38 protein-coding genes and 1 tRNA gene are annotated in these 48,431 nt (G+C 46.5%); 21 read left to right on the top strand and 18 right to left on the bottom strand.

Annotated elements, in window-relative coordinates; translation table 11 throughout:
- Nucleotides 1-718 precede the first annotated feature (718 nt).
- From QUA04_RS29950 to QUA04_RS13875, 3 genes are all read right to left on the bottom strand, one after another.
- On the bottom strand, nt 719-874 hold the full coding sequence (locus QUA04_RS29950) for a transposase (RefSeq protein ID WP_445242323.1): 156 nt from the start codon (nt 872-874) through the stop codon (nt 719-721).
- Nucleotides 875-1,018: 144 nt separating this feature from the next.
- Nucleotides 1,019-1,642, bottom strand: a complete 624-nt coding sequence (locus QUA04_RS13880; protein WP_333257955.1) for a hypothetical protein — start codon at nt 1,640-1,642, stop codon at nt 1,019-1,021.
- Nucleotides 1,643-1,912: 270 nt separating this feature from the next.
- Entirely contained in the window at nt 1,913-2,239 is a 327-nt protein-coding gene (locus tag QUA04_RS13875; protein ID WP_006634531.1) for a YbjQ family protein, read from the bottom strand.
- Between the two features lie 150 nt (nt 2,240-2,389).
- On the opposite strand from QUA04_RS13875, the gene QUA04_RS13870 reads away from it, so the two are divergent.
- Complete coding sequence (locus QUA04_RS13870) at nt 2,390-3,490, top strand: tetratricopeptide repeat protein (RefSeq protein ID WP_333257954.1); 1,101 nt, start codon at nt 2,390-2,392, stop codon at nt 3,488-3,490.
- Between the two features lie 430 nt (nt 3,491-3,920).
- The gene (gene crtO / locus QUA04_RS13865; RefSeq protein ID WP_333166523.1) at nt 3,921-5,618 is read left to right on the top strand and encodes a beta-carotene ketolase CrtO; all 1,698 of its coding nucleotides are present in this window, start codon (nt 3,921-3,923) and stop codon (nt 5,616-5,618) included.
- 72 nt (nt 5,619-5,690) lie between these two features.
- On the opposite strand, the gene QUA04_RS13860 is transcribed toward crtO, so the two are convergent.
- On the bottom strand, nt 5,691-5,822 hold the full coding sequence (locus tag QUA04_RS13860; RefSeq protein ID WP_333257953.1) for a hypothetical protein: 132 nt from the start codon (nt 5,820-5,822) through the stop codon (nt 5,691-5,693).
- A 286-nt stretch (nt 5,823-6,108) separates the two neighbouring features.
- On the opposite strand from QUA04_RS13860, the gene QUA04_RS13855 reads away from it, so the two are divergent.
- The 5 genes from QUA04_RS13855 (at nt 6,109) to QUA04_RS13835 (ending at nt 12,496) form a co-directional block, all read left to right on the top strand.
- The gene (locus QUA04_RS13855; RefSeq protein WP_333257952.1) at nt 6,109-7,209 is read left to right on the top strand and encodes a saccharopine dehydrogenase NADP-binding domain-containing protein; all 1,101 of its coding nucleotides are present in this window, start codon (nt 6,109-6,111) and stop codon (nt 7,207-7,209) included.
- Between the two features lie 404 nt (nt 7,210-7,613).
- Entirely contained in the window at nt 7,614-7,964 is a 351-nt protein-coding gene (locus tag QUA04_RS13850; protein ID WP_333257951.1) for a hypothetical protein, read from the top strand.
- Between the two features lie 420 nt (nt 7,965-8,384).
- Nucleotides 8,385-8,906, top strand: coding sequence for a hypothetical protein (locus tag QUA04_RS13845; RefSeq protein WP_333257950.1), 522 nt, complete (start codon nt 8,385-8,387; stop codon nt 8,904-8,906).
- Between the two features lie 549 nt (nt 8,907-9,455).
- Nucleotides 9,456-10,790, top strand: a complete 1,335-nt coding sequence (locus QUA04_RS13840; RefSeq protein WP_333257949.1) for a hypothetical protein — start codon at nt 9,456-9,458, stop codon at nt 10,788-10,790.
- A gap of 338 nt (nt 10,791-11,128) precedes the next feature.
- Nucleotides 11,129-12,496, top strand: coding sequence for an IS4 family transposase (locus tag QUA04_RS13835; RefSeq protein ID WP_445242322.1), 1,368 nt, complete (start codon nt 11,129-11,131; stop codon nt 12,494-12,496).
- A gap of 129 nt (nt 12,497-12,625) precedes the next feature.
- Here QUA04_RS13835 and QUA04_RS13830 read toward each other — a convergent pair whose 3' ends face one another.
- Both QUA04_RS13830 and QUA04_RS13825 read right to left on the bottom strand, forming a co-directional pair.
- A complete protein-coding gene (locus tag QUA04_RS13830) occupies nt 12,626-13,756 on the bottom strand; it encodes an oxygenase MpaB family protein (RefSeq protein ID WP_333257948.1) in 1,131 nt (376 codons plus the stop codon).
- A gap of 265 nt (nt 13,757-14,021) precedes the next feature.
- Nucleotides 14,022-14,342 carry a hypothetical protein gene (locus tag QUA04_RS13825; RefSeq protein ID WP_333257947.1) on the bottom strand — a complete coding sequence of 107 codons (321 nt, stop codon included), beginning with the start codon at nt 14,340-14,342 and terminating at the stop codon, nt 14,022-14,024.
- Between the two features lie 112 nt (nt 14,343-14,454).
- On the opposite strand from QUA04_RS13825, the gene QUA04_RS13820 reads away from it, so the two are divergent.
- From QUA04_RS13820 to QUA04_RS13795, 6 genes are all read left to right on the top strand, one after another.
- Nucleotides 14,455-15,348: an ion channel gene (locus QUA04_RS13820; protein ID WP_333257945.1), complete on the top strand. Its 894-nt coding sequence runs from the start codon at nt 14,455-14,457 to the stop codon at nt 15,346-15,348.
- A gap of 80 nt (nt 15,349-15,428) precedes the next feature.
- On the top strand, nt 15,429-15,755 hold the full coding sequence (locus tag QUA04_RS13815; RefSeq protein WP_333257943.1) for a DUF433 domain-containing protein: 327 nt from the start codon (nt 15,429-15,431) through the stop codon (nt 15,753-15,755).
- A 193-nt stretch (nt 15,756-15,948) separates the two neighbouring features.
- Nucleotides 15,949-17,124 carry an exonuclease SbcCD subunit D gene (locus QUA04_RS13810; RefSeq protein WP_333257941.1) on the top strand — a complete coding sequence of 392 codons (1,176 nt, stop codon included), beginning with the start codon at nt 15,949-15,951 and terminating at the stop codon, nt 17,122-17,124.
- A 175-nt stretch (nt 17,125-17,299) separates the two neighbouring features.
- Nucleotides 17,300-20,341 carry an SMC family ATPase gene (locus QUA04_RS13805; RefSeq protein WP_333257940.1) on the top strand — a complete coding sequence of 1,014 codons (3,042 nt, stop codon included), beginning with the start codon at nt 17,300-17,302 and terminating at the stop codon, nt 20,339-20,341.
- Nucleotides 20,342-20,425: 84 nt separating this feature from the next.
- Nucleotides 20,426-21,601: a pyridoxal phosphate-dependent aminotransferase gene (locus QUA04_RS13800; protein WP_333257938.1), complete on the top strand. Its 1,176-nt coding sequence runs from the start codon at nt 20,426-20,428 to the stop codon at nt 21,599-21,601.
- 16 nt (nt 21,602-21,617) lie between these two features.
- On the top strand, nt 21,618-23,507 hold the full coding sequence (locus QUA04_RS13795) for an aminopeptidase P family protein (protein WP_333257936.1): 1,890 nt from the start codon (nt 21,618-21,620) through the stop codon (nt 23,505-23,507).
- Between the two features lie 176 nt (nt 23,508-23,683).
- Here the strand turns inward: QUA04_RS13795 and QUA04_RS13790 are convergent.
- Nucleotides 23,684-23,756 (bottom strand) — tRNA-Thr (locus QUA04_RS13790).
- A 144-nt stretch (nt 23,757-23,900) separates the two neighbouring features.
- Entirely contained in the window at nt 23,901-26,060 is a 2,160-nt protein-coding gene (locus tag QUA04_RS13785; protein ID WP_333257934.1) for a WD40 domain-containing protein, read from the bottom strand.
- A gap of 368 nt (nt 26,061-26,428) precedes the next feature.
- On the opposite strand from QUA04_RS13785, the gene QUA04_RS13780 reads away from it, so the two are divergent.
- The 5 genes from QUA04_RS13780 to QUA04_RS13760 all read left to right on the top strand — a co-directional run bounded on the left by QUA04_RS13780 (nt 26,429) and on the right by QUA04_RS13760 (nt 35,978).
- Nucleotides 26,429-27,589 carry a sulfate ABC transporter substrate-binding protein gene (locus QUA04_RS13780; RefSeq protein ID WP_333257932.1) on the top strand — a complete coding sequence of 387 codons (1,161 nt, stop codon included), beginning with the start codon at nt 26,429-26,431 and terminating at the stop codon, nt 27,587-27,589.
- 89 nt (nt 27,590-27,678) lie between these two features.
- A complete protein-coding gene (gene cysT, locus QUA04_RS13775; protein WP_333046292.1) occupies nt 27,679-28,539 on the top strand; it encodes a sulfate ABC transporter permease subunit CysT in 861 nt (286 codons plus the stop codon).
- The gene (cysW, locus tag QUA04_RS13770) at nt 28,529-29,407 is read left to right on the top strand and encodes a sulfate ABC transporter permease subunit CysW (RefSeq protein ID WP_333257930.1); all 879 of its coding nucleotides are present in this window, start codon (nt 28,529-28,531) and stop codon (nt 29,405-29,407) included. Before cysT ends, cysW begins: the two co-directional genes overlap by 11 nt.
- 154 nt (nt 29,408-29,561) lie before the next feature.
- Nucleotides 29,562-29,921 carry an NIL domain-containing protein gene (locus QUA04_RS13765; RefSeq protein ID WP_333257928.1) on the top strand — a complete coding sequence of 120 codons (360 nt, stop codon included), beginning with the start codon at nt 29,562-29,564 and terminating at the stop codon, nt 29,919-29,921.
- A gap of 696 nt (nt 29,922-30,617) precedes the next feature.
- Nucleotides 30,618-35,978 carry an SdrD B-like domain-containing protein gene (locus tag QUA04_RS13760; protein WP_333257926.1) on the top strand — a complete coding sequence of 1,787 codons (5,361 nt, stop codon included), beginning with the start codon at nt 30,618-30,620 and terminating at the stop codon, nt 35,976-35,978.
- A 145-nt stretch (nt 35,979-36,123) separates the two neighbouring features.
- On the opposite strand, the gene QUA04_RS13755 is transcribed toward QUA04_RS13760, so the two are convergent.
- The gene (locus QUA04_RS13755; RefSeq protein ID WP_333257925.1) at nt 36,124-36,504 is read right to left on the bottom strand and encodes a cytochrome c; all 381 of its coding nucleotides are present in this window, start codon (nt 36,502-36,504) and stop codon (nt 36,124-36,126) included.
- Between the two features lie 180 nt (nt 36,505-36,684).
- Between QUA04_RS13755 and petG the strand changes: the two genes are divergently transcribed.
- A complete protein-coding gene (gene petG, locus QUA04_RS13750) occupies nt 36,685-36,804 on the top strand; it encodes a cytochrome b6-f complex subunit V (protein ID WP_015174208.1) in 120 nt (39 codons plus the stop codon).
- 223 nt (nt 36,805-37,027) lie between these two features.
- Here the strand turns inward: petG and QUA04_RS13745 are convergent, their stop codons facing one another.
- The 9 genes from QUA04_RS13745 to QUA04_RS13705 all read right to left on the bottom strand — a co-directional run bounded on the left by QUA04_RS13745 (nt 37,028) and on the right by QUA04_RS13705 (nt 45,891).
- Nucleotides 37,028-38,110: a glycosyltransferase family 1 protein gene (locus QUA04_RS13745; RefSeq protein WP_333257923.1), complete on the bottom strand. Its 1,083-nt coding sequence runs from the start codon at nt 38,108-38,110 to the stop codon at nt 37,028-37,030.
- A gap of 98 nt (nt 38,111-38,208) precedes the next feature.
- Nucleotides 38,209-39,279 (bottom strand): glycosyltransferase family 1 protein, encoded by a 1,071-nt coding sequence (locus tag QUA04_RS13740; protein WP_333257921.1) that lies wholly within the window; start codon nt 39,277-39,279, stop codon nt 38,209-38,211.
- Between the two features lie 171 nt (nt 39,280-39,450).
- Nucleotides 39,451-41,580, bottom strand: a complete 2,130-nt coding sequence (locus tag QUA04_RS13735; protein ID WP_333257919.1) for a glycosyltransferase — start codon at nt 41,578-41,580, stop codon at nt 39,451-39,453.
- Nucleotides 41,581-41,832: 252 nt separating this feature from the next.
- The gene (locus QUA04_RS13730; RefSeq protein WP_333257917.1) at nt 41,833-42,366 is read right to left on the bottom strand and encodes a hypothetical protein; all 534 of its coding nucleotides are present in this window, start codon (nt 42,364-42,366) and stop codon (nt 41,833-41,835) included.
- 191 nt (nt 42,367-42,557) lie between these two features.
- Nucleotides 42,558-43,631, bottom strand: coding sequence for a glucose-1-phosphate thymidylyltransferase (locus QUA04_RS13725; RefSeq protein WP_333257915.1), 1,074 nt, complete (start codon nt 43,629-43,631; stop codon nt 42,558-42,560).
- 284 nt (nt 43,632-43,915) lie between these two features.
- On the bottom strand, nt 43,916-44,626 hold the full coding sequence (locus QUA04_RS13720) for a M15 family metallopeptidase (RefSeq protein WP_333257913.1): 711 nt from the start codon (nt 44,624-44,626) through the stop codon (nt 43,916-43,918).
- A gap of 45 nt (nt 44,627-44,671) precedes the next feature.
- Nucleotides 44,672-44,779 carry a DUF433 domain-containing protein gene (locus tag QUA04_RS13715; protein WP_333257911.1) on the bottom strand — a complete coding sequence of 36 codons (108 nt, stop codon included), beginning with the start codon at nt 44,777-44,779 and terminating at the stop codon, nt 44,672-44,674.
- A 245-nt stretch (nt 44,780-45,024) separates the two neighbouring features.
- Entirely contained in the window at nt 45,025-45,687 is a 663-nt protein-coding gene (locus QUA04_RS13710; RefSeq protein WP_333257909.1) for a class I SAM-dependent methyltransferase, read from the bottom strand.
- 36 nt (nt 45,688-45,723) lie between these two features.
- Nucleotides 45,724-45,891, bottom strand: coding sequence for a hypothetical protein (locus QUA04_RS13705; protein ID WP_333257908.1), 168 nt, complete (start codon nt 45,889-45,891; stop codon nt 45,724-45,726).
- On the opposite strand from QUA04_RS13705, the gene QUA04_RS13700 reads away from it, so the two are divergent.
- Nucleotides 45,875-46,345 (top strand): MarR family transcriptional regulator, encoded by a 471-nt coding sequence (locus QUA04_RS13700; protein WP_333257906.1) that lies wholly within the window; start codon nt 45,875-45,877, stop codon nt 46,343-46,345. The genes QUA04_RS13705 and QUA04_RS13700 overlap by 17 nt on opposite strands.
- Before the next feature lie 163 nt (nt 46,346-46,508).
- Nucleotides 46,509-48,191 (top strand): HlyD family efflux transporter periplasmic adaptor subunit, encoded by a 1,683-nt coding sequence (locus QUA04_RS13695; protein ID WP_333257904.1) that lies wholly within the window; start codon nt 46,509-46,511, stop codon nt 48,189-48,191.
- The last annotated feature ends 240 nt before the right edge of the window (nt 48,192-48,431 follow it).

The raw sequence follows: 48,431 nt of genomic DNA, 5'->3' as shown, positions 1-48,431 counted from the left end.
CATATTTAATTATGGACTAATGAGGGGCATGGTATCTCTGAGTATTTGTACTCATCGCATAAGTGTTATGCTCCCGAGCTTGACATCGCCTTGATTAGCCCCACTCGCTGCAGAGCAAGCAGCAATTGACGTAGTTAGAATTACACCTAGTAAAAACAAGACGATGTACGCTTGGACGGAGCGTCCTAGATGCTGGGCTTTTTTGAGAAATTGCCCGGAAAATCGCACCAATTGGGAACTGGCTGCGATCGCAAATTTTAGAGACTGAACTATCGAAGTCACTGAATTTTGCCAAACTTGTTGTTGATTCACCGATACTTTTTCTTTAACTACGGTATTTTTATCAAGTTTGCGTAGTTACTTTTAGGAGTATAGAGTCATCAAATTAGAGTTTTCAGTTTTCTTAATATTTTTTTAATAACTTGTCTTAACCTACCGCTACCATTACAAAGAGTTCAAACTCACACCCGCCCGCCGTGGTCGCTAAACAGTTAGAACTGACTAACTTACAGCAAATTTCAATCATCAGATGTACCACAAAATAAATTATCTAATTGGTTCTAAAAATAGACCACAATGATTAAACCAGTTGGGAGCATTTTCATCTGTAATCCCATTGATTGCTTTTGTGAGCGCGGCATCAAGAGTCTGTGAACTTCGGGCAGCTTCAGAACGCATAATCCCTTTGATTTTTGACTCCTGATAATTCAATTGGTGATCAATCCGGGGAGTAAGGTGGTAAAAATTTAACGTTTACCCCAAAAGATTTAATTAAAGTTTCGACAGTCTTAGCATGATGAACAGGTAAGTTATCCATCACTATAATTGCTCCTTTCCATAACTGGGGCAGTAAGATTCGTTCGAGATAAACCATTGATTGCAATTTGCTGTAAAAACCTGGAGGCAGAGCCTCAAGAAATGAGTTCCCCGGTAGAACCTGGGAACGAGAAACCAACAAAAAAGCACCTTAAAAAAAGTGCTTTCATGAATATAGAACTTTCCGTGTCTGATGAAACTTTTACGAGTAATTCCGGGGAGTGCGCGCACCGGCAGATGCTCCTACCATCGAAGCAACTAAACCCAATAGTGAGCCGAACAAGAACGACCAACCAGCTTTTGCAGCATTACCAGCAATATTGCGAGCATCCTGAGCAGATACGTTAGGTGCTCGCGTCGGCAAATCCACCCCGCCCTGCTGCGCTTGATTAATTGCTTCTCCTGCATTCGCAGCTATTACGCCAAAAGTACCGGCCACGCCATTTGCTAACAGCCAAGAGCCAATTGTTAAGGTCGTTGCCCACAAAATTGCTCCGTTCAAAAGCGCTGTGTTGCGATTCATCGGGCCGCAAGCGCGAGCAGTTACCCAACCGCCAACGGCCAAGCTAATTAACAAACTAATAATTGACCAAATTCCGACGCCGGTACCCACGTCTCCTGAGATACTGCGCGGAGCTCCTGAATTAGCAATGTTGCTCAAGCCGATCGCAGCGCCCAATGCACTTAACACCAGTTGTGTGCCGATCGCAATTACCAAACCTGAAAAAATCGGGCCCCAACGTACTCGATCGTGGTATTCCATCATTGAATTAACAACCACGGGTTCGGTACCAACGTTATCTACAGGTCTATTTACGTATGACATAGGTTTTTCTTTCCTCTTAGAGTTGCTTTAATTTTTAACAATCTTTCACCTTAAGCATTGATTGTGGCTGAGATTGATAAAAAGTATATCTGCCTGGGGAAATAACCAGTATCTATGTCTGAAGAAAGAAACGAAAAAGTCATCCGCCCTCAGCCAGTCGCTATTAGCTAATGACTGATGACTGATGACTGATGACTGATAACTATTTTATCCCGTTAGAAAAGTTCCCGGATGTATACAGGAAATGCGGAGGTATACAGAAAATACAGCTTAACGCAATCTTACAGCCGTTCCAACGGCAGTAATCAGCAGCAAAGCCCCGTTCGAGTCTACATTAATCGTGCCGGTGTCAACTTCCACCCCGATTACGGCATTGGCGCCGAGGCGCTGGGCCCGTTTTTCCAGTTCCGCGAGGGCATCTCGCTGTCCTTTGAGAAACACTTCCTCGTAACTGCCGGTGCGCCCGCCGATGATGTCGCGAATGCCCGCGAAGAAATCTCGCAGGGCATTGGTGCCGTAGACAACCTCAGCAGTTACAATTCCCAGGTAAGATTGAATTTCTGCTCCTTGGATGATATCAGTTGTTGTTACAATCATCAGTTGGCCTCAGTCGCGAAAATTTTGAGTGGGTCTTGTTCTGTAGATTTACTACATCTCGCCGCTCAAAGATTCCTGGTAAACCCTAAGCTGTCAGCTTAACAAGGTGGCAGCCACTCGCTCTTTCATTCCACACACTCTTTGAAACAAATGGCCGTGCACAAACAAAGTCTCTTGGTATTCAGTACGTTGCTAGTAGCAGGATTCGCTGTCGCAGCGCCGCAGATAGCGCTCTCAGCAGAAACATCCGTTCAAGTCAACCCTCAAAATAATTCAAATTTAGATGCTCTGCTGCGACAAGGGCGCGAGTTGGTAGATTTAGGAGACTACAGTAAGGCGATCGCCATTTATCAGGAAGCTGCGCGTTTAGATACAGAAAATCCGCGCATTTTTTCTGGTATTGGCTATTTAGAAGCGCGTCAAGGCAACTATCAAGCCTCAGTAGAATTTTACCAACAAGCGATCGGTCTGGAACCCAACAATGCTGACTTCCAATACGCATTAGGATATGCTATGGCGAATTTGCAAAACTATCCCGCAGCAGCCACAGCTTACCGCCGTGCCGCTGCGCTCGATCGCAAAAATGTCAATGCCCGGATCGGTCTCGGAGTGGTACTCTTTCAGCAAAAAGATTACAGCGGTGCTTTTAAAGCATACCAAGAGGCGATCGCCCTCGATCCGAAAAGTTGGCAAGCTTATTCTTCAATGGGTTTAGTATTGATCCAGCAGGGAAGTTTTGCCAGTGCGGTCACCGTGCTCCAACAAGCAGCCGAACTCGCTCCCAAACAAGCTGGTGTCCAGTTAAAATTAGGCACTGCTTTGCTGCGTGCCGGCTATACTTCCGAAGGGCTAGCAGCTTTTGAAGAAGCTGGCAAATTGGAGCCCCGGAATCCAGAAGTGCAGCTAGAAATTGGCGAACTTCTCCAGACACAAAAGGATTTCGACGGAGCGCTGGCAGCTTATCAGCGGGCTATTGCGGTGCGACCAAATTTAGTGGAAGCACACGCAGGAATAGGGGAAATTCAACTGGAAAAACAAGATTTTTTAGGAGCGATTACCACTTTTGGGCGAGTGATTAAGCTCGATCCAAACAGAGCCGAAGCTTATTACAATATGGGTACGGCACTCAAAGCACGCGATCGCAAATCCGAAGCAATTGAAGCTTTTAAACAAGCCCTAGACACTTACCGCCAGCAAGGCAACAATGATGGTGTACAAAAAGCTGAGGCGGCGCTCCAGCAACTAAAGTAATATGTCTCAATGTACTAATAGGTAATTGGCTAGCAGTTTTGAGGGGGGAGTAAGTAATTTTCCTAGGTCTTAACTCCTTCCACTCGCCGTGTTGCAAGGAAAAAGCAATCTCAAAACTGTTTCTATTCCCTATTCCCTATGCCTTCTTTCCTCTTCCTTATTCCTTTTTACTTCGTTTGCTTAAGTTTTTAACTGAAGGTAGATAAATGTGACTAAATAGAGTACACTACTGTCGCGATTGGAGAAGGGCGCTCACTCTGTAAGTTTAAAAATAAATCAGGCGATCGCACAACAGCATTTGGTAAAAGCTCCATCTTTTGTAAGATGTTAAAATTGCTTAGTGAAGGTGAATCTATTTCTATTGATAGAGACTGCCCACTTGTTAACATTTGTAAAATAAGCAAAATATCCTATCCCCAGAGCTTCATCTATGCAAACGTATGACGTGATTATCATCGGCGCAGGTCACAACGGACTGGTATGTGCGTCTTATCTCCTAAAAGCTGGATATACCGTTCTGTTGTTAGAAAAACGTTCGGTTCCCGGCGGCGCGGCCACTACCGAAGCTGCGATTCCCGAATTGCCGGATTTTAAATTCAATATGTGCGCGATCGACCACGAATTTATCCATTTAGGACCAGTTGTAGAAGAATTAGAACTGGAAAAGCACGGTTTAGAATATCTTTTCTGCGATCCAGTTGCCTTTTGTCCGCATCCCGACGGCAAATATTTCTTAGCGCACAAATCTGTAGAAAAAACTTGTGCTGAAATTGCCCGCTACAACGAGCGCGATGCTAAAAAATATGCCGAATATACAGACTTTTGGCAGCGGGCTTTAGGTGCAATGGTTCCGATGTTTAATGCGCCACCAAAATCCATCATAGATATTCTGGGCAACTACGATATTGCAAAGATCAAAGATTTATTGTCAGTCATCGGTTCCCCCGACAAAACGTTGGACTTTATTCGCACGATGCTCACCAGCGCTGAAGACATTGTTAACGAGTGGTTTGACGAGGAATTTATCAAAGCACCCCTAGCAAGATTCGCCTCAGAACTCGGCGCGCCTCCTTCGCAAAAAACCCTTGCTGTAGGCGCAATTATGCTGGCAATGAGACACAATCCCGGGATGGCAAGACCGCGCGGAGGGACGGGTGCCTTAGTGCAAGCGCTGCTTAATGTAGTGAAAAAATACTCGGGTGTGGTACTTACCGACCAGCACGTAGAGAAAATATTAGTTGATGATGGTCGCGCTGTGGGAGTTAGAGTTGCCGGCGGCACGGAATACCGCGCTACAAAAGGTGTCATTTCTAATATTGATGCTAAGCGCTTGTTTCTGCACTTAATGGATTCGAGCGATGTTGACAGTGCAGACCCGGATTTGCGGGAAAGATTAGAGCGCAAAATTGTTAACAACAACGAGACTATTCTCAAAATAGACTTAGCTCTCAATGAAGCGCCTAGATTCGAGCGCTGGAATCATCGGGACGAATATTTAATCGGGTCGGTTTTAATTGCAGACTCGGTGAGACACGTTGAAATTGCTCACAGCGACCCTTCAATCGGCCGAATCCCCGACTCTGACCCATCGATGTATGTGGTGTTTCCGACGGTACTAGACCCGTCAATGGCTCCCCCCGGACATCATACGGCTTGGATTGAATTTTTTGCTCCTTACATGATCGAAAATGCTGAAGGAACCGGCCAGCACGGTACGGGTTGGACGGATGAACTCAAAAACAAAGTTGCCGATCGCTGCATTGATAAATTAGCAGAATACGCCCCCAATATCAAAAATGCAATTATCGGCCGCCACGTGGAAAGTCCGGCGGAATTGGGAGAGCGTTTGGGGGCTTTGAAGGGAAATTATTATCACGTTGATATGACGCTAGATCAGATGATATTTTTCCGTCCTTTGCCGGAGTTGGCGAATTACAAAACGCCGATCGACGGTTTGTTTCTCACGGGGGCGGGAACGCATCCGGGCGGATCGATTTCGGGTATGCCGGGACGCAATACCGCTCGCGTTTTCATGCACTCGCAGCAGCCTTTCGCCCAGACTTTCGCAGATGCGGCTAATACTTTGAAAGCGAAGGGTAAGTCGGTATTTCGCAGTAATGAGAAGTAAGATTTTTAGCAACCGCAGATGAACGCAGATAAACGCAGATGTGATTCATCTGCGTTTGTTTGTATTGATTTATCAGTGTGCGAGCGCGAGAATTTTTTCTGGTTGATTCCCTGTGAAGGGAAAACGATTTGCGATCGCCACCAATAACTTTTTTAAATCCGGTGCATCTTTCGCGCTCGGTGGCGGCGGTTCGCGCTCCGTCAAATCTGTTAAAATATTTTTGGCTCACAGAGCATATTTCATCGATAATATTCTCAATATTAGAAGAACAAGTTAACGCTGAAGGCATTTTTAAACTTAGTGTCGCAGCCAAAACTCTAATTTAGTAGAACAGGCAAGTCGCTGTTAGAAGTCCCTCCCCATCTCCGGATCAGGGCGATCGCCACCGCTCGCCCAGCATCTCGCATTCTCATAAATTCATACTTTATGCGGATGAAAAAGCCTACCCAAAGTTGACACACTTAGAGATGGCGTTACCCTTTTTTGAGCGATGGCAAACCGAGTTTTGATTGTCGGCGGTCGGGGACGAATTGGCAGCAGCGTTGCCCAAGACCTTGTTACCCATACCGACGCAGAAATTACCGTTACCGGACGCAACTCTGAAGCCTCTATTGGGCCTGGATTGCCGCCGGATAGGGTGCAGTATCAAGCTTTAGATTTAGCAGACAGTGCAGCCCTGCATCAAGCTGTTTCATCCTCTAACCTCGTCGTTCACTGTGCCGGGCCTTTTCACTACCGAGACGCCAGTGTATTGAAAACTTGCATAGAAGCAGGTGTTAATTATACTGATGTCAGCGATAGCCGCAGTTTTACTCGCAGAGCTTTAGAATTGCGAGAAACAGCTAAAAATGCTGGGATTACTGCTATTATTAATACGGGCATTTTTCCCGGTGTGTCTAATAGCATGGTGCGCCGAGATGTGGAACAATTAGATGAAGCAGAATATATCCATTTGAGTTATGTAGTCGGAGGTTCTGGCGGCGCTGGCGTTACCGTCATGAGAACCACTTTTTTAGGATTGCAAACCCCTTTTGAGGTTTGGGCCGATCGCAAGTGGCAGCAAGTAAAACCCTACAGCGAGCGCGAAACAATTGAATTTCCCGCGCCCTACGGTAAAACAGGGGTTTACTGGTTCGATATGCCGGAGGCAATCACTTTACCCGAGACTTTCCCGGTCAAATCAGTTGTGACTAAATTCGGTACGTCTCCCGACCTTTACAATCACCTTACCTGGTTTGTTGCCAAGTATTGGCCCGCTAGCTGGCTCAAAAATAACTCCGTGATTGAATTTCTCTCCTACGTCAGTTATGGGATGACCAGTGTTACTAATAGTTTTAGTGGGGTTGGTGTGGCAGTGCGATCGCAAGTGACTGGTGTCAAAAACGGTCAACCCGCTAAAGTTGGCTCGACAGCGATACACCCCAGTGCTGCCGTCGCTACGGGCATCGGTACTGGCAGCATAGCTCAATTAATGTTAGAAGGAAAACTGGAAAAACCCGGTGTTTGGTCGGTAGAGCAAGGTCTTTCTACCGAACTATTTGAACAAGCGATGCAGAGTCGCAACCTCGATATTAATCAAGAATGGTTGTAACTTTTGGCTTTAAATCTGTTGGGATGTTTCTCCAGTTGCGAATAACTGAAATGGGGTAGCAATCTCAATTAGCCTTTCATACATAAACAGGCTTTGGGGTCTGTTATCCAAGAAAGTTTATTTGTTGTAGAACGGGCCCTCCTAGCCTGTTACTGAGCATGGTACGTGATGTGAGGAATTTTCTATTTAGAAGCGGAGAGAACTAATCTATCTTTTGGTAGAAGTAAAGTTAACGATCAGGCGTTTAATATATTTCACAACACGGTAAATCTCCCTTTTCGCTGTATCTGGGTGCAGCAGTTGCAACAAAAGTTGCCCCGATCGCTAAATTTTGAAATGTGCGATCGCAGTGAAGGGGCGACAAACACCATAATTTTTGCGGAAAAATACGAGGAGAAGTTGATATGAAGCGGGTTTTAAAAGCTCTAGGACAAACATTGAGCCAAAGCATTTTGCTGGTCTGTACCCTGGCGTTCATTGGTCTGCTAAGTCTAGCGATATTACCCAGTCAGGCTGCTTACGCAGGTCAAGACAGAACTCAGGCGCCGCCCGAAGCTAAAATTACTGACCCCGCAGAAAGTTTCGAGGATCTCAATCCCCAAGCAGCTTACGATGAAATAGTCAAAACCTCTCAGAATCCTGCAAAGGTCGAGAAAGCTTACGATGAAAGCTTAAAGGAGTACAAGGGAGAACACCCGCAAGAAGGCATAGTTCAAAAAGCTGAAGAGTTGATCGAAAAGGTCACGGGCAACTAATAAATCAAGAGATTTATATCTAACTCAAGTTGTTGGTAAATACACAGATTCTGTGAGTACACAATTGCTCCGACATCAGAACTCACTTGAACATAATTATCTAGGGTGCGCCTCGGCGCACCTTATCGTTTTAGGGTAGCGTGTAAAAGGGAGCAGCTCAAGGAAAGCAGCCAAGCCCAAAATTGGAGTCAGGAGTCAGCAGCCAGGAGAGAAGATTCAGAAGGAAGAAGGAAGGAGCCAGAAGAAGTGTTTTTACAAATATGAGATGCTCCCGTGTAAAACTACGTTGTGACTCCCGAACTATTTTTTCGTTTCCCTGCTTTTTAAGCTAGCAGGTTCATCCTCAAGGAAGATGAATAGATATGAATTTAAAAGGTAAATTTAATAATAGTTACAGTTAGATAAAAGGAAAAAAATATCATGAGCGATGACAAAAAAACGGTACATCAACCTGATGCTAACCTCGACCCGATTTCCGGGGAAACAGGGGCTCATCCAGTCGCAACGGGTATTGGTGCCGCGGGTGCGGGTGCTGCAGGTGCTGCGATCGGCGGTGCCATCGGCGGGCCTGTAGGAGCAGTTGTGGGCGCTGTGGTGGGTTCGTTTGGCGGCGGTTTGGTGGGCAAAGGTGTGGGCGAGGCGATCGACCCCACGGTAGAAGATGCTTACTGGCAAAGCAACTACAGTTCCCGTCCTTACGTGGACACGAGCGCGACTTACGAAGACTATCAGCCTGCATACCGCACTGGTTATGAGGGATACACTCGCTATGGCGCTACTGGTAAGAAATACCACGAGATCGAACCGGATTTGCAGCGCGACTACGAAACAAATCGCGGTAAGTCTAATGTGACTTGGGAAAAAGCGAAGCACGCCACGCGCGACGCTTGGGATCGGGTGGAACGCGCTGTTCCTGGCGACATTGACAAAGACGGCCGCTAAGGGCTTACGCCAAGTATTTCTCAGTCTTGGACGCACACCAACTCAAGCGTTCCGGTTATTTTTAGCCTGGTACCGGAATGGAGGGAAGTGTTTGATAAAAAAACCAGGCTGCAGCGTCTTGGACTGTTGTTGATAGGTGGCACAGTTTTTAACGCGAGTTTAGCGAAGTTTTTGGGGATTTTTAGCCCCTCTCTACATCGGAGAGGGTATTTTTATGCTCCCTTGAAATGGCATTTTTCAGGACGATTTTTATTTCACAGGGCTGTTCGCTGTGAGAACTCGCTATAGACGTACAGCCTTTGCTGTGCATGAGTTTCGCACTCCTAATAAACGCTTTTTACCAAATCGGGATGCTTCGGTTGGAGAGGGGCATTTTTTTTTGACTATTAGCCTTAAAATTAAACTAATTCAGGACTGAGCCATCGATCGCATATTTTTGTCATTGTTCGCGATGCGCTTTCTTCAATCGCAGCCGGATCGTAAAGCGTCGGTGGCTTCAAGTCCGATAATTGTTAATCTAAATCCTCTCATTCAAAATTGGTATTACTTGTGGATGAAATGTTGGAAACAGCTTGGACACTCAAGCAAAATTTAATTGACTTTGTGCTGGATGCTGAGGGAGAGTTGGCGGTAGCTTTGGAAGCTTATGCAGCAGCTCGATCGACCGGCGAGCGCTATGATATTGCTCAGCAAAATCAAGTGATTGACAGTTTTACAGTCGAAGGCAAAGTTGGAGAGAAAACGCCGATCGACCTATTTGTCGAAAGTCAGCCAGATTTAACCGAGAGCGAGCGCAGCTTGCTAGAAAGTTGGCAGCACAGAAGCTTCACCGGCTTATTTGAAATCACTCAACTTTCCCCCGACAAGTTTGAACTGATGAACTGGCTGACGGCTAAGCACTACGTTGTCAAGCCAAACAGCGCTAACTTCCTGCAAGAAATGTCTCGCTTTAAGTTAGGAGAAATCTTGCTGGCTCGGATTGCTCCCCTTACCGATGACTGGTGGATACTTTCGAGTTCTCCCATCCTGAAGGGGAAATTGGGTAAGCCGAAGTTGGCGGTGGCGATCGGCAATTTCAAGCAAAATCACAAAAAGAACCTGTACAGCGATGCCCCGGAATTGTTAGAGCAAGCTTGGGAGTCAGTAGAAAAGTACCACGAAGATTTTACCGAATTTTTTGGTAGTGATGAATTGACGCTATCGGGATATCACCTGAATAAACAGTTGGCTGAATTTCAGGAATTCATCACTAAAAAACGCCTAGCTGATATGGGCGTTGATGGAAGTAAATCTCTCGCGGATATCGTTGAAGATGCCGGAGTCGATCGAGAAGAAGTCAAAGCAGCAGCCATCGCGGCAGCAGGTGCCGATGCTAACGCAGTTGAGGTAATGCTCGACAGCAATGCTAGTTCAAAAATGGTAATGCCGAAAGTCGAATTGCCCGATCGCTTTAAGAAAGCCGAACAGGTGACAGCACTTTCTCATCCTCGCTGGGGACAAACCTTTTTGTCTACTTACGCTCAATTTACTGCACTGCTAGCAGCAGAAGACTTTTCAACCGTTCCCGGTTACGAAAAGCTGGTGCGTAACTATCTAGAAGATCCTGCAATTAATGTCTGGATTTGGCAACGGTTAGCTAAAGTTAATCCCGCGAAATTAGAACAAATTTTGCAAACTGTATTGGAACGTACAGACTTTCAGATAGATCACGATTTAGATGCCTTGCTGCAAGAGTTTAAAAAACCCTTAGAACCAGAACTCCCGGAAATTGCCAGCGTTCCCGTGCACCTGCACAACTTATTTCAGGAAGCTTTAGGCGAAGTTAATAAGTCAAAGTCCAAACCGCAGGAGAAAAAGAAAAGCTCTAAAGGCTTTAAATCCTAAGCAACTAAGTTCGTGGCATACTCCTACACGCTATGCTATTGCATACAGTGTAGGCTGCTCACAAACTCCACCTCATGCTATGTGCTAACCCGCCCGCTTCGCCAAGGCATACTCGATGAGATTGCCGCAGCCAAGGGAAAGCAGGAAGAGAATGGCAATTTCAAGTGCGAGTGCGATACTCCCCTCTAAATACACGCCTGGGACTTCCCGGCTGTTAGTTAAATAGCTTTGCAGTCAGGACTTTAGGTCAATGGCACTGAAAAAGTGAGCCAAAAAAAATCTGTAAGGCAAGATATACATAGATAATTGCCTTACAAACCAAAATATCTCTCTCCATTATGCCAAATCGTGCGTGCATTCTCAAACAACAATTTTTGCAGAGCGTTGCCTCACCTTGGGAAAAGCTGCTGCCAGATTCCTTAGTAGGTGAGCTTCTAGCGAATGAGAAGATCAGGTACTACCAAAGCATATACACACCCATAGTCACCCTGTGGGCGATGATATCCCAGGTACTCGACCCCGACAAAAGTTTGAGTCAAGCCGTGAAGCGGATGAGTACGTGGTTGAGTGCGGCCGGAGTCAAGTCTCCTTCTTCAGACACAGGGGCATACAGTAAAGCTCGTAAGCGACTACCCGAAAGACTTGTCCAACAGTTAGTACCCATAGTGGCAGAGGCACTAGAAAAGCAAGTTCCCATAGAACAACAATGGTGTGGACGACGGGTGCGGGTATTAGACGGCACAACTGTGTTGATGAGTGATACTGCTGCCAATCAAGCTGAGTATCCGCAACACAGCAATCAAAAAACTGGGTGTGGATTTCCCATCGCTAAAATAGTGGTACTCTTTTCATTGCTGACTGGGGCTGTGGTATCCGCTGGCATAGCTTCTTTGGCGACGAGTGAGATTGTGATGAGCCGTTTGATTTATGCAAATTTAGTCTCCGACGATGTGATATTGGCAGATCAAGCTTATGGTAATTATGTCGATTTAGTTTTAGTGAAACAGCAAGGAGCAGATGCTGTTTTCCGTAAAAATCATCTCCGTAAAAGTGACTTTAGACGGGGAAAAAAGTTGGGAATTGGCGATCACAAAGTCGTCTGGAATAAGCCCCAACAGTGTCCCAACCACATGACTTATGAGGAATTCGAGGCCTTGCCGTCTAGTTTCATCGTTCGGGAAGTATGCTTACGAATTAAGCGCCGCGGCTTCAGAGCTGAGCGTATCATTATAGTGACAACATTAGTGGATGCCAAACGCTACACTGTTGAAAAATTGACTTCTTTATATGGGTTTCGTTGGTCAGCAGCAGAAGTCAATTTACGCGCTCTAAAAACAACGTTAAAAATGGAGATGTTAACAGCTAAAACTCCGGTGATGGTGAGAAAAGAAATCTGGACACACTTATTAGCTTACACTTTACTACGTACCATTATGTGGCAGGCTGCATCTTCGTCAGAAAATACAGTTTTTCAACTCTCATTCCAATCAACTAGGCAGCAGTTTAATCTGTTATTGACGCTGTTGGCAACTACAGGAAAATGCCAACAGCGACAATGGCGTCAATTACTTTTGGAACAGGTGGCAACTAATTTACTCACGATTCGACCTGAGCGTTCTGAACCTAGAGTTTTGAAACGCAGGCCGAAACCATATCCTCGAATGCAGGAACCTCGCTCTGTCTTGAAAGCTAAACTGCGGGTGTGATTAAGCCTTGAGCAGTGCCATTGGACTTTAGGTGGTTTCTAAGAAAGAATTTACCGATTAGGAGGACGAACAGCAGTTCTCCCCTACGATGGAATGATGTTGTGTGGTAATTTTTATTCTGGAAATCACCTATCTCTGACGGAGGTTGAGCCCCCAGTTATCCTGCAAGCTCTTGGGAATCGTGAATTCCGTCTTTTGTCCCTCCCGCTCGAGGTAATGCAGTCCCTCAATCAGCCTGCGTGAGAATGCGCCACTGAGCCGCGCCGCCAGCTTCGAGCGATCCTGACTCTCGTCGGTGACTCCCAAAATCCAGCGCAGTGGACGTAAAAAGTGCCGAGTCCAATCGGCGCGTTCGATACCAACCGCTTCAACCACCCGTTCGTCGCAGAACTCGCGGATGAGCAGGGGAACGATACCATCGAACATCTTGCCGGGAACGCGCTCCTTCATATAATCCACCAGCGCAGCAGTCAGTTCTCGCCCGGCCTCTGACGGAGCTATATGATGGGCTAGTATCCCATCCCACAATGCTTTGCCCTCCTCGACATTGCGGGGTAGCATGTCCTCCTGAATTCCCATTATGCTGCCAATGATAAGCCAACAGTGAAAGAAGGCGGCTTCTTCCTCCGTGGAAAAGTCCAATCCTAGCTTTGTCAAGGTCTGGGGCAACAATGCAAAGGATAGCATTGTAGCAACCAAGTCTTCCTGGTTAATGGGAACGCCGTACTCAGCAAGCCAGCGGGGATATTGCCGCATGTGGTAGCGAATTGTGGTGTGCAGCAGACGGATCTTTTGAGCCGTCCGTACCCCACGACCATTTGGCTCCAACCCACCCTCGGCCATAACATCGAGGATAAACTGCGCGGTTTCCATGAGGCGTTGATGTATCCTTTTGGTGATCCGGTGTGTCAGACTCAGTACCTGCGCTCCCTTGGCACAGGAGTAGCATGAAGGCAACGACCAGCAAAACAACGCCATCGTCATTTGCATACCATAACGCGAAAACAGTTGCTGTCCGAGTCGGATCTGCTCCCGATCCGCCCATGAAGGCCAGTCATCTGTGGTATTGAGGAAATCTTCAAGCTCGTCAGGCATTTCGACTGCCACCAGATCATCGTTGTTTTGAATGTCTTTTAGAAGTTTATTTACAGCGTCCACCTCATTGAGCCCAAAGATTTTTTCAATGACGGAATCGGCTTGCGGATCACCGATTTCACGATACGAGTCTAGGGTGTTGCGGGTCCATCGGCTTGATAACATGGGTCTTTAAGTCCGTAGTTTTTTTGAGAAATAAGTTAAGTGGGCGGGAAAATTTATAAGTATTCGACAAAGAACAAGTTACTAAGGTGATTTCCAGAATAAAAATTACCACACAACATCATTCCCTCGTAGGGGAGAACTGCTGTTCGTCCTTTTAATCGGTAAATTCTTTCTTAGAAATCACCTAAATAGCTTTGCAGGTAGGACTTTAGTGCTTCTTCACCGCGATCGAAAGAACTGAAGTCCTCACTACAAACCCCTTTTTTTAATCTTCAACTTGTCGGACAGCCATGCGTTGCAGCGGCAGGCTGAGTATGCTAGAAGCAGTCAACAAGTAAGAAAGAACCGTAGTCAGCTTCAAACTGAGCAATAACCAGCTATCTTCTGGTAGGTGAAGTTTAAGCCCGAAAAAAGAGATGCAGTACACTATCCAGTAAGTAAAGCTCATCTTCATTAGGATTTCTTCGCTCAAAGTGCGAGCGTCCGTTGGCTGCGAGTTACGATTATCACTCAGCAGGACTATACCCGCAATAGAAGCCACAAAAGAAACCATAACGAGATAGTCATGCCAGTTAAGCTCAACCATTTCTAAACTCCGCTTTTATCCGAATTTTTGGAATCAGACATCAGTCTAAAGGATAAGTTTTCCAGGTCAAAGCAATAGTTACAAATTGAAACAGCCGCAGTTACAAATCGCAATGAAAATCAACCGCAACCACCAGCCACAGGCTCGTTTAGTCAGTCGCAAAGGACAATTGCCCTTAAATATTGTCAAGTTGGGAGTACCTCGCCTGCATTTTGCCGACCTCTACCACAGGCTGCTAACTCTTTCTTGGCCGCGATTTTTCATGCTCATTTGTCTCTCCTATATAGTCACAAATTCTTTATTTGCTTTAGCTTACTTGGCGGGAGGAGATTGCATTGCTAACGCGCGGCCCGGTTCTTTCCAAGATGCCTTTTATTTCAGCGTGCAAACAATGGCGACGATCGGCTACGGCGCCATGTACCCGCGCACGGATTACGCTAATACTATAGTCGCGATCCAAGCGCTTTTTGGTTTGTGGGGAGTAGCGATGGTGACAGGACTGGCTTTTTCGAGATTTTCCAAACCAACAGCTAGAGTTATCTTCAGTCGCGTAGCTGTGATCGCTCCTTTCAACGGCGTTCCGACTCTGATGTACCGCACTGCAAATCAGCGTTTTAACCAAATTTTAGAAGCGCAGCAGCGAGCTACTTTGATCCGTGACGAGGTAACACCGGAAGGAGAATTTATGCGGCGTTTTTACGATTTGCAATTGGTGCGAAGTCACTCTCCGGTTTTTGCATTAACTTGGACGGTTATGCACGCAATTGAGGAGAACAGTCCTTTGTACCAACTTACTGCCCAAGATTTGATGGAACAGCAAGCGGAAATTGTAATTACGTTAACAGGAATTGACGAAACAGTTTCGCAAACTATTCATGCGCGACATTCTTTTGTGGCGTCTGAAATTATGTGGAATATGCGGTTTGTAGATATTCTTTTGAAATCGGCGACGGGAGGGCGGGTGGTTGATTATACTCGGTTTCACGATGTGAAGCCTGTTGAATGAAAGTTTTGATTTAGCCACCAGTGCTAGAATACCTGTATGGCAAAAACAAGTTAATATTTATGAACTCAATAATTACAAAGATGACACTGAAAGAATTGCAACTGCAACTCTTAGCTTTAACTCCCGAAGAGAAGGCTCAAGCTATAGAATTACTAGCCCAAAGTTTAAGAAAATTTTGGTCGGGAATTCAAAAGACTCCCGGCGTGTGCGGCGGCGATGCTTGCATCAGACAAACGCGAATTCCTGTTTGGGTGCTGGTGAATGCTCGCCGTTTAGGTATTTCTGAAGCTGAACTCCTAGAAGACTATCCGACTCTGCGTGCCGCTGATTTGGCGAATGCTTGGGCTTATGCTGAGGCATATTCTGATGAGATTGAAATAGCAATTAGAGAACAGGAAGAGGCATAAACAGTGGCAGATATTTATACCGCGATCGCACAAAGCATTAAAACTGAGATATTTTACCATTTTAAATCAGGCTTTTATGAACGGGCAAGATGCCCGTTCCACAAGAAATTCATTCTTTGTGGAACGGGCATCTTGCCCGTTCGTGAAAAGGGTACAACATCTCAGTTAACATAAACAAAATACTCCTCGTACTATGCGAATAATTCATACTGCTGACTGGCATTTAGGGCGGCGTTTCCGAGGGATCGATCGCACTTTTGAAATTGCGATCGCCCTCGAACAGATTTTGAAGCAAGCAAAAGCATTGGATGTCGATGCTGTGCTCGTTGCGGGCGACATTTTCGACGTGCCCAACCCTCCCGCTTACGCCGAACGCATTGCTTATAACTTTTTCTGCGAACTCCAAGCGGCAGGAATTCCCGCAATTGCGATCGCCGGTAATCACGATTCCGCATCCCGCATCGACAGCATCGCGCAATTGCTTTCCCTCGCGGGTGTGCGCGCTTTAGGCAAACCCAGGCTTTCCGCAGACGGCGGCACAATTACTCTTAATACAAAAAGCGGTAAACTTTGTGTGGGAGCCATGCCTTTTGCTTCCGAACAAAGACTGTTAGATGCTAATTCTCTTTGGCAGTCTGGCGATGCCGATCGCCGAAAAGATTACCGCGAAATCGTAGCATATTTACTCGAAGATTTAACCAGGGATTTTAGAGGCAATACTGTCAATTTTCTCATGGGACACATGAGCATTGACGGCGCGCGATTGGCAAAATCCGAAGTCGCTTATTACACGCGAGAAAAATACCTGCTGTCAGCCCAAACTCTGCCACCGGAAGCTCAGTATGTCGCCCTCGGACACATCCACATTCACCAGCGGATTTCTGAGACTTCTCCCGCTTATTATTCCGGTTCTTTGATTCAGTTAGATTTTGGAGAAGCGGAACAGGAAAAAGGATTTTGCTTGATAGAAGTTGAGCCGGGAAGTCAGGCAAAGGTGGAATTTAAGCCTGTGGCTTGCCACAAGCCGTTAAAAGTGCTTAAATGTCATAACGACAATCTTGATGAAACTTTAGAAGCTCATCAGTATCATCCGGGTTTCTTGAAAGTAATTGTCGAACTGGACAGTCCGCAAATCGGACTTGCCGATCGAGTGCGCCAAATCTGTTCTCAAGCGCTGTTAATTGAACCGCGCTATCCAGATGCAGCGCTAGAACCAACAGAAATAACTAATATCGATCCCAATAATTTCGATCCCGCAGCCGAGTTTTGCAACTATTATCAAAACCGATTGGGAACGACACCGAAACCGGCAGTATTGGAGGAATTTCAAAACTTGTACAAGAAGTTTAAGGAAACAGTTAACAATTAAATACTCTTGTCCCTCCCCCTTATTTTAACTTCCAGGCTCCGTCTGGGAACCAAGATCAAGAGGCTCTGCCTCGCACTTAAATAGGAAAATTGGAGGCAGAGCCTGCGGATATGCGTTACCAGGCTCTGCCTGGTAAAGAGTAATAGAAATCCACCCTCTAAAATTTAAAATCAGTATGCGTCCACTCGAACTTATTCTCGAAGGATTTACCAGCTTCCACCGCGAACAGCGTTTAGATTTTTCTCAACTCGATTTGTTCGCAATTACTGGTGCTACAGGTGCGGGCAAATCTTCACTGCTAGATGCCATGACTTACGCTCTTTTTGGTACGACAACTCGCAGCGGCAAACAAGTAAGTGATTTGGCAAGTCAAGGTAGCGAAAATTTAAAAGTACAGTTGCGTTTTTCTGTGGGTTCGGCACAGTATCGGGTGACGAGAAGGTGGCGTTTTCGTCCGAAAAATCCCGAGAATAAGGTGATTTTGGACAACTGGCAAAATGGCGAATGGGAAACTTTGGGAACGAGTATTGTAGCTGTTCAAAATACCATTGAACAGATTTTAGGAATGGATTTTGATACTTTTACGCGAGCAATTGTTCTGCCTCAAGGCAAGTTTGATGAGTTTATTAAAGGGGATGCTTCAAAACGCCGGGAAATTTTGAGGCAGCTAGCGGGATTTGAGATTTTTGAGCAGATGCGGAAGGAAGCAAACGAACTCGCAAAGTTGCTGAAACAGGAACGGGAAATGGTGGAAAGGCAGCTAGCTGAGTTGAGCGCGCCGTCGGCGGATGAGGTGGCTCAAAGACGATCGCAACTTTTGATTTTAGAGCAGCAGTTGCCTGAGCTCGATCGCGCCGTTATGAAAGCTCAGAAGGCTCTAGATGAAGAGGAACAGCTATTTTCGCAAATCGCTCGCTGGCAAGAGCTGCAACAAAAACTAGCTGAATTAAATGCTAATTCCGCCGAGGTGAAAATTTTAGCGCAGCGTTTAGAAAGAGCGCAAGCTGCCAATCATTTACAGGGAGATTGGGCTTTAGTGCGATCGGCTCGCAGTCAGTATGAAACTGCCGAAAGTGCCTCGGTGGCAGCGCGAAAGCAGTTAATTAAAGCTCGCTCTGAGATGGCAGTAGAGCAGCAGCAACTTGACGCGGCCAAAGCCAAAGAACAGGTGCTAGCGCCACAAATTAAGGCTCGCGAAGATGCTCTAGCTGCTGCTAAGGTATATGAGGAACAGCGCGCTCAATTAGAAACAGAAGTTGCGCTTGCCCAAAAAATTCAACAGGAAAAACTCCGCCTTTTTCAAGCAGCAGATAAAGAACTGCAAGCTGCTAACAATAAAATTCAAGGTGCGGGTTTTCGAGTTACTCAAACAGCGGCACAGCTCGAACAGTATTCGCCAGGAGGAAAGCGTTTAGAGCAATTGCAGCAAATTTCACCATTATTGATGGAAGTTCACCTAATTAGCAAGCAGCAAAAGAATCAGCAAGAACAGTTGGATAAATCTCTGGCAGAGAAGGAAAGGGTTCAACAAAATTATGTGGAGGTTGCCAGTAATTTAGAAACAGCCGAAATCAGGCTAAAAGAGTGCAGCCGCGAGTTAGAAGCGGCGGAAACCGCTAATGCGGAAGCGGCACGTTTAGAGAGTGTTGCTGTTGTCAGAATGTCGCTGAATCCTGGCGATACTTGCCCGGTGTGCGGGGGGGTGCATCCTGAGAGCGAGAGCCTTCCTCCTTTGCCAAATTCTAATATTGTCGATGTCGCTGATTTGCGGCATAAATTTGCTGCGGCAAATCAGGTTTTTCAAGCTGCTCAAAGGTTGGAGGCGGAGGCAAAAAGTGCAGTTTCAGCCTGCCTGCAAAAAGAGTCGGAAATTGCTCAAATGCTCGAATTAACTGCGAATAGAGTTGCCGAATTGCAGCAGCAAATCACTCAAGTTCTGGAAGATTCTCATTGGGAAAGCTTGGGGTTGCAGCAGGAGTTGGCGATACTTAAAGAGAGCGATCGCCAATACCGCGAAACCGAACAGCAGTTCCAACTGGCATCATTGGAATATGATAATTTTCAGGAAAGATTTAATTTGGCGGTGGCGACTCAAGCAGCTAAACAGCAGGAATATCAAGATGCGATCGCCGAATCAGACCGCCGCCAGAAGCAGTTGCAAAGTTGTGTAAATGCGCTTTATCAAATTACCGAATATCAACCTTATGCTAATTTAGCAAAAGTCTTAGAACAAGACAAACAAGACTTGGCCAATCTGCTGAAAGTTGCCGAAAAATCATATCAAACTGCTCAAAATAAGGTTATTCAAGCAGCAGAAAGAGAGCAACAAGCTGGAGAAGCTTTTGGGCAAGCCCAGGCTCAGAAACAGCAGCTAAACCTGGATTGGTCAGCAAAATTAACAGCGGCTGATTTCACAGAAGAGACATTTTTAGCAGCGGTTGCGACAGTTAAGGAACAATCAGACTGGGAAAATACTATTCGCTCTCACCGCGAATCAAAAATTCAGTTAGAGACGCGGGCGAAAGATTTGAGCGAGGCGATCGCAGGCAGAACTACGGATGAGAATACTTTAGCACAAGTGCGATCGGCAAAACATACCGCCCAAGAAAACCTCAAACAAGCCAACAACAACCGCGCCGAACTGTTAGCGTGGATTCAAGTAGCAGCCCAAAATCTCGAACAAGCCGAAAGACTGTCACAGCAAATCACAAATTTCACAGAACAAGAGCAAACTTATCACACTTTAGCGCAGAATCTCAAATCCAACGAATTTCAATCCTACATTTTAGAACATTTAGAAGCAGAATTAGTTGGAAGCGCCACCTTAATTTTGCAAGAATTAACCGACAATCGCTACAAACTAAGAAACCAAGACGGCGAATACTGGGTAGCAGATAATTGGAACGGTGGCGAAGCTAGACGAGTGCGTACTCTTTCCGGTGGCGAAACCTTTGCCACTTCCTTATCAATGGCTTTAGCTTTGTCAGAAAAGCTGTCTCAAGGAGCTCACTTGGGCAGCTTATTTCTAGATGAAGGATTTGGTACTTTAGATACCGAAACTCTCGAAAGCGTTACTCAAATTTTAGAATCTTTGCGGCAGCGAGAAAGGCTGATTGGAGTGATTACCCACGTTCGAGAATTGGGCGAAAGATTGCCCGCACAAGTTAAAGTTTCTAAATCACCCCAAGGTTCTAAAATAGAAGTACATAGATCCTGAAGTGAGAGGCGCGTGCGTGAAATAGTAAACTTGCTTAAGGACGTACATTATCACTAAATCTGGCCCTACAATTACCTATAATATATGATAAAAAATCACGACGCGACTCGAATGCAATCGGTACAGTCGCCCATAATTCCAGTAGTTGGCGAACTGATTCGCCAAAATCCGGGAACGATATCTTTAGGACAAGGTGTAGTTTACTACAATCCGCCACAAGAATCATTTGACAAAATCCCCGAATTCTTCGCAAATCCAGACAATCACAAATACAAAGCCGTGGAAGGTATTCCACAATTACAGGATGCAATCGCAGCCAAACTAAAAATAGATAACGACATAGAAATTAATAGCAAAAACTGCATTGTCGTTACCGCCGGCAGCAACATGGGATTTACCAACGCCATTCTCGCCATCACTTCGGCGGGAGACGAAGTTATTATCCAATCACCTTATTACTTCAACCACGAAATGGCGGCTATTATGGCAAATTGCCGACCAGTGATAGTAGAAACAGACGCCAACTATCAACTTAATATCCATGCTATAAAAAAAGCCATTACTGACAAAACGCGAGCCATAGTTACCATTTCCCCAAACAATCCAACTGGTGTTGTTTATTCGGTCGAAGCACTCCGGGAAGTTAACGAAATTTGTCGCCAGCACAACATCTATCACATCAGCGATGAAGCTTACGAATATTTTACTTATAACGGCGTCAAACACTGTTCGCCCGCAGCTTTTCCCAATAGCAGCGAACATACAATTTCTTTGTTTAGCCTTTCCAAGGCTTACGGTTTTGCGAGTTGGCGGATCGGGTATATGGTAATCCCAGAACACTTGCTCGTTTCTGTGAGAAAGATTCAAGATACCATCTTAATTTGTCCGCCCGTAATTTCTCAGTATGCAGCCCTGGGAGCCTTGCAAGTTGGTAGAGGTTACTGCGATAATTATGTAAGGGCGATCGCATCCGTGCGACAACTCGTATTAGATGAACTCAATACCATCCAAAACTTGTGTACAATTTCCCCAGCCGCTGGAGCTTTCTACTTTTTCTTGAAAGTTGATACTGAACTAGATACAATGAAATTAGTAGAACAATTAATTCGCGAATATCACGTAGCAGTGCTTCCCGGTACAACCTTCGGCATGGATAGCGGCTGCTATTTGCGCGTTGCTTATGGTGCTTTGGAAAAAGCAACCGCCACCGCAGGTATTAGGAGATTAGTTAAAGGCTTGAAGACAATTTTAAACAAGTAAAATAGGAATTTTAAACATGGTTGCCACGAACTTGAAAGGAAATACAAATATTCAAGATACCTCCGCTGCAAAACTGGCAGACTTGCGCGATTTGATGGCAGATTACGACTTAGATTGCTATTTCATCCCAGCGGTTGACGAACACTTAAATTTATCAGTTCCAGTAGCCAAGCAGCGGCGAGCTTGGATGTGCGGTTTTACGGGTTCCGCCGGCGATTTGTTGGTTGGCAAAGATTCCGCTTGGTTGTTTGTGGATTCCCGCTACTACGAACAAGCCGACTTGCAAGTCGATACTGGAATTATTCAAATATCGAAACTCGGCTTAGAAGGAAATTTAACCTTAATTGAAACTTTAGAAAAACTGGCTGTAGAATCGGCCGAAAAATCAAGGAAAATTCGCCTGGGTTTTGACCCGTTTACAGTAGCGACAGAGCAATATCAAAATTGGGTGAAAAAATTCGCAACTGCGGAGATTGATCTCATACCAATCCGGGAGAATTTGACAGACAAAGTGCGATCGCAAACTCCTTGGCAAACAGCAGAGACTTTACCCGCGATTGATGCAGAGCCCATATTTAGCTTACCTGTATCCCTGACAGGAGAAACCGCCGCCGAAAAATTAGCCAGAGTCAGGGAAGCGATGCAAAAAGCCAATATCGGTGTGCTTCCGATTACCAACCTGAATCAAATAGCGTGGCTGTTCAATCTCCGAGGCTCGGATATTCCCCACATTCCCATTTTCATATCCTATGCCATTGTCACCACAGATTCAGCGTTTTTGTTTACAAATCCCGAACGAATTTCCCCCGAAATCAAGCAAGAATTGCGGGCGGATGTAACTTTGCTTCCCTACGCCGACTATCCGCATACATTAGAAACTTGCGTAAATTTGCCACATAAAGTGCGGGTACTTTTAGACCCGAAACACAGCACAGCAGGCACGTACCAGTTAATATTAAACCATCAAGAAGCGCAGTTTTATAACATCGAAATAGTTTTTGATACTCATCCGGTAGAAGGGATGAAAGCTCGCAAAAATCCCGTAGAAATTGAGCAGATGAAATCAGCTAATTTCAAAGCAAGTCGAGCGAAAACTTTGGCTTTAAAGTGGTTGACAGAACAGCTAGAAAATGGTAAGGTAGTTACCGAGTTTGATGTCAAAGAAAGCATCGAAAATTTTTACCAGCAAGAAACTGATTTTCAGACTTTAACTTTTAGAACGATCGCCGGTGCGGGAGCCAATAGCTCGATCGTACATTACGGAACCCCCAGCCCTGAAATAACGTTAAAACCGGGGGAACTGCTGTTATTGGACTCAGGGGCGCAATATTTAGCAGGTACAACCGACGATACGAGAACAATAAGTATCGGAGAACCGACGGCGCTACAAATAGAACACTACACAACTGTCTTAATCGCGCACATCAACTGTGCCATGCAGCTATTTCCCAAAGGAACAACGGGAGCGCAATTAGATGCGATCGCCCGTGCGGTATTATGGCAAGAACAGCTAGACTACGGACACGGTACAGGGCACGGCGTCGGCGCGTTTTTAGCCGGTCACGAAGGGCCAAACGGCATCAGCAAATCTGTGCAGTATCCCCTGGAAGCCGGAATGGTAACGAGCATCGAACCGGGATATTACGAACCGGGATGGGGCGGAATTCGCATCGAAAATCTCTATGTTGTCAGGGAAATGCTATCAAAAAACGGTTCGGTTTGGTACGGATTTGAATCGCTGACGTATATTCCGTTTGAGCGCAAATTGATAAATGTCGATCGACTGTCAAAGACTCAACTCGCATGGTTGAATAATTATCACGCTTCGGTAGTCGAGAAACTGGAACCCGTACTTGATGCAGCAACAATTGAATGGTTGAAAAAAGCCTGCGCTGCGTTAGGTTAAGCCTTGTAATTTGTCGCACATTTAACTTGTGCACCTATTTTTCGGGAAACTCTTGTGGGGTGGGCACGCCAGCCCGCCCCAAAGGTACAAAATAGCACATATCAGATAGGGACACGGCACTGCCATGTCCCTACTGTATTTAATCCGATATTTAATCCGATTGAAAACTGCTATAAAGCTGGTGACAGGATTTGAACCTGCGACAGGCTGATTACAAATCAGCTACTCTACCAACTGAGTTACACCAGCAGTGAAACTTAATATAGCAAACTTATAGTCATCAGCGCAACCCCCCCAGCCAACTTTTTTGTCACATTCCCCCAAAAGCTCTCCTCGCAAGGGCGGAACAAAAATGATCTTCCTCTGAGCAATGCCCGGTGCTTTTGGGCCCACTCACGAATCGCAGCGCCAAATCTTAATTGTCTGATCCGCACTGCCGCTGGCGAGCAAATTGCCCGAAGGTGCGATCGCCACCGAGTACACCGTACCCGAATGTCCCTTAAGACTGCTCAACAACTCCCCCGTCTGCAAATTCCAAATATTAATCGTATTATCATCGCAGCCACTCACCAAAGTCAAACAGTCCCCACTGATAGCAACCGAATCGCCCCGACTCACATAATTCTGCAAAATATGCAGCGCCTCATTCGTTCCTAAATTCGTTACACCCTTTCCCTTCGCATAATTAGTATTTAAAATCCGCAACAAACTGCCCGTGTGCAAATTCCGCAGCTTAATCGTATAATCATTGCTGACGCTAGCAAGAATCTGACCATCCGGCGCGATCGCCACAGAATTCACCCCAACATTCAACCCCGAAAGAGTCCGCAGCAACTTGCCGCTTTCCACATCCCAAACCTTACTCGTCGCATCCGAACTGCCACTCGCCAATATTTTACCGTCCGGGCTAAAAACCACCGCATTCACATTGTCAGAATGGCCCCTCAAAGTCCGCAGCAACTCACCAGTCCGCAAATTCCAAAGCTTAATCGTATTATCAGCCCCACCGCAGCTAGCAATTACCGGGCGCTTCGGGTTAATCGCCACCGAATTCACCTCCATAGAATGCCCCGGAAAAGTACACAGCAAATCACCATTGTGTAAATTCCAAAACTTAATGGTTTCGTCCGAACTGCCGCTGACCAACATTTTTCCGTCATAGCTAATCGCAACCGAATTTACGCGATCGGAATGTCCCGTCAGAGTGCCAATTAATTCCGCTGTTTCTAAATTCCAAATCTTAATAGTTTTATCCCAACTACCGCTAGCCAGAATTTTACCGTCTGGGCTAATCGCCAGAGAATTCACAAACGATGAATGTCCCGGCAGCGTATATACACACCGCCATTTCTGATGTTTTAATTTGTGAGCTAATTCCTTCACCCGCTTAGCTGCCGCCTCAGCTTCCTCTCTGCGTTTGAGTTCAGCCTCCTCCAAACGCTGGCGTTCCGCCCTAGCTTTCGCCTCTCGCAGCGCCAGCCGCCGCATTTCTCCCTTATAGACTATTCGCTGCTGCTCCTGAATTTCTTTAAGAGTTTCAATATACGGTAGGGCCCAATCTTTAGAAAACCATTCCTGAGCAAATTCCGCCTCTAATTTAAATAACTGAGGTTCGTGAGTAAAATCGATATTTAAATAATACAAATCCGCTAAAAAAGCCGCCAATAACTTGTGAATAGTCACAATTATTTGCCGAATAATCCGCAGGCTCAGCTTTTGGTCTTTCCCCTCCGCCTCCAACTGGTGATAAACCTCTTCCCAATTCCAAGGCTGCATAGCCACTAGAGAAACGCTCTGATTGATGACGCCCCAAAAACCCACATGAAAATTAACTTCATAATCGCTAATATCGCTGTACAGTATAGCTGTCGGTACGGGAGATAACACAGTCTGCAACCGCTCCACATCAATATCAGAAATGGATTTTTTGAAATAGTCTCCGTAAAACTGAACCGGGCACAAATCTCCGTGCGGAGGATAGTGCTGGTTCAAAAAAGCTCTTAACTTAGCGGGCAGCTCGATATTCAGATTGTGGCGAAACGAATCGGGGCAATCTTGGCTAATTTTTGCGGGAGCAACTAACAGCAGCAATCGGTGCTGCTGCTGCTGCAAAATCTGTTCAGTTTCCTGCCGGCTCAAATTAGAAAACCAGTTGTCCCTGTCCCAAATAGTTTGAATTTCGCTCAGCTTAACTCGAATTGCTTCTGATTGAAACTCCCGCATTAAGTCGCGGCAAAGCCGACTAATTGCCCGCTTATCTCTTACTTCTTGTGCCTTAATTCGATTAGCCCGTTCCTCCTTTACCCTTTCTTCTGCGTCGGCGAGCGCGATTAATTCTTGTTCTCTGGCCTGCTGCCGCTGCAAATATCTCATTTGTGCTTTAATCCAGCGGGGGTCTTTTTTGATTTGCTGGTTCAAAGCTGAAGAACCAGACGGCTCAATTTCTGCATAGCGTTCGTTGACAGCGCTTGCTCCCAATCTTTCTCCCAATTCAGAGGCTACAGGCTTCAACAGTTCAATTAGGGTGTCTGAGACGGGGCGGGGTAAGGACATACCAGTTAAAACTTTTTCTTACTTAAGGGCGATCGCGCGAGTCAGGCATATCTCGCTGGGGGGGGACTCTTGGCAGGGCTATTACATTTGAGCGATCGGCCGATGGTAGTCGTAGGGCGTATCGTGCAGCCGCGCAAGTTGAGCACCTTAACTCAATAATAATATTTATTTATACACTTTACATTTTACCCCAAATCTGGATCGAAAGCACCGAGGGAAAAGACATCAGGATATGCGATCGACCCTGAGTTCCCCCAATTCGTTTTTTTTGTTGCCTTTTCACTCGCTCTTGTCTATAATCGTACTTCACAACCATAATTACGGTATCCCGACCCAATAACCGTACTTTCTCTAGAGGAACAAATATAATGAGTCCGTGGCAACGCCTAACTCAACACCTTCACTGGCCGCAACAGCCACCCGCCGGCACAAACCAATCATTTAAGGCGCTCAAAAGATTTGTGTCGCTATTTTTAGTGGGAATAACTTTAAGTCTGGCCGTTGCATCCTGCGGCCAGGGAAGCACCAACAACCCCGTAGCCACTCCAGGCGGTGCTACTCCAGGCGGTGCTAGCCCAGCAGCCAACAAAGGCAACGTAGAATTAACCCTAGTATCCTTCGCCGTCACCAAAGCCGCCCACGAAGCCATAATTCCCAAATTCGTACAACAATGGCAAAAAGAAAAGGGTCAAACCGTCACTTTTAACCAAAGCTACGGCGGTTCCGGTTCCCAAACTCGGGCCGTAATTGACGGTTTAGAAGCAGACATCGTACACCTAGCGCTCGCCCTCGACACCGCAAAAATCGAAAAAGCCGGACTAATTCAACCTGGGTGGGAAAAAGAAGTTCCCAACGAAGGCATAGTCAGCAAATCCGTAGGAGCAATAGTCACCCGCGAAGGCAATCCCAAAGGCATCAACACCTGGGAAGATTTAAGCAAAGACGGAGTAAAAGTGATTACTGCCGATCCCAAAACATCAGGTGTTGCCCGTTGGAATTTCCTTGCACTTTGGGGCTCGGTTGTTAAAACCGGAGGAGACGAAACGAAAGCATTAGACTTTACTAGCAAAGTCTACAAAAACGTCCCGATTCTGACTAAAGATGCCCGCGAAGCCACTGATGTATTTTTCAAACAAGGGCAAGGCGACGCCTTAATTAACTACGAAAACGAGATTCTTCTGGCAGGTGAGAAAGGCGAAAAACCGACTTATACTATTCCCGAAGTCAATGTTTCGATCGACAATCCGATTGCCATTGTCGATAAAAACGTGGATAAACACGGTACTCGCGAAGTCGCCGAAGCATTTGTCAAGTTTCTATACACCCCAGAAGCTCAGCGAGAATTTGCCAAAGTAGGCTTCCGCCCCGTAGATGCGACAGTAGCGGCGGAACCAGAATTTGTCAAAAAATATGCCCCCATCAAAACCCTATTTACAGCTCAAGACTTAGGAGGCTGGAAAGATATTCAGCAGAAATTCTTTGATGACGGAGCTGTTTTTGACAAAATCCAAGGTTCAATTAAACAGTAAAAAAACAGAATGCTCAGATCCCCGACTTCCTCGAAGTTGTCGGGGATCTAAAAGATTCACTATTCTTGGCAAATCCAAACTATTCACTTATGGCTGTATCATCTCCAACCAGCAACCCTGAATCTCCGATCGAAAATATCAAAAGGGCGATCGGCAAAATCACATTACCTTGGGGAATCACCCTAGGCTACCTCAGCTTAATGCTATTGCTCCCAGTTGCAGCAATGCTGCTGAAAGCCAGCACAGCAAACCCCGCCGAATTTTGGGCAATTGCCACCAGTCCGATCGCCCTTTCCGCCTACGATGTCACCTTCTTTACGGCATTAATTGCGGCATTAATTAACGGAGTATTCGGCACCTTGATTGCCTGGGTATTAGTCCGCTACGACTTTCCTTTAAAACGGGTTGTCGATGCAGCAGTCGATTTACCTTTTGCACTGCCCACCTCCGTCGCCGGTTTAACTCTCGCCACAGTTTACAGCGATAACGGCTGGATCGGCGGGCTATTTGCACCCTTGGGAATCAAGATCTCATTTACTCGCTTGGGCGTAGGAATAGCGATGATATTTATTTCCTTGCCCTTTATCGTGCGGACTGTACAGCCAGTTTTAAACGAGATGGAAAAAGACATCGAAGAAGCAGCTTGGTGCTTGGGTGCTTCTCAATTTCAAACCTTCTGGCGAGTAGTTTTACCGCCGCTATTTCCGTCTATTTTAACCGGAGTAGCTCTCGGCTTTTCGCGAGCAGTTGGCGAGTATGGCTCTACTGTAATTGTAGCTTCTAACATACCCTTCAAAGATTTAATCGCCCCAGTATTAATTTTTCAAAGATTGGAACAGTACGACTACGCAGGAGCAACAGTTATCGGCACTGTATTGTTAGCTATTTCCCTGGCAATGCTGTTCGCAATTAATCTATTACAAGCATGGAGAAGACGCTATGACGGCTAATATAAATTCACCCGCTGATTACCAATTTCCGCCTGCGGGTTCTAGTCGGAGTCAGGAGAAAGCCTGGGTAAAACCAACTTTAATCGGAATTGCGAGCGGCTATCTTGCTCTCGTCTTATTCATCCCCATGCTCAACGTTTTTTACCAAGCTTTCAGAAAAGGATTTGAGCCATTTTTTTCTAACTTAACCTCGCCAGATTTTCTGCACGCAGCGCAACTTACCCTAGTGATTTCTCTGATTGTCGTGCCTGTAAATACAGTCTTCGGTTTGTGTGCAGCCTGGGTAATTGGTCGCAATAAATTTCGGGGGCGCACGCTATTAATCAGCATTTTAGACGTGCCCTTTGCCATCTCTCCCGTAGTTGCAGGTTTAATGATTGTACTGCTTTACGGTCGGGTGGGCTGGTTCGGGCCGTGGCTGGAGGCGGCCAATATCAAGGTTATTTTTGCCTTCCCTGGAATGGTTCTGGCTACTGCTTTTGTTACCTTACCTTTTGTGGCCCGCGAAGTAATTCCTGTTTTGGAAGAAGTGGGAACAGATCAAGAAGAGGCGGCGAAAACTTTGGGAGCAAATGACTGGCAAATTTTCTGGAATGTCACGCTTCCCAGTATTCGCTGGGGATTACTTTACGGAGTTATTTTGACCAATGCTAGAGCAATGGGAGAATTTGGAGCCGTCTCTGTAGTGTCGGGAAATATTGCTAAAAAAACGCAAACTTTGCCTTTGTTTGTAGAGGATGCTTACAAGCAGTACGCGACGCAAGCCGCATTTTCAGCGGCCGTAGTTCTAGGTCTTTTAGGAGTTGTTACCCTCGTACTTAAGGAGATTTTGGAACGAAAAACTAGCATTAAGGAGGTTGAAGAATAATCATCAGTCATTAGGATGTAGGGTACCCAGTTGTTAGTCATTAGTAGGGTGCGTGGCTATCGACAATCTGCTTGGAATCTGGAAAATCTCCCAGTCCGCACTCTACAAAATATTGGTGCAAAATGTAAACAGAAACAAATATTAGGAGGCCCAAATGTTAGCTCACAACACTAGCGAATCTGAATTTGAGGCGATCGACAATTTTCACAAAACCCAAGAATCAGATATTCCCAAATCTGAAAGTGGCGACAGCAGACCAACTCAAACCCGCATTCGCATTCGTGTTCCTAAAGAATACCATCAGGAACCTGTGATCTCTAACCTGATTTCTGAATACGGTTTGACGGTGAATTTTAATGCCGCTTTGTTGAGTGTCAAAACTTTAGATGACGGTTGGTTTGACTTGGAACTTAACGGTACAAGTAAACAGATTGAAACGGCTCTAATGTATCTCAATGATTTAGATGTGGAAATCTGGAGCAATTCCAATAATCCCGAGGAAGAAACTTGGTAATTAGTGAGTCTTGGACGCACCAAACTGGAAGAAGAGTTAATATTCTGGACTGCCCCGGCTAATTTTATTTCTTCGACCCAGTTTATTGAGTCTAATAGTCTCTAGGAATGTTAGTCATGAGTCAGCCTATCTCTTCCTGTAAAATAACCGTTATCAAGATTCTAGTGAGGAATGCAAGCCTTCATAAAACTCAGAGGACTTGCATTCCTTACTACCAAGCAAGTTGACTGCGGTTGTTCGTTAGCGAAGCCCTCGAAGAGGATCGCACATACCGATAATTCAGCAGCCAACACCTACCAAATAACACAAGCTTACAGCTAATAACCGTGATTGATGACTCTTGATTAACAAATATCGATCGCCATCGGTTAACTATTGGATTGACAATTTTTATCAAATCTGGTATTTTATCCATCTCTGGTATATCAATAAACAGCGCGCAAGTCTTCTCCAACATTGTTGTAACAGCCGGAACAATATCCCCCTTTAAAACTTCTAAACAATCAAACTAACTCAGTTAGGGCAGGGGAGCATAAAAAAATGTTTTTGTCAATATTCAATTTAGGTGAAAGTTAGGGGCGATCCTCTTCGAGGGCTTCGCCAACGACTCTCATCCGCAGCGGAAAAAGATAGATCGCTGCTGCGGTTGCTTTGTGCTATGAATTTGATGTGTGTGTGTACCAGGAGAATTTGAACGTGGAACTCTATAAAGAACAGAAACACCAGATAGTTTTTGCAGATTCACAAGTTAAAGATTGCGAAAGTTTAACAGAAACGGTCAATCCCGATACAGAAATTGTTATTCTCAAAGCCGATCGCGACGGCATCGAGCAAATCGCCGAAACACTTAAACAGCGGACAAACATTGCAGCCGTCCACATTTTGTCTCACGGCGCAGCAGCCAGCTTGCAAATCGGCGCAACAGAACTTAATCTCAGCAACATTGAAAGCTACCGCAATTATTTAGAAACATGGTTTGCTTTGCCAGCAGCCGAAGCAAACTCGAACTCTTCAATTACAGCTAAACCCGAAATTCTGCTTTACGGTTGCAACGTCGCCGCCACAGAAGCCGGTGTAGCTTTCGTCCAAAGGCTGAGCCAGCTCACCGGAGCAAATATTGCCGCTTCCGATAACTTGACCGGCAGTGCGACACTGGGTGGAGACTGGGTGCTGGAAGTGACTACGGGCAAAATAGAAACACCTTTGGCATTTTCTGCAGAGGCCAGGGAAGCTTACAGTGGCGTACTGGCTGACTTGAACCAAACGACTGGCGACTTTAACGGACTGGTAAATGCCATCAATGTTGCCAACATCAACACTGGCATTGACACAATCACTCTCACTGCCGATATTACCCTCGCAGGGCAATTGCCGAGAATTACGGACACCACCACTATTGTTGGCGGCGGTTTCAAGATCAGCGGCAATAACAACCGTGCCTTCGTAGTTGATAACACAACATTTAACATCTCGAACCTCACCATTGATTCCGCAAAAGCAGTAGGCAACGCAGGAACCACCGGTGGTGGTGGCGCTGCAGGCTTAGGTGGCGCACTTTTTATCAACAACGGTACAGTCACAGTTGACAGAGTTACTTTTTCTAATAACTCTGCCGTTGGCGGTGCAGGTGTGGCTGGGAATGGTGGCAAGGGTGGTAGCGCGGATCTGGCTACTGTCTTTGGAGGCACAGCAGGGACAAATGGTAGAAATGGTAGAAATGGTCTAGCAAGTAATGGCGCTGCCGGTGGGGTTGGCGAAGATGGCGAGGCTGGCGGTACTGGTAATGCTGGCGGTACTGGCGGTATTGGCGGCACTGGCGGTACTGGTGTTGGCGGCACAAACGGTGGTGCTGGTGGTATTGGTGGTGCTGGTGGTGCTGGTAGCGTTGTCGGTAGTGGCGGCGGTGGTGGTGGTGCCGGTGGCGTTGGCGGTCCTCCTGGTACTGGTACTCAAGGTAATGGTGGCAATGGCGGTGCTGGCGGTGCTGGCACCTTTGGTGGTGGTGGCGGTGCTGGCGGTACTTTTGGTACAGGTGCTGCGCCTGGTGCTATCGGCCCTGGCGGCACTGGCGGCTTCGGCGGCGGTGGCGGTAGTGGTAATGGTGCAAGCGCCGGGGGCACTTTTGGCGGTGCAGGTACTATTGGCTTTGGTGGCGGCGGTGCAGGTTTAGGCGGCGCGATTTTTGTTGGCGGTGGCACTTTGACCATGACCAACAGCACCTTATATAGCAACACAGTTACGGGTGGCAATGCTGGTAATGTTGCCGCAGGTGCGGGTACAGCCGCAGGTGGTGCAATTTTCGTCAACTCAGGTGCTACAGCTACCCTCACTAACAACACGATCGCTTATAACTCTGCAACAGCCGCCACAGTTGGCATACCGGCTAGTCTGATTGCTAGTGCCGGAGGAATTTACAACAACGGCGGTACAGTTACAGTCAAAAACACGATCGTTGCTGGCAACGTTGCTAGTACCGACACAGATGTTACAGGGACATTCACAGGAAATAACAACCTGATTGGGGTTCTTGGCACTAGCACTGGTTTCGCAGGTCAGGCATTAACGGTTCCTTTGGCAAATGTATTAGCTCCAGCAGCCTCTGCCGGACTCAACGGTGCAACTACCGGCCCGTTCACCATTGCCCTAGTTGACAACAGCCCCGTCACTACCAGCAGCAACCCTGCAATTGGTGGGGGCGACCCGACAATAACGGCAGTGGGCGCTACAGCTTTTGACCAACGCGGTACTGGCTTTCCTCGAAAAATTGACAATACTCTTGTCAGCAAACCGAATATTGACATCGGTGCTTACGAGTATGGGCCAGTGGTCACAGGCCTTAAATTCAACGACCTTAACGGTGACGGTGTTCAGCAGGCGGCAACTGAACCAGGTCTTCCGGGCTGGGTGATTTCTGTAGGCACAAAAAGCGCTACCACCGCAGCAGACGGCACTTACACGATCCCGGACGTAAAAACAGCTACTCCGATTACAGAAGCGCCGCCTGCTGGAACGCTTGCGACCGATTGGGTACAGACTCTCGGCCCGACTCCCGCTTCTACAGGTGTAATTGATGTTACTGGTGCCAACTTTGGCAACTTCAAAAAAACATCGATCGCGGGCAAAACCTACACCGATCTCGCGGGCAACGCCGTTTTAGATGCCACCGACACCACATTAAACGGCGTCACGGTCACTTTATACAAAGACACCAACAACAACAACACGCTAGAAGTCGGCACAGATACGGTTGTCGGCGCGCCGATAACGACTGCGGGAGCCGGAGATTACCTCTTCTCCGATATCGGTCCCGGTAATTACCTGATACAAGCCACAGCCCCAGCCAACTCCAGCATCTCTTTCCCCGCTGCCGCAATTTTCGTTAGTGCCCAAAGCGGTACTCCCGTCACCGGTCAAAACTTTGGCGTTTTCCAAAACATCACCGTCAGCGGTATCAAATTCACCGACCTCAGCAGCAACGGCTTCTCTGCCGATGATACGCCCCTCAACGGCACCACCGTTCGCTTGTTCAAGGATACTAACAATAACAGCACTTTAGATACCGGCGACGCGGAAATCGCTTCTCAAGTTACCGGGACAGCGCCAGCGGCTGCTGGGACGTATAGCTTTGCAAACGTCGGCTCTGGTCGGTACTTTGTGAGAGAAGACGTACCGACAGGGTTCTCACAAACCGCCGGCCCGGCTTTTTATACAATTAACCCGGTCAGCGGCACAAACATTACGGCTCAAGACTTCGGCAACTTCCAGTTGGGCAAAATCAGCGGGATCAAATTTAATGACCTCAACAAAAATGGCACCCAAGATTTGCCAGCAGAACAACCCCTAGGAGGCTGGACAATCTACCTGGATGCCAACAACAACGGCGTCCAAGAACAAGTAGCAGCCGAAACAGGCACCAACGCCGCTGTCACCGATGTCGCCGGCAAGTACCAGTTCACCAACCTGCCAGCCGGCACTTATACAGTGCGGGAAGTGCCACAAACAGGCTGGACGCAAACTCTGCCCCCTGTCAATGCAGCCACGCCTACTCTTTCCGGCGCGTTTTCGATCGCCGTTACTAGCGGTACCGACTCTCAAAACAACAACTTCGGCAACTTCAAGCCCAATAGCATCAGCGGTCTGAAGTTCAATGACCTCAACAACAACCAGGTACAAGATACCGGGGAACTAGGGCTTGCTAACTGGCAATTCTTCCTGGATACCAACAACAACGGTACTCTCGACACCGGGGAACCGAACACCCTCACCGATGCCGCCGGCAACTACAAATTCTCCGATTTGTCAGCCGGAACCTATAAGGTGCGGGAAGTCTTGCAGCCTACTTGGACGCAAACTACCCCCAACCCTGCCGACATCACTGTCACCAGCGGTCAAGACATCGCTAACATCAACTTCGGCAACTTCCAGTCGAGCACAATCAGCGGTCAAAAATTCAATGACCTCAACAAAAACGGCGTTAAAGATGCCGGAGAAGTGGGGCTAGCTAACTGGCAAATATTTCTCGACAGTATCAATCCCGATGGCTTGTTTCAGCAGGGTGAACCGACTACCATCACTGATGCCGCGGGCAACTACACTCTCCGAGATATACCCGCAGGTACTTACCAGGTAAGGGAAGTCCAACAAAATGGCTGGACGCAGACGACCCCCAACCCCGCCCCCGTTACTGTTAATCCCCCAAATAACATCACCGGCATTGACTTCGGCAACTTCCTGCCGCAACCTGGGGCGATCCGAGGTCTGAAGTTCCGAGACAGCAACAACAATGGCACTCAGGATGCTGGAGAACCGGGTTTACCCAATTTCCAAATTCAGTTAACCAATGTCGTAGCTGGAACTGCTCCGGCTCCGGCTCCTGTTACTACTACCACAGACAACAGCGGCAACTACCTGTTCGCGAACCTAACGCCGGGAACCTACCGTGTCCGGGAAGTCAACCAAACTGGGTTTACTCAAAGCACACCCGAACCCGCCGACATCACCCTAACTTCGGGCGCTATTGTCAGCGGCATCAACTTCGGGAACTTCCCGACGCCGACGCCGACGCCGACACCGACTCCTGCACCGACTCCTGCACCGACGCCGCCGACATCGCCGACGCCGACACCGACTCCTGCACCGACACCTGTACCGACGCCGACACCTGCACCTGTACCGACGCCGACACCTGCACCTGTACCGACGCCGACGCCTGCACCTGTACCGACGCCGACGCCTGCACCTGTACCGACGCCGACGCCTGCACCTGTACCGACAGATTTGGTTTGCCCTGAGAACTTCCCCAGGATCGCTACTCCCAATGAGGCCGGCACTTCTTCAGCGGGTAATGTGATCAACGGCCCTAACGGCGACGATACGATCGTGGGTAGTGTCGGCAGTGACTCTATCTTCGGGTTGAGCGGCAACGATTTGATCTTTGGCCGAGGGGGCAGCGACTATATCAATGGCAATACGGCCAACGATACTGTCTACGGAGGCATCGATAGCGATACTCTCTTCGGCGGCAAAGGCTTTGACTTGATTTTTGGCGATCGCGGTAACGATACGATTTATGGCAATCGTGGCAACGACTCGATCTCTGGTGACGAAGGCAATGATTTATTGTACGGCGGCAAAGCTGATGACGTAATGTTGGGAGGCGCTGGCGACGACGTGCTAATTGGCGATCAAGGCAATGACACTCTCTGCGGCGGTGAGGGTAACAATACCTTAATTGGCGGCAGTGGCGATGATGTGCTCTTTGCTGACACCGGTGATGACTTGCTCTTTGGCGGCATTGGCAGCGATACCCTCGTCGGTGGCAGTGGCAGCAATGGCTTTGTCTTGTCAGCGGGCGGAGGAATTGACACGATTTTCAACTTCACCGCAGGAGTTGATTTGATCGAGTTGCTAGGAGGCTTGGACTTCAATCAACTGTCGTTAACCGAAACTAACGGCTCAACTGCGATCGCGATCGCCGGCAGCAACGAGATTTTGGCTATACTGACGGGCGTACAGGCGAGCCAGTTATCGGCTCAGAGTTTTAGCTTGCTGGTTTAGTCCGCAGATCAAACTCGGCAGTTGAACCCGATCGTACAATTGCCTTTCGTCCCAACAGAGAGGGACTACCCGAAAGCAGAGCCTCGAAGCATGGGTTTCGAGGCTTTGCCAAAGAAGGGGAACGAATTCCGTTCCCCTTCTTTGGTCAAATTTGTTCGAGATATTTCAGCAAGTCGGCCATTTCTTGCGGACTCGGTTGAAACTGCGGCATTGGTGGGGTTTGCCCGCTGGTGACTTGCCGGATCAGATCGAATTCGGATTTGCGCTCGGACACTCCGTGCAAGTTGGGCCCGACTTGACTGTCTGAAACGGATATGTGACAACCCGCACAGTTCATTTGAAAGATGGCGGAACCCTGAAACGGGTTGCCCGTGAGGGATAGTACGCTTTTGACGTAAGGATCGGCGACTTGAAACTGACGAATTGTGATAATTGCCAACATGATGGCAAGCAACACCGCTAGCGCAAATATGGCAAGTCGCTCGATCGGGTTTTTAATTTCATTCCTGGCAAGTTGGTTATTCAAAGGAGTTCAATTAAAAATAGTATCTACAAGAAAATTTATTTCTCATAACATAGCTTAATCGTTCGCAGCGGGGAGAGCAAGATCTAATACTCCCGGAAGGGCCTTTTTTGGAAAATTCATCTGTGTAAGTGCTGGTAATATTAAAAATAGGTTGTTAAATCTTAACGTTAAGGAGATCTCATGGTAGAACCGTTGCTTTCAGGTATTGTTCTGGGTCTAATCTTTGTTACTCTGTCGGGGCTGTTTTTTGCTGCTTATCAGCAGTACAAGCGTGGCGATCAGTTGGGTATCAATAAGTAAAAGGGCGAATTTTGCCTTTCTGGGAGGGTGGGTTGACCAATATCGTGGATGAGAATCAGAGATATTGGGGAACCCGCCCCCCAGCATAATTGCTGTTATTTGCGGGACATGAGATGGGGCTTTTAGCTTCTATTTCCCAGATGTCTGCTGACATCGGTGGCGATCGCGCCCTAAATGCGATCGCACCCTAAATGCGATTCTCTGTGCTGTCAGAATAGAAAAATTAGATATATCGATCGAGAATAACAGCAGTTTCCAGGCCTGTTTTTTCCCAGCTAAATTGTTTTGCTCTGGCTAAACCGAGCTCCCGCAAGTGCGATCGAACTTTGGCATCCACTGCAAGCTCTTGCATAGCAGAGGCAATTTCCTCGACGCTGTAGGGATTGACTAATAAAGCTGCACCCCCCGCCACTTCGGGCATTGAAGACAGGTTAGAGGTGATGACAGGAGTGCCGCAGGCCATTGCTTCGAGCACGGGGAGCCCGAATCCTTCCCAAAGACTGGGGAAAACCAGGGCGATCGCTTGGTTGATGACTTTGGGCAAGTCGGCCGCGGGAATGTAGTCTAAGAATTTTACTCGATCGACCAATCCCAATTCTTGAACCTGCGCCTTCAGCAGCGGCGTATAGCGTTTGTCTTCCGAACCTGCTATCCACAATTCGTACTCGGAATTATCAGGCAAAGCAGCAAATGCTGCTACAACTCGCTGCAGGTTTTTATAGGGATTGTGGCGACCGATATAAAGAAAATAATTGCTTGTTGGCAAGTCTAAAAAACGGAAAAAGCTGGTGTCATATCCAGGGAAAATTGGCGTAATTAAATTAGTAGGAATCTTGCAAAAATTAGCGATATCTTTGGCTGTTGATTCTGAGTCGCAGATCACGTGTTGAGCCTGCCGCAGCACTTGGGGAATGTAGTAGCGGTGGTAAGGTGTCAGAGGATCGAAGCGGCGGGGAAATCGCAGCGCTATCAAGTCATGTACTGTAATTATATAGCGGCAACCTGCAAATAGAGGAGCTTCGGGAATTGGGGAAAATAACAGGTTAGATTTTAGCTGTTTGTAAATTTTTGGTAGTTGGGTTTGTGTCCACAACAATCGGTTGATGTGTCCTTTTGTTCCTTGTTCGGGTGTTAGATTGGCGGGGATTTGGTAGCAGTTGCTATTGGGAATTTTTTCTGCTGTTAGTAATGTGGGATTGAGGGATTTTAGGTGAGGAAATAGGTTTTTAGCGTAGATGGCTAAGCCGGTTGGTTTGGAAATTAAGAAGGAGAGGTTAATTAGTAAGTTAGATTGGGGATTGGGCATGGGATCATATGTAGATTGCGGTTTTTGGGTGGAAATTTTTTTATTTAACCGCAGAGGGCGCAGAGGACGCAGAGAGGAGAAAGGAAGAGAGAGAAGATTTAAAGATATTGCTGTAAGATGTTGGCGGTTGCTTTTCCGGTTTTGTGCCAGCTAAATTGAGATGATCTGGCTAAACTAGCAGTTTTTAAGTTCGATCGCACTTTTGAATCTGTGGCTAATGTTTGCATGGCTTCGGCTATTTCTCCGACGCTGTAAGGATTGACTAATAATGCGGCATCTCCGGCTACTTCTGGCATCGATGACAGGTTGGATGTGATGACGGGTGTGCCGCAAGCCATTGCTTCTAAAATTGGTAAACCGAATCCTTCCCAAAGTGTAGGAAAAACTAGGGCGATCGCCTGATTCATCAGTACGGGCAATTGAGAATAGGGAACGTAACCGAGAAACTTTACCAAAGATTGTAAACCTAATTCTTCAACTTGTGCTGTCAACTGCGGTGTGTAGGCATTGGGAGGCCCTGCTAGCCACAATTCGCAATTTGCGCGATCGGGAAAACTCGCAAATGCAGCAATTAATCTTTCTAAGTTTTTATAAGGATCGTGTCTGCCGATATAAAGAAAATAATTTTTGGTTGGCAAGTCGAGATATCTAAAATTAATATTATCGCAAGCTAGGGGAATTGCGGTCATCTTTTTAGGCGTAATCTGGAAAAAGTTAGCAACATCTGCCGCCGTTGCTTGAGAATCGCAAATAATGTGTTCTGCTTGCCGCAAAACCTGCGGTATATAGTAGCGAAAATAAGCTGTTAAGCGAGAAAACCGTGGGGCAAATCGCAAAGGAATTAAATCGTGAACTGTGACGATGTAGCGGCAGCCGGAATACAAAGGTGCTTCGGGAATAGGAGAAAATATCAGCGTGGACTGCAATTTTTGGTAAATTTTTGGTAACTCAAACTGAGTCCACAGCAGTCTGTTAATTTGTCCTTTCGGGCCTCGATCCGGTGTCAGAGTTTCGGGGATGTGATAGCAAGTATAATTGTCAATTTGCTGGGAAGCGAGTAATGTTGGTTGTAGCTGTTGCAGTTGCGGGAAAAGATTAGCGGCGTAAGTCCCGATTCCCGTTGGTTCTGGTGTTAAGAAGGACAAATTGATTAACAGTGAATTAGACATGATTTTAGATTAGATATCCGGCGACTGGAAGTCGCCACTACACATACAAAGTCCCAGCAGCGGGGGACTGAAGAAAACGGTAATAAAATCGACTTTGATATTAGTCTTATGCAAGAGGACTTTAGCTTTTGGCTAGGGGTTCTAAGCCCTGGTGGACTATTTAATTAGCCTTTAAGTTCGATCGAGCATTTGAGCTATGTCGGCAGGATTTGGCAGCCGAATTGTAGCATATTCTTGGTGAATGATATCAAAAAAACTCTTGACTTTTTCTTCAAAACGTGCCAGTCTAAAGTTCTGACTGCGCTGCTGTGCACCTGCTTGAAGTTCTGCTAGCAAATCGGGATTAACAATTAGTTGATGTGAATGCTGGCAAAGTTCCTCAACAGTATTGAACAAAAAGCCCGATCGCCCATGTTCGACAATTTCCGGTTGGCCGCCGCCGTTGAAAACAATCGGAGCACAACTGTTTTGCATTGCTTCCACAGTCGCCATCCCGAAATGTTCAAATCTTTGAGGATTGACTTCACCCAAACCGCAGCCGTGCCAAAATATACTCGCTCTAGCATAAAGCGATTTTACCTCATCGAAGTGAGCATTGACTTTTAGCTCGATCGCCCTTGAATCTTGCTTCAATAAATTCTGAACCGTCTTTAAATAAGGATTTTTCGGAATGCTACTTCCTGCTAAAACGAGCCGCCATCCTTGAAATTCTTCTGGATAATCTCTTAGCAAACTGCGGAAAGCTTGAATTAATTCAATTTGCTTTTTTGTTCCCCCCGCTTCAAACTGTCCCACCGCCAAAATTATGTTTTCTTTCGGCACTTTAACTGTTGCCATTTCCACGGGCGGATAAAGCAGAAAAGTTGGCTGTAGGTTCCAGCGTTTCTCCAACCACTTAACAGTAAATTGACTGTTGGCAATAATGAAAGTGTAGTCATCGACAGCAAAATGACGGTTGCGGAAGGTATTGGGAAAGTGGCAGAAAAATATTGAAATTGGTGACAGTGGTTTTACTTTTTCCAGTTGGTTGGCGTTGATGAAAATATCGTAGTTTTTGCTTTCTCGGGCAATTTCATCAAAGGGGTTTTCCATATCCTCCACGATGATGCTGGAATCGATGCACTGCATTCCGCGTTTCTCGTAAAAAGCTAAGGGCATAATTTTAATTGTGCATCCTGAAAGGTTGAGTCCGTACCACGATTCTAAGTCGGAAACAGCAACGGGTTTGTTGGCGATAAAAGTAATGTCGAATTCATTTTGCAGCAGCGATGCGATGGTAGCGACGTATTTTTGACCGCCACCAATAAAATGCAGTCCGTGATCGTAAATCGCGATCGACATTTTGCGATCGCCCCGAACCACCTGTAACCGAGACAAAATGCGATCGATCTTCATCCGACTGTAAATCACCGCCAACTTTTCCGACAACTGTGGCAATACAGTTTCAATGATTTCTGGTTTCTGATAATCAAGCAGCTTTTTAATCGCTACAAATAAACTCTCGAACAGCAAATCGTACTGCTTGTTAGTAAAAAAATCAGAAGTATGAATCCCCTTGACTAATTGCAACGGTTCATGTTTTGCCAAATACAAAAACCGATTTCGGTTGCAGAAATACTCGGTAAGTTTGCTGCCTTTACTCGAACCCCGATACTCGTGATGGGCGATAGCTGCGGGAGTATAAAGCATTTTCCAACCGCGTTTGTGGCAGCGTTTGGCAAACTCTACATCTTCAAAATACATCACAAAATCTTCATCTATCGGCCCCACATCTTCGAGACATTCCCTGCGAAAAAGCACCGCCGCCCAACAAAGCCCTTCGACTTCCTTTTCTGTATCGTACTGTCCCGAATCTTTTTCGCCAAAACCGACATCTCGCCAATAAAAATTAGGTAATTGCTGAATGCCAGCGCTGTTAATCCGCCCGTCTTTAAACAGCAATTTGCCGCTAGTCGCACCTACTTTTTTATTATTTTCTAGCCTTTTTACAAGAATCTCTAACCAGTGACTGTCAAGGGTAGCATCGTTATTTAGAAAGCCGATATATTGCCCTTTTGCTTCGGTGATGCCGAGATTGAGGGCTTTAGCAAAGTTGTTGGCGGAGTTGACAAAAATGCGTACTTTGGGAAAGAGTTCGCGCAGAGAATTAACGGAATCGTCTTGAGAGCAATTATCAATTACAATTAAATCTAGTTGCGATTCGGGATACGCAAGTTTTTGTAGAGATTTTAAGCAATCTTTTGTGTGGCGCAGACCGTTATAGTTGACTACAATTAACGAGCATATTGGCAGTACAGTCATTCGATTTTAGATTTTAGATTTTAGATTTTAGATTGAGTAATTGAAGGATTGAAGAATTTTTTATTTTCGATTTAGGATTGAACAATTTTCGATTTAAAAATTGAAAAATCGAGGAATTTTCGATTTGTAATTTGGGATTTTAGATTGAGGAATTGAATAATTTTAGATTGAAGCATTGAAGCATTGAAGCATTGCTCTCGCGAATAAATCTGGGGCCTTGTGACCAAATTATTTTGGGTCATCTTGGATGCTTTATTGTTGTCGATCGAGCAATTGAGCGGTAATCTTCTCTAAAATAGCAGTATGTTGCTGCTGTACTGCTTTAATTTGCTCTATTTCCGACTGAAAAGTTGCGATCGCATTTTGTTGACTCTCAAGCTGTGCTGTCACTTCGGGAAACCCGCTGCTGAATTCCGTTTTAATTTTTTTCTCTAAACTTTGTTGATTTTCTTGCAATTTTTGCAATTGAATGCTCAATGTTTGAACGACGCGGGTATTAGCGAAATTGTAAATAACTTGACGTTCGAGTACGGGTCTGAGTAATTTTCGTACTATTTTTCTGACTGCAATTACTGCGGAACCCAGCCGTCTTTGGTAAGAGGTAATGGGGATGTTATAAATGTCGAAACCCGCCTTTAAAAGGGCGATGTCTTCGTCATCTTCATTTTGGGCGATCGCACTATTTTCTGTTCCCAATAGGGGCTGCTCAGCAATACCAATTCGCGGCTCCAAAGTTTGTCGCAATTTATGTATTATCTGTTGAGTTGGTATTTCTTCGTACTGCAAACTTTCCTCTCCTTTAGATAACTTACTATGACTTATTATGGAACAGGCATCTTGCCTGCTTGAATAATAATTGTAACTAATTGTGGAACAGGCATCTTGGCTGTTCAAGGGCGGGCAGGATGCCCACCCACAAAAAAATTAATCTCTTGTTAAATCAGGATTATTGCTTCCGATATTGGCAATATCTCAATTTAAGCTAACTCGATTTGACTGTCATCACCAATCATAAACCGCAGAGCTTTTGGACGAGCCGGCGCATTGGTTAGTTGAGCTCGCTGACCGATCACGCTGTCAACAATCCGCTGGTGAATGCCAAGTATTTTTGCTCCTTGCAATATTACACTGTGTTCGATATCAGCATCAATCATCGTCACGCGATCGGCAATACTGCTGTAAGGCCCGATAAAGCAATTTTCAATGCGGCAATTTTCCCCAATTACCACCGGCCCGCGAACTGTAGAATTAATGATTTCCGTTCCTTCGCCTATTTGCACACGTCCGATAATTTGACTTTTGGCGTCTACTTTTAATTCAGTTGAAGCTACGATCCGGCTATCTAAAATGATTTGGTTTGCACTCAGCAAATCGTCTTTTTTCCCCGTATCCAGCCACCAACCCTCTAAATTGCAGGCTTCTACGTGTTTTTGTTGATTGATGAGCTGTTGAATGGCATCGGTAATTTCGAGTTCGCCCCGGGGCGAAGGTTGAATTTGATCGATCGCCTCGTGGATAGTAGGAGCAAAAAAGTAAATTCCCACCAGTGCTAAATTTGACGGCGGAACTTTGGGTTTTTCTACTAACTCCAAAACTCTTCCTTTCTCATCAACTTTGGCAACACCGAAAGCAGAGGGATTGGGAACTGGACGTAGCAAAATCAGAGCGTCTAGTTTTTGCTTGTTAAAAATCTCTAAAAACGGATCTAACTGATTCTGAATTAAGTTATCTCCCAAATACATAATAAACGGAGAATCGCCCAAAAACGGTCTAGCAATTTTCACCGCGTGAGCGAGTCCCGCTGGCTCTGCTTGCAAGATATAGGTAATTTTGGCACCGAAGCGAGATCCATCTCCTGTTTTCGTCTTCACCTCTTCCCCGGTTTCGGGACTAATAATAATCCCAATATCCGTAATCCCAGCCGCCACAATTCCTTCAATTCCGTACCACAGTATCGGCTTATTTGCTACAGGAACCAACTGCTTAGCACCCGTATAGGTGAGGGGACGCAAGCGTGTTCCTTTACCGCCAGAGAGGATGAGTGCTTTCATTGGGTGAACTCTGAGTTATCCTTTAGGGTTTGCGGTGCTGGCTTGATTTGCCTGCACTTGTTCGCTCTTGTTGATTTTAAAGCACCGCTACCCCGCTGGCAATAGTTGTCGTGTCTTATGATACAAATGAGTTATGCCGATCGAGCTTTTATAATCCTGGACGCATAGAGTGTCAGAAACTTGGTTTCTTGCCGAAGAAAGCACCTAAAAGCTGAGGTTTTTGTCAATAAACGCGGTTTTTCAACGTTGCGAGTGCGCCAGTCCAGATTTAATTGCGTACCGTTTTAATAGCGGCCGTATCGCGCGATAAATTGACTACCACTATTGTTTGGATTTGTCAACCAAGCCCACATCTGATCGCCTTGACAAAAATGCCACCATTCGTTAGGATGTTGCTGAAAACCCACAGCTATCATCGCATTTTTTAAGATTTGCCTGTGACGGTGATATTGCTTTTCTTGTGGATGAGTGCTGTTAGCAAAATAATCTGGATAAGAACGTTCTGATATTTCATCAATCGGAGAACCCATATCAATTTGCCGATTATTTTCATCCACTAAAGTTACATCTAAAGCAGCACCTGTACTGTGAGGAGGAGGCGTCGCGCGATCCAGGCTCGGTACTGCCCAAAATTGATATACGTGTTCTATAATTACTTGGCGTTTGTCTTCGGAAACCGGAAATTTGCACCCTTGAGCTAGGGCAATTTGATTAAAAGTATAATCCACCATAAATTGCTGGACTTCCACCGGCCGATAAGCATCAAATATCAGAATTTTCCAATTTTGATAATTTTGCTGTAGCTGGGTTTGAGCGGCGATTAAACTATCTACAACTCCTTGCCGCAAATAGTAAGGCGAATCTGCTTTGCTGTTGTCATAGGGAGCTCCTAACTTTTGATAAGGGTGCGGGATTTCAAAGGAAAATTTTTCAGGTGGAATGGGGACTAAAGGTTCGCCACATTCGTCGATTGCTATTTGCTGATATGGTTTCATATCAAGGTTTTACCCTACTTTATGATTACTGATGAACTACAATACTCAGTATATGCTTTTCACTTGAGTCAGCCGCGCGGCAAATAGCAAAGCTGCTAGAATATCCTCATGTTCTAAATCGTCATAGTCATCTATAATTTCTTTAGCATTCATACCAGAACTGAGTAATTCAATAATTAACTCTACTGGATATCGGAGGGAGACCGCGAATACCAGGTTTTCCGTGACAGATATTTGGAGCGAGTGTGATGCGCTGCCCAAGTTAGTTTTCCATATTTGAGGAGCAAATATTAAATATATCCTAACCTAAAAAACATAGCTTTTGATCGGTTAGTAGTAAGGACTTTAGTGCTTTCTATCTCCACCTAAAGTCCTAAAGTCCTTACTGCCAAAAAATCCTAACTTTGGCGGTAAGCAACTACCGCATAAAATGGATCGCCGCTTCCTATTCGCAGCATTTGCATAAAACTAGGCAAGTTAGGCTTGCGAACTATTACTTCCGGCTTGCTAAATCCGGGTATGTTCGCTCCTTTGACAGAATCAAAGTAACCCTTGACTAATTCTACCCGATCGCCCTCCGAACCTTCCCGCCAAGCCGCGATCGCCTTTTGATAAAACATCCGGTTGGAAAAACTGATAATTGCTACGCCGCCCGGCTTCAAAATGCGGTGAATCTCGGCAAAAATCACATCGGGCTGCTGCAAATACTGTACCGAAACGCAGTTGACAACCGCGTCAAACTCTGCATCCGGCAGTGGCAATTTGGGATTTGCGTTCACATTCTGCACAAAATAATGATTCAGCCTGCGATTCTTTGCCAACTCCTCTTCATTCATGCCGTGCCCTTCGACATGGGCAAAATCCATCTCGTCGGGCAAGTGAGAAACCCAACTGCTCATCATATCAAAAATCCGAGTATTCGGCTTCAGCCGTTCCCGATACAAATCGGTTAGTTGCTGAATGAATCCATCGTCTACGTGAGTCACAAACCGGGGAGAGGAATAGAACAAATTGTCGTCGGTGTCGTCTAACTTGGTGCGTTTGTCGGCTGGAAGCAACATAAATTCAGATCGCAAACTAGATTTACTCTTTCTAGTTTAAGAACAATAAGAATTGTTAACATATCCGGCAGAAGGCGGATTCCCGGTTTTAGCGTAGCAGTCGATCGCCAAAAAACCTGCTTGCACCACCTTGACATCTCCCAAAAAGCATTTTACACTAATAGTACGAACGCTAAGTAATAAGCCGATGGTTACTACATCCACTGTCGATCGCACACATCTAGCTCAGTGGCACGACATTCTCGCCCCCCACAGCCTGGGCTACCGTCTCAAACTGCTGGCACAGCTAGGTAGTCGCAGGCTGCAAGAGGTACTTGAACCCTTTGGATTGACACCTTTTCACTGGCTGGTACTGTGCTGCTTGTGGCAAGAAGACGGTTTGCCCACTTCCAGCATTGGCGACAAACTGCAACAGGTAGGCGGGACGCTGACAGGCGTGCTCGATCGCATGGAAGAAAGAGGCATAGTCCGCCGCGAGAGAGACACTCGCGATCGCCGCATTTGGCGAATTTGGCTGACAGACTCCGGCAGGGAACTGCAAGAGGTATTGCCCCCGCTGGTAGCTGCAATCCGAGATCGAGCTGTCGAGGGCTTTTCAGAGGCCGATCAAAAACTCTTTTCCCAACTGATCGATCGAGCGATCCTGAATCTTTCCTAAACCAACAAATCAATCTTTTGAGTGAAGTGCAGCAGCATCTACCTCCACTACATTACAAATAACCGCAAAATACTACGCACTCTTAAAAAAAGCCGTCTTACTAAATAAAAACTACGTACCCTAAACAAACGACATCTTACTAAAGTATCAGGAGTCAAATACCATGAAAGGCCCAAACGAAATCAACCCAGCAGAATTCAACGGTAACGGCAACGGCAAAGCAGCCGCCGTATTAGAAAAGCCGATCGACGACAGCATCGCTAAAAGCCTACCAGTAATCCCCGCCCCAGAGACAGAAATCAACGCCCCCGCCGAGGTTAAAACAGGCGCAGAAACAGAACTCCAAGCACCCCTGCCGACGGCTGCAACACCCAAGAAAAAAGCCCCGAAAGCGTTGATATTAGCAGCGCTGGGCCTAGGGGCGATCGCAGCAGGCAGCTTCGGCTACCGCTACTGGCAATACGCCTCCATCCATCAAGAAACCGACAACGCCACAGTTGCCGGACACATCCACCAAGTCAGCAGCCGCGTCAACGGTACTGTCGCCGAAGTCTTAGTACAAGACAACCAACAAGTAAAACCCGGACAACTGCTGATCAAACTCGACCCCCGGGACTACCAAGTTAAAGTCCAACAAGCCCAAGCAGCCTTAGAAAACGCTCGCCGCCAAGCCCAAGCAGCCGAAGCAAATATTTCCCTAGCCTCTCAAACCAGCCAAGGCAAAACAGCCCAAGCCCAAGGAGACATCGGCAGCGCCAACGCTGCCATTTCCACCGCCCAAGCAGCAATTAGAGAAGCGCAACAAGGCGTACCCGCAGCCGAAGCCGCCGTCGCTGAAGCCGAAGCCGGCGTACCCGCAGCGCAAGCTAAAGTCGTTCAAGCCGAAGCCGGAATTCCCCAAGCTCAAGCCAAAGTGAGGGAAGCCGAAGCCGGCATTGCCGCCGCGCAAGCTCAGCTAGCACAAGCGCAAGCTAATCTCGTCAAGACGCAAGCTGATTATAGACGTTACGAAAGCTTGCAGGAAGAAGGTGCGATCGCCCGCCAGCAACTAGACGCAGCCAGAGCCGCCTACGAAGTAGCCCAAGGCCAAACCACCGCAGCCCAACAAGGAATTGCCCAAGCCAGAGCGCGCTTAGCCCAAGCCAAGGAAGGCGTAACCGCAGCCCAAGCAGCAGTAGCCCAAGCTCAAGAAGGGGTAAAACAAGCCGAAGCCCAAGTAGCGCGCGCCCAAGTCGGCGTCGCCAGCGCTCAAGCTAAAGTAGCCCTAGCGCAAGAAGGTATCAGCACCGCCGAAGCCAAACTTGCTGCATCAAAGGGCGGATTGCAACAGGCGCAAGCGACGGGCGAACAAACTAAAGTCAGTCGAGCGCAGTATGATGCTGCTAAAGCTGCGATCGGGCAATCGGAAGCTGCGGTTAAAGACGCTCAACTGCAACTTTCATACACGAATATTACTGCTCCGGCCGCCGGACAAATTGGCCGCAAATCGGTTGAAGTGGGGCAGCGGGTGCAGCCGGGAACTCCGTTAATGGCTATAGTAAGTAACGATTTGTGGGTAATTGCTAACTTCAAAGAAACGCAACTGGCAAACATGAAAGCAGGCCAAAAAGTAGAAATTAAATTAGATGCTTTTGGTAGTCGCAAATTTGAAGGTCATCTCGATAGTTTCTCCCCTGCTTCTGGCGCTCAATTTTCCTTATTGCCTCCCGATAATGCTACGGGCAATTTCACCAAAGTTGTCCAGCGGATTCCGGTGAAAGTTGTGTTTGATGCCGAAAGCCTTAAAGGCTACGAATCGCGAATTGCACCGGGGATGTCTGCTACGGTAAATGTTGAATTGAAATAAGGGAAGACATTACACGGATACACGGATGAATTTAACTGTGTTTTCTTTGGTGTCATCGGTTCTGGCTTTTACCATGATTGCAGGCGAAATCCCCGACTTCTCAAAGAAGTCGGGGATTTGATTTTTTCGGTTAAGGGCGATCGCCCTTGCAATATCATCTTAAAACCCACATTCCGCAGATGTGGGTGGAATTTTTTTATCAGTTGTGAAAAGTGGGAACCCCAAAGTTTTTCCGTTGAA

This window comes from Microcoleus sp. S13_C5, assembly GCF_036700845.1.
GTDB lineage: Bacteria > Cyanobacteriota > Cyanobacteriia > Cyanobacteriales > Microcoleaceae > Microcoleus.
The sequence above is the reverse complement of the archived record's forward strand: the minus strand, read 5'-3'. Positions and strand labels throughout refer to the sequence as shown.

Coding starts and splice junctions, on each gene's coding strand:
- QUA04_RS13780 (WP_333257932.1), top strand. CDS start 26,429: ATGAGTCCGTGGCAACGCCTAACTCAACACCTTCACTGGCCGCAACAG.
- QUA04_RS13810 (WP_333257941.1), top strand. CDS start 15,949: ATGCGAATAATTCATACTGCTGACTGGCATTTAGGGCGGCGTTTCCGA.
- QUA04_RS13715 (WP_333257911.1), bottom strand. CDS start 44,779: ATGAATGCTAAAGAAATTATAGATGACTATGACGATTTAGAACATGAG.
- QUA04_RS13820 (WP_333257945.1), top strand. CDS start 14,455: ATGAAAATCAACCGCAACCACCAGCCACAGGCTCGTTTAGTCAGTCGC.
- QUA04_RS13870 (WP_333257954.1), top strand. CDS start 2,390: ATGGCCGTGCACAAACAAAGTCTCTTGGTATTCAGTACGTTGCTAGTA.
- QUA04_RS13830 (WP_333257948.1), bottom strand. CDS start 13,756: ATGTTATCAAGCCGATGGACCCGCAACACCCTAGACTCGTATCGTGAA.
- cysW (WP_333257930.1), top strand. CDS start 28,529: ATGACGGCTAATATAAATTCACCCGCTGATTACCAATTTCCGCCTGCG.
- cysT (WP_333046292.1), top strand. CDS start 27,679: ATGGCTGTATCATCTCCAACCAGCAACCCTGAATCTCCGATCGAAAAT.
- petG (WP_015174208.1), top strand. CDS start 36,685: ATGGTAGAACCGTTGCTTTCAGGTATTGTTCTGGGTCTAATCTTTGTT.
- QUA04_RS13875 (WP_006634531.1), bottom strand. CDS start 2,239: ATGATTGTAACAACAACTGATATCATCCAAGGAGCAGAAATTCAATCT.
- QUA04_RS13695 (WP_333257904.1), top strand. CDS start 46,509: ATGAAAGGCCCAAACGAAATCAACCCAGCAGAATTCAACGGTAACGGC.
- QUA04_RS13815 (WP_333257943.1), top strand. CDS start 15,429: ATGACACTGAAAGAATTGCAACTGCAACTCTTAGCTTTAACTCCCGAA.
- QUA04_RS13800 (WP_333257938.1), top strand. CDS start 20,426: ATGATAAAAAATCACGACGCGACTCGAATGCAATCGGTACAGTCGCCC.
- QUA04_RS13855 (WP_333257952.1), top strand. CDS start 6,109: ATGGCAAACCGAGTTTTGATTGTCGGCGGTCGGGGACGAATTGGCAGC.
- QUA04_RS13785 (WP_333257934.1), bottom strand. CDS start 26,060: ATGTCCTTACCCCGCCCCGTCTCAGACACCCTAATTGAACTGTTGAAG.
- QUA04_RS13735 (WP_333257919.1), bottom strand. CDS start 41,580: ATGACTGTACTGCCAATATGCTCGTTAATTGTAGTCAACTATAACGGT.
- QUA04_RS13835 (WP_445242322.1), top strand. CDS start 11,129: ATGCCAAATCGTGCGTGCATTCTCAAACAACAATTTTTGCAGAGCGTT.
- QUA04_RS13850 (WP_333257951.1), top strand. CDS start 7,614: ATGAAGCGGGTTTTAAAAGCTCTAGGACAAACATTGAGCCAAAGCATT.
- QUA04_RS13740 (WP_333257921.1), bottom strand. CDS start 39,279: ATGTCTAATTCACTGTTAATCAATTTGTCCTTCTTAACACCAGAACCA.
- QUA04_RS13795 (WP_333257936.1), top strand. CDS start 21,618: ATGGTTGCCACGAACTTGAAAGGAAATACAAATATTCAAGATACCTCC.
- QUA04_RS13710 (WP_333257909.1), bottom strand. CDS start 45,687: ATGTTGCTTCCAGCCGACAAACGCACCAAGTTAGACGACACCGACGAC.
- QUA04_RS29950 (WP_445242323.1), bottom strand. CDS start 874: ATGGTTTATCTCGAACGAATCTTACTGCCCCAGTTATGGAAAGGAGCA.
- QUA04_RS13745 (WP_333257923.1), bottom strand. CDS start 38,110: ATGCCCAATCCCCAATCTAACTTACTAATTAACCTCTCCTTCTTAATT.
- QUA04_RS13805 (WP_333257940.1), top strand. CDS start 17,300: ATGCGTCCACTCGAACTTATTCTCGAAGGATTTACCAGCTTCCACCGC.
- QUA04_RS13725 (WP_333257915.1), bottom strand. CDS start 43,631: ATGAAAGCACTCATCCTCTCTGGCGGTAAAGGAACACGCTTGCGTCCC.
- QUA04_RS13825 (WP_333257947.1), bottom strand. CDS start 14,342: ATGGTTGAGCTTAACTGGCATGACTATCTCGTTATGGTTTCTTTTGTG.
- crtO (WP_333166523.1), top strand. CDS start 3,921: ATGCAAACGTATGACGTGATTATCATCGGCGCAGGTCACAACGGACTG.
- QUA04_RS13720 (WP_333257913.1), bottom strand. CDS start 44,626: ATGAAACCATATCAGCAAATAGCAATCGACGAATGTGGCGAACCTTTA.
- QUA04_RS13765 (WP_333257928.1), top strand. CDS start 29,562: ATGTTAGCTCACAACACTAGCGAATCTGAATTTGAGGCGATCGACAAT.
- QUA04_RS13880 (WP_333257955.1), bottom strand. CDS start 1,642: ATGTCATACGTAAATAGACCTGTAGATAACGTTGGTACCGAACCCGTG.
- QUA04_RS13845 (WP_333257950.1), top strand. CDS start 8,385: ATGAGCGATGACAAAAAAACGGTACATCAACCTGATGCTAACCTCGAC.
- QUA04_RS13700 (WP_333257906.1), top strand. CDS start 45,875: ATGGTTACTACATCCACTGTCGATCGCACACATCTAGCTCAGTGGCAC.